Origin of the sequence: Paraburkholderia translucens, assembly GCF_020881035.1 — a bacterium.
GTDB classification, from domain to species: Bacteria; Pseudomonadota; Gammaproteobacteria; order Burkholderiales; family Burkholderiaceae; genus Paraburkholderia; species Paraburkholderia translucens.
This window is the reverse complement of the sequence record NZ_JAJITC010000002.1, coordinates 57,198-113,819: the sequence shown is the minus strand read 5'-3', so window position 1 is coordinate 113,819 and position 56,622 is coordinate 57,198. Positions and strand designations below refer to the sequence as shown.

General features: G+C 65.3%; 50 protein-coding genes (2 of these 50 running past the window's edge). 22 read left to right on the top strand and 28 right to left on the bottom strand.

Features of this window, described 5'->3' with window-relative positions; all coding sequences use genetic code 11:
* The 3 genes from LJ655_RS03740 to LJ655_RS03730 form a co-directional block, all read right to left on the bottom strand.
* Positions 1-339, bottom strand: the 5' portion of a protein-coding gene (locus LJ655_RS03740; protein ID WP_230559920.1) for a GNAT family N-acetyltransferase. The gene continues 156 nt to the left of window position 1, outside the view; the window shows 339 of its 495 coding nt (coding positions 1-339); it begins with the start codon at positions 337-339; its stop codon lies off the left edge, out of view.
* The gene (locus tag LJ655_RS03735) at positions 330-731 is read right to left on the bottom strand and encodes a cupin domain-containing protein (protein WP_230559919.1); all 402 of its coding nucleotides are present in this window, start codon (positions 729-731) and stop codon (positions 330-332) included. The genes LJ655_RS03740 and LJ655_RS03735 overlap by 10 nt, the downstream gene beginning before the upstream one ends.
* Positions 732-812: 81 nt before the next feature.
* The gene (locus LJ655_RS03730; protein WP_230560260.1) at positions 813-1,640 is read right to left on the bottom strand and encodes an AraC family transcriptional regulator; all 828 of its coding nucleotides are present in this window, start codon (positions 1,638-1,640) and stop codon (positions 813-815) included.
* Between the two features lie 333 nt (positions 1,641-1,973).
* On the opposite strand from LJ655_RS03730, the gene LJ655_RS03725 reads away from it, so the two are divergent.
* From LJ655_RS03725 to LJ655_RS03705, 5 genes are all read left to right on the top strand, one after another.
* On the top strand, positions 1,974-4,214 hold the full coding sequence (locus LJ655_RS03725) for an NADP-dependent isocitrate dehydrogenase (RefSeq protein WP_230559918.1): 2,241 nt from the start codon (positions 1,974-1,976) through the stop codon (positions 4,212-4,214).
* 140 nt (positions 4,215-4,354) lie between these two features.
* Positions 4,355-5,290, top strand: a complete 936-nt coding sequence (locus LJ655_RS03720) for a class I SAM-dependent methyltransferase (RefSeq protein WP_230559917.1) — start codon at positions 4,355-4,357, stop codon at positions 5,288-5,290.
* A gap of 299 nt (positions 5,291-5,589) precedes the next feature.
* Positions 5,590-5,832 (top strand): DUF3311 domain-containing protein, encoded by a 243-nt coding sequence (locus tag LJ655_RS03715; RefSeq protein ID WP_230559916.1) that lies wholly within the window; start codon positions 5,590-5,592, stop codon positions 5,830-5,832.
* A complete protein-coding gene (mctP, locus tag LJ655_RS03710) occupies positions 5,829-7,379 on the top strand; it encodes a monocarboxylate uptake permease MctP (protein WP_230559915.1) in 1,551 nt (516 codons plus the stop codon). The genes LJ655_RS03715 and mctP overlap by 4 nt, the downstream gene beginning before the upstream one ends.
* Positions 7,380-7,506: 127 nt before the next feature.
* Positions 7,507-8,631: an FUSC family protein gene (locus tag LJ655_RS03705; RefSeq protein WP_230559914.1), complete on the top strand. Its 1,125-nt coding sequence runs from the start codon at positions 7,507-7,509 to the stop codon at positions 8,629-8,631.
* 13 nt (positions 8,632-8,644) lie between these two features.
* Here the strand turns inward: LJ655_RS03705 and LJ655_RS03700 are convergent, their stop codons facing one another.
* From LJ655_RS03700 to LJ655_RS03680, 5 genes are all read right to left on the bottom strand, one after another.
* Positions 8,645-9,064, bottom strand: coding sequence for a VOC family protein (locus LJ655_RS03700; RefSeq protein WP_230559913.1), 420 nt, complete (start codon positions 9,062-9,064; stop codon positions 8,645-8,647).
* 75 nt (positions 9,065-9,139) lie between these two features.
* Positions 9,140-10,093 (bottom strand): transaldolase, encoded by a 954-nt coding sequence (gene tal, locus LJ655_RS03695; RefSeq protein ID WP_230559912.1) that lies wholly within the window; start codon positions 10,091-10,093, stop codon positions 9,140-9,142.
* A gap of 220 nt (positions 10,094-10,313) precedes the next feature.
* Positions 10,314-11,534: a benzoate/H(+) symporter BenE family transporter gene (locus LJ655_RS03690; protein ID WP_230559911.1), complete on the bottom strand. Its 1,221-nt coding sequence runs from the start codon at positions 11,532-11,534 to the stop codon at positions 10,314-10,316.
* Positions 11,535-11,594: 60 nt separating this feature from the next.
* On the bottom strand, positions 11,595-12,770 hold the full coding sequence (locus LJ655_RS03685) for a vWA domain-containing protein (RefSeq protein ID WP_230559910.1): 1,176 nt from the start codon (positions 12,768-12,770) through the stop codon (positions 11,595-11,597).
* A gap of 28 nt (positions 12,771-12,798) precedes the next feature.
* Positions 12,799-13,641, bottom strand: coding sequence for an AAA family ATPase (locus LJ655_RS03680; protein WP_230559909.1), 843 nt, complete (start codon positions 13,639-13,641; stop codon positions 12,799-12,801).
* Between the two features lie 313 nt (positions 13,642-13,954).
* On the opposite strand from LJ655_RS03680, the gene LJ655_RS03675 reads away from it, so the two are divergent.
* Both LJ655_RS03675 and LJ655_RS03670 read left to right on the top strand, forming a co-directional pair.
* Complete coding sequence (locus LJ655_RS03675) at positions 13,955-14,323, top strand: c-type cytochrome (protein WP_230560259.1); 369 nt, start codon at positions 13,955-13,957, stop codon at positions 14,321-14,323.
* Positions 14,324-14,369: 46 nt separating this feature from the next.
* Positions 14,370-14,750 (top strand): c-type cytochrome, encoded by a 381-nt coding sequence (locus LJ655_RS03670; protein WP_230559908.1) that lies wholly within the window; start codon positions 14,370-14,372, stop codon positions 14,748-14,750.
* A 127-nt stretch (positions 14,751-14,877) separates the two neighbouring features.
* Here LJ655_RS03670 and LJ655_RS03665 read toward each other — a convergent pair whose 3' ends face one another.
* The 3 genes from LJ655_RS03665 to rsxB all read right to left on the bottom strand — a co-directional run bounded on the left by LJ655_RS03665 (position 14,878) and on the right by rsxB (position 16,999).
* Positions 14,878-15,312, bottom strand: a complete 435-nt coding sequence (locus LJ655_RS03665) for a DUF1841 family protein (protein ID WP_230559907.1) — start codon at positions 15,310-15,312, stop codon at positions 14,878-14,880.
* A 117-nt stretch (positions 15,313-15,429) separates the two neighbouring features.
* The gene (gene nth / locus LJ655_RS03660; protein ID WP_230559906.1) at positions 15,430-16,074 is read right to left on the bottom strand and encodes an endonuclease III; all 645 of its coding nucleotides are present in this window, start codon (positions 16,072-16,074) and stop codon (positions 15,430-15,432) included.
* 43 nt (positions 16,075-16,117) lie between these two features.
* The gene (gene rsxB / locus LJ655_RS03655; RefSeq protein WP_230560258.1) at positions 16,118-16,999 is read right to left on the bottom strand and encodes an electron transport complex subunit RsxB; all 882 of its coding nucleotides are present in this window, start codon (positions 16,997-16,999) and stop codon (positions 16,118-16,120) included.
* A 234-nt stretch (positions 17,000-17,233) separates the two neighbouring features.
* On the opposite strand from rsxB, the gene LJ655_RS03650 reads away from it, so the two are divergent.
* Positions 17,234-17,866, top strand: a complete 633-nt coding sequence (locus LJ655_RS03650; RefSeq protein ID WP_230559905.1) for a TetR/AcrR family transcriptional regulator — start codon at positions 17,234-17,236, stop codon at positions 17,864-17,866.
* Positions 17,867-17,986: 120 nt separating this feature from the next.
* Here the strand turns inward: LJ655_RS03650 and LJ655_RS03645 are convergent, their stop codons facing one another.
* The 3 genes from LJ655_RS03645 to LJ655_RS03635 form a co-directional block, all read right to left on the bottom strand.
* On the bottom strand, positions 17,987-19,264 hold the full coding sequence (locus tag LJ655_RS03645) for a polyhydroxyalkanoate depolymerase (RefSeq protein ID WP_230559904.1): 1,278 nt from the start codon (positions 19,262-19,264) through the stop codon (positions 17,987-17,989).
* 180 nt (positions 19,265-19,444) lie between these two features.
* The gene (locus LJ655_RS03640) at positions 19,445-21,334 is read right to left on the bottom strand and encodes a glycoside hydrolase family 15 protein (RefSeq protein WP_230559903.1); all 1,890 of its coding nucleotides are present in this window, start codon (positions 21,332-21,334) and stop codon (positions 19,445-19,447) included.
* Positions 21,335-21,359: 25 nt separating this feature from the next.
* Positions 21,360-21,542, bottom strand: a complete 183-nt coding sequence (locus LJ655_RS03635; protein WP_230559902.1) for a hypothetical protein — start codon at positions 21,540-21,542, stop codon at positions 21,360-21,362.
* Between the two features lie 35 nt (positions 21,543-21,577).
* Between LJ655_RS03635 and LJ655_RS03630 the strand changes: the two genes are divergently transcribed.
* On the top strand, positions 21,578-21,823 hold the full coding sequence (locus tag LJ655_RS03630; protein ID WP_230559901.1) for a hypothetical protein: 246 nt from the start codon (positions 21,578-21,580) through the stop codon (positions 21,821-21,823).
* Between the two features lie 141 nt (positions 21,824-21,964).
* Here LJ655_RS03630 and LJ655_RS03625 read toward each other — a convergent pair whose 3' ends face one another.
* Positions 21,965-22,117, bottom strand: a complete 153-nt coding sequence (locus LJ655_RS03625; RefSeq protein WP_013088853.1) for a DUF3096 domain-containing protein — start codon at positions 22,115-22,117, stop codon at positions 21,965-21,967.
* A 268-nt stretch (positions 22,118-22,385) separates the two neighbouring features.
* Here LJ655_RS03625 and LJ655_RS03620 point away from each other — a divergent pair, with 268 nt between their 5' ends.
* Complete coding sequence (locus LJ655_RS03620; protein WP_230559900.1) at positions 22,386-23,627, top strand: lactonase family protein; 1,242 nt, start codon at positions 22,386-22,388, stop codon at positions 23,625-23,627.
* Between the two features lie 85 nt (positions 23,628-23,712).
* On the opposite strand, the gene LJ655_RS30160 is transcribed toward LJ655_RS03620, so the two are convergent.
* A complete protein-coding gene (locus tag LJ655_RS30160; RefSeq protein WP_329959674.1) occupies positions 23,713-27,450 on the bottom strand; it encodes an FtsK/SpoIIIE family DNA translocase in 3,738 nt (1,245 codons plus the stop codon).
* 110 nt (positions 27,451-27,560) lie between these two features.
* Complete coding sequence (locus LJ655_RS03610; protein WP_230559899.1) at positions 27,561-28,097, bottom strand: META domain-containing protein; 537 nt, start codon at positions 28,095-28,097, stop codon at positions 27,561-27,563.
* Between the two features lie 181 nt (positions 28,098-28,278).
* On the opposite strand from LJ655_RS03610, the gene purT reads away from it, so the two are divergent.
* The 5 genes from purT to LJ655_RS03585 all read left to right on the top strand — a co-directional run bounded on the left by purT (position 28,279) and on the right by LJ655_RS03585 (position 35,186).
* A complete protein-coding gene (gene purT, locus LJ655_RS03605; protein WP_230559898.1) occupies positions 28,279-29,493 on the top strand; it encodes a formate-dependent phosphoribosylglycinamide formyltransferase in 1,215 nt (404 codons plus the stop codon).
* A 143-nt stretch (positions 29,494-29,636) separates the two neighbouring features.
* On the top strand, positions 29,637-30,020 hold the full coding sequence (locus tag LJ655_RS03600; protein ID WP_230559897.1) for an MliC family protein: 384 nt from the start codon (positions 29,637-29,639) through the stop codon (positions 30,018-30,020).
* Positions 30,021-30,267: 247 nt separating this feature from the next.
* Positions 30,268-31,920 carry an acetolactate synthase large subunit gene (locus LJ655_RS03595; RefSeq protein ID WP_230559896.1) on the top strand — a complete coding sequence of 551 codons (1,653 nt, stop codon included), beginning with the start codon at positions 30,268-30,270 and terminating at the stop codon, positions 31,918-31,920.
* A 32-nt stretch (positions 31,921-31,952) separates the two neighbouring features.
* Positions 31,953-33,389 (top strand): aldehyde dehydrogenase family protein, encoded by a 1,437-nt coding sequence (locus LJ655_RS03590; RefSeq protein ID WP_230559895.1) that lies wholly within the window; start codon positions 31,953-31,955, stop codon positions 33,387-33,389.
* A 330-nt stretch (positions 33,390-33,719) separates the two neighbouring features.
* Entirely contained in the window at positions 33,720-35,186 is a 1,467-nt protein-coding gene (locus LJ655_RS03585) for a DEAD/DEAH box helicase (protein WP_230559894.1), read from the top strand.
* A gap of 49 nt (positions 35,187-35,235) precedes the next feature.
* Here the strand turns inward: LJ655_RS03585 and gluQRS are convergent, their stop codons facing one another.
* Positions 35,236-36,123: a tRNA glutamyl-Q(34) synthetase GluQRS gene (gene gluQRS / locus LJ655_RS03580; protein ID WP_230559893.1), complete on the bottom strand. Its 888-nt coding sequence runs from the start codon at positions 36,121-36,123 to the stop codon at positions 35,236-35,238.
* 49 nt (positions 36,124-36,172) lie between these two features.
* Positions 36,173-37,036, bottom strand: coding sequence for a sulfurtransferase (locus LJ655_RS03575; protein ID WP_230559892.1), 864 nt, complete (start codon positions 37,034-37,036; stop codon positions 36,173-36,175).
* A gap of 223 nt (positions 37,037-37,259) precedes the next feature.
* Here LJ655_RS03575 and dnaE point away from each other — a divergent pair, with 223 nt between their 5' ends.
* Positions 37,260-40,826, top strand: a complete 3,567-nt coding sequence (gene dnaE / locus LJ655_RS03570; RefSeq protein WP_230559891.1) for a DNA polymerase III subunit alpha — start codon at positions 37,260-37,262, stop codon at positions 40,824-40,826.
* Between the two features lie 64 nt (positions 40,827-40,890).
* On the opposite strand, the gene LJ655_RS03565 is transcribed toward dnaE, so the two are convergent.
* Entirely contained in the window at positions 40,891-41,652 is a 762-nt protein-coding gene (locus LJ655_RS03565; protein ID WP_230559890.1) for a glycosyltransferase family 2 protein, read from the bottom strand.
* A 241-nt stretch (positions 41,653-41,893) separates the two neighbouring features.
* On the opposite strand from LJ655_RS03565, the gene msbA reads away from it, so the two are divergent.
* The gene (gene msbA, locus LJ655_RS03560; protein WP_230559889.1) at positions 41,894-43,687 is read left to right on the top strand and encodes a lipid A export permease/ATP-binding protein MsbA; all 1,794 of its coding nucleotides are present in this window, start codon (positions 41,894-41,896) and stop codon (positions 43,685-43,687) included.
* A 132-nt stretch (positions 43,688-43,819) separates the two neighbouring features.
* Here the strand turns inward: msbA and LJ655_RS03555 are convergent, their stop codons facing one another.
* Positions 43,820-44,854 carry a glycosyltransferase family 2 protein gene (locus tag LJ655_RS03555; protein WP_230559888.1) on the bottom strand — a complete coding sequence of 345 codons (1,035 nt, stop codon included), beginning with the start codon at positions 44,852-44,854 and terminating at the stop codon, positions 43,820-43,822.
* 196 nt (positions 44,855-45,050) lie between these two features.
* Between LJ655_RS03555 and LJ655_RS03550 the strand changes: the two genes are divergently transcribed.
* Positions 45,051-46,145: a glycosyltransferase family 4 protein gene (locus LJ655_RS03550; RefSeq protein WP_230559887.1), complete on the top strand. Its 1,095-nt coding sequence runs from the start codon at positions 45,051-45,053 to the stop codon at positions 46,143-46,145.
* A 42-nt stretch (positions 46,146-46,187) separates the two neighbouring features.
* Here LJ655_RS03550 and LJ655_RS03545 read toward each other — a convergent pair whose 3' ends face one another.
* Complete coding sequence (locus tag LJ655_RS03545; protein WP_230559886.1) at positions 46,188-47,483, bottom strand: O-antigen ligase family protein; 1,296 nt, start codon at positions 47,481-47,483, stop codon at positions 46,188-46,190.
* Positions 47,484-47,769: 286 nt separating this feature from the next.
* Here LJ655_RS03545 and LJ655_RS03540 point away from each other — a divergent pair, with 286 nt between their 5' ends.
* A complete protein-coding gene (locus LJ655_RS03540) occupies positions 47,770-48,615 on the top strand; it encodes a glycosyltransferase family 2 protein (protein WP_230559885.1) in 846 nt (281 codons plus the stop codon).
* Positions 48,616-48,643: 28 nt separating this feature from the next.
* Here the strand turns inward: LJ655_RS03540 and LJ655_RS03535 are convergent, their stop codons facing one another.
* Complete coding sequence (locus LJ655_RS03535; RefSeq protein ID WP_230559884.1) at positions 48,644-48,973, bottom strand: hypothetical protein; 330 nt, start codon at positions 48,971-48,973, stop codon at positions 48,644-48,646.
* A 155-nt stretch (positions 48,974-49,128) separates the two neighbouring features.
* Here LJ655_RS03535 and LJ655_RS03530 point away from each other — a divergent pair, with 155 nt between their 5' ends.
* Positions 49,129-50,061, top strand: coding sequence for a recombination-associated protein RdgC (locus tag LJ655_RS03530; protein WP_230559883.1), 933 nt, complete (start codon positions 49,129-49,131; stop codon positions 50,059-50,061).
* Between the two features lie 137 nt (positions 50,062-50,198).
* On the opposite strand, the gene LJ655_RS03525 is transcribed toward LJ655_RS03530, so the two are convergent.
* The 4 genes from LJ655_RS03525 to LJ655_RS03510 all read right to left on the bottom strand — a co-directional run bounded on the left by LJ655_RS03525 (position 50,199) and on the right by LJ655_RS03510 (position 54,233).
* A complete protein-coding gene (locus LJ655_RS03525) occupies positions 50,199-51,407 on the bottom strand; it encodes an MFS transporter (RefSeq protein ID WP_230559882.1) in 1,209 nt (402 codons plus the stop codon).
* Between the two features lie 86 nt (positions 51,408-51,493).
* On the bottom strand, positions 51,494-51,970 hold the full coding sequence (locus tag LJ655_RS03520; protein ID WP_230559881.1) for a VOC family protein: 477 nt from the start codon (positions 51,968-51,970) through the stop codon (positions 51,494-51,496).
* A 67-nt stretch (positions 51,971-52,037) separates the two neighbouring features.
* A complete protein-coding gene (locus tag LJ655_RS03515; RefSeq protein WP_230559880.1) occupies positions 52,038-52,523 on the bottom strand; it encodes a VOC family protein in 486 nt (161 codons plus the stop codon).
* Between the two features lie 159 nt (positions 52,524-52,682).
* Entirely contained in the window at positions 52,683-54,233 is a 1,551-nt protein-coding gene (locus LJ655_RS03510; RefSeq protein ID WP_230559879.1) for an SH3 domain-containing C40 family peptidase, read from the bottom strand.
* Positions 54,234-54,392: 159 nt separating this feature from the next.
* Here LJ655_RS03510 and LJ655_RS03505 point away from each other — a divergent pair, with 159 nt between their 5' ends.
* Both LJ655_RS03505 and LJ655_RS03500 read left to right on the top strand, forming a co-directional pair.
* Complete coding sequence (locus LJ655_RS03505; RefSeq protein ID WP_230559878.1) at positions 54,393-54,818, top strand: TOBE domain-containing protein; 426 nt, start codon at positions 54,393-54,395, stop codon at positions 54,816-54,818.
* Positions 54,819-54,918: 100 nt separating this feature from the next.
* Positions 54,919-55,419, top strand: coding sequence for a GAF domain-containing protein (locus tag LJ655_RS03500; RefSeq protein WP_230559877.1), 501 nt, complete (start codon positions 54,919-54,921; stop codon positions 55,417-55,419).
* A 192-nt stretch (positions 55,420-55,611) separates the two neighbouring features.
* Here the strand turns inward: LJ655_RS03500 and LJ655_RS03495 are convergent, their stop codons facing one another.
* Positions 55,612-56,622, bottom strand: the 3' portion of a protein-coding gene (locus LJ655_RS03495) for an adenylate/guanylate cyclase domain-containing protein (protein WP_230559876.1). It continues 2,280 nt past the right edge of the window; only the last 1,011 of its 3,291 coding nucleotides appear in the window; its start codon lies beyond the right edge, outside the window; the stop codon is at positions 55,612-55,614.

Genomic DNA, 56,622 nt, shown 5'->3' with positions numbered 1-56,622 from the left:
TCTGATCACCGAAGTGACCAGCGTTTCACCAAGCGACAGTCCTCTGAATGCTTCGCGAACGTAGAGCCGCTTGATTTCCGCGGTCTCTGCCGTATGACGAAGCAGCCCCGCGCAACCGGCGAGTTCGCCGCCGGCGTCGGCGACGAAGAACATGCCGGACGGCAAGGTATAGACATGTTCGAACGCGTCCATTTCGGCGTCGAATCCGCGGTAGGACAAATCCATATCCAGCCAGCGGACATATTCGCGGATCAAGGCGACGAGGCTGCGCGTATCGGCAGGGAAAACGGCTTCGCGAACGACCGGCCGCGGCGTTTGCATGGTGGCTCTCAGATCCATACGTTGTTTTCGGCCGTTCTTTCGTTGGTGGTATCGCCGGTGTTGACGACGCCGCGCGGTTCGATCAGCAGCAGCTTCACTTCGGATCCGGCATACGGCTTGTGCTCGACTCCCTTTGGAACCACCGCCATTTCTCCGGGCGACAACTCGATCGAGCGGTCGTGGAAGTCGATGCGCAACCGGCCTTCGAGGACGATGAACGTCTCGTCGGTATCGGCATGCCGATGCCAGACGAAATCGCCAAGCAGTTTGACGACTTTGAACTGATAGTCATTCATTTCAGCAACGACGCGCGGCTGCCAGTGGCCGTCGATCTGACTGATCTTGTCGAGCAGATTGATTGCCTTGTATTGGCCGCGTTGCTCGGGTGTGGGCTGGGAATCGCTGTGCATGTTGGCTCCATTGCGATGATACGTGAAACAGAGCTTAGTCGGGCCGCCGGCGGGTGTCTTGAACGATCGTGCACGCGTGCGCTAGCCGGCGCGCCGAACGCTCGTCATCGCGAGCCAACGTGCGGGAGGAATTCCATACGCGTGGCGAAAATGCCGGGTCATGTGGCTTTGGTCGGCGAAGCCGGCGGCGGCCGCGGCGTCCACGAGGCACACGCCGCGCAGCATCATCGCCCGCGCCGCTTCGAGGCGGCGCATGACCAGGTAGTGATAGGGACTGGTGCCGTAGAAGGTTCTGAAATCGCGCGACAGGCTCCAGCGGTCCTCTCCGCTGACGGAGGCAAGTTCATCGAGCGTGACGGCGCGGGCGCTCGATGCCTGCAGATATTCCCGCGCCCGCTGCGCTGCCGCGAAATTCGCGGACTTGCGCGTTGGCCGCGCGCCCGACGCGCTCTCCAGCGCGAGCGCGAGGCCGGCGAGCGCGTCGTCCCGTTCGAGTGGCTCCGCGTCGCCGCGCATCTGGCGAAGTGCTGTGTTCGTCGCTTCGAACAGGCGCGGATCGTTCGTGACCCCGCCTTCGACGAACGGCAGGGGGCGGCCGCCGAGGACCTCCTGGATCGCGGCGGGCTGGACGTAAATCATCTGATAACGAAATCCCTCGTTCGTGCCGGCCTGACCATCGTGTACTTCGTCGGGATGCAGGACCATCGTCTGTCCGGGCAGGCTGGTGCGCAGATCGCGCCGGTAGTGGAAGCATTGGACGCCGGAGAGGGTCAGGCCAATGGCATACGTGTCGTGCCGATGCAATGAGTACGCGTTGCCATGGAAAAACGCTTCGATGCGTTCTACTCCGTCAGTGGGTTCCGAACGGGAAATCCAGTCGGATTGGAGTTGGCTGATGTCGCCGTCCATCACACGCTCCGGCTTGGGTTGGCAGAACTGCGGGAACATCGGGATCGGGTCATTGTAGCGGCGGGAACGCTCGCACGCCTGGCATGGGTGATAGTGCGATTGACCGATTTCGCCCCGCAGCACAAAAATGAGGGAGAATCCAAACGATTGGCCCGCTGCGCGAACCCGGCGCCGTGTTCACTTAAGCGTTCCGCTCAAGCGTTCCGCAGCCCGCATCGCCGTGCGTCAGGTACGGCGGTTGTGTCTTTGCATTGCGTTTCCCTGATCGAAAATCGTGCGCCCTGCCCGTATCACGCGCGAGATGCCGTTCAACCGCCCGCCCAGAGCCCAGCAATGACGACCCAGCAACCGACCATCATCTACACCCTCACCGACGAGGCCCCGCTGCTCGCGACCGCCGCGTTCCTGCCGATCATCCGGACCTTCACCGCGCCGGCCGGCATCAAGATCGAGACCAGCGACATTTCGGTCGCGGGCCGTATCCTCGGCGAGTTCCCCGAGTATCTGACCGAAGCGCAGCGAGTGCCCGACAATCTCGCGGAACTGGGCCGCCTGACCCAGCTGCCCGACACCAACATCATCAAACTTCCCAACATCAGCGCCTCGGTGCCGCAACTGACGAGCGCGATAAGGGAACTGCAGGCAAAGGGCTACAAGGTGCCCGACTATCCGGAAGACCCGAAGACCGACGAAGAGAAGGCGATCCGTCAGCGCTACTCGAAGTGTCTCGGCAGCGCGGTGAACCCGGTGCTGCGCGAGGGCAACTCGGACCGCCGCGCGCCGGCCGCGGTGAAGAACTACGCGCGCAAGCATCCGCACAGCATGGCCGAATGGAGCATGGCGTCGCGCACGCACGTCGCGCATATGCGGCACGGCGACTTCTATCACGGCGAAAAATCGATGACGCTCGATCGCCCGCGCGTCGTGAAGATGGACCTCGTCACGAAGAGCGGCAAGACGCTCGTGCTGAAACCGAGGGTCGCGCTGCAGGAAGGCGAGATCATCGACAGCATGTTCATGAGCAGGAAGGCGCTGCTCGCGTTCTATGAAGAGCAGATGGAAGACGCGCGCAAGACCGGCATGATGCTGTCGCTGCACGTCAAGGCGACGATGATGAAGATCTCGCACCCGATCGTCTTCGGCCACGCGGTCAAGGTCTTCTACAAGGATGCGTTCGCCAAGCACGGCAAGCTTTTCGACGAACTCGGCGTGAACGTCAACAACGGCCTCGTCAACCTGTACGAGAAGCTGGAGACGCTGCCGGAATCGCAGCGCGAGGAAGTGATCCGTGACCTGCACGCGTGCCACGAACATCGTCCGGAACTGGCGATGGTCGATTCGGCAAAGGGCATCTCGAACCTGCACGCGCCGAACGACGTGATCGTCGACGCGTCGATGCCGGCAATGATCCGCCTCGGCGGCAAGATGTGGGGCGCCGACGGTCGTCCGAAAGATACCAAGGCGGTGATTCCGGAGAGCACGTTCGCGCGCATCTACCAGGAGATCATCAACTTCTGCAAGACCAACGGCGCATTCGATCCGGTCACGATGGGCACCGTGCCGAACGTCGGCCTGATGGCGCAGCAGGCGGAAGAATACGGCTCGCACGACAAGACCTTCGAAGTGCCGGAGGACGGCGAGGCGCGCATCGTCGATCTTGCGACCGGCGAGGTGCTGCTCACGCAGAACGTCGAGCAGGGCGACATCTGGCGCATGTGCCAGGTGAAGGACGCGGCGATCCGCGACTGGGTCAAGCTCGCGGTCACGCGCGTGCGCAATTCGGGCATGCCTGCGGTGTTCTGGCTCGATCCGTATCGCCCTCATGAAGCGGAGCTGATCAGGAAGGTCGAGGCCTATCTGAAGGATTACGACACCACCGGCCTCGACATCCAGATCATGTCGCAGGTGCGCGCCATGCGTTACACGCTCGAGCGCGTCGTGCGCGGGCTCGATACGATCTCGGTCACCGGCAACATCCTGCGCGACTATCTGACCGACCTGTTTCCGATCATGGAGCTGGGCACGAGCGCGAAGATGCTGTCGATCGTGCCGTTGATGGCGGGCGGCGGCATGTACGAGACCGGCGCGGGCGGTTCGGCGCCGAAGCACGTGAAGCAGCTCGTCGAAGAGAATCATCTGCGCTGGGACTCGCTCGGGGAATTCCTCGCGCTCGCTGTGTCGCTCGAGGAACTGGGCATCAAGACAGGCAACAACAAGGCGAAGATCCTCGCGAAGACACTCGACATCGCAACCGGCAAGCTGCTCGAGAATAACCGCAGCCCGAGCCCGAAGACCGGCGAGCTGGACAATCGCGGCAGCCAGTTCTATCTGGCCATGTTCTGGGCGCAGGAGCTGGCGGCGCAAACGGACGACGCCGAACTGGCCGCGCAGTTCGCGCCGCTCGCGACGCAGTTGACCGCCAACGAGCGAGTGATCCTCGCGGAGCTGACCTCGGTGCAGGGCAAGCCGGTGGACATCGGCGGCTATTACAAGCCGGATTCTGACAAGCTCGATGAGGTGATGCGGCCGAGCCGCACGTTGAACGAGGCGCTCCAGGCGGTGCGCGTCGAGTGACGTGATACGAAGGCGAGCCGCCCGCGAGCGGCTCGTCGCGGCATGTCCGTTGTGTCTGGCTGTTTTGAACGAGCGAGTCGCAGCGAATGCTATGCTCTCGGTCGCTTAAAAATATTGCGCCCATGGCGCGACATCCGCACATGACGAAACTGATCAGGCGCGCCTCGGCCGAGGCGCGCGCTTTCCGCAACCGGGACGCCGAAGCAATCGGCGGCAAGCAGAAAACGGCGTACAGGAAGGCACCCAAATCCACCCATAATACGAGCGGCACCGCCGACCACGACGTTCACGAGGCACCGCAGATCGAAGCGCCACGCAAGCCGCGTTTCGCGCCGGTGACGTTCTCCGAAGAGGGTGGCGTGCGCTTCCTGCATTTCGGCACGGAATGGGTGCAAGGCGCGATGCGTCTGCGCAAGCCCGATCACATCGAACTCGAATACGCGCAGCAGATGATGGCCTGGCTGCTGTTTCTCGAAACGCCGAAGCGCATCGTGCAGCTCGGGCTCGGCGCGGCGTCGCTGACCAAATTCGCGCACCGCTTCCTGAAGGGCGCGAAAGTCGAGGCCGTTGAATTGAATCCGGCGGTCGTGGTGGCCGCGCACACGATGTTCGAGCTGCCGCCCGACGACGCGCGTCTGACCGTTCACGAAACCGACGCGTGGGACTTCGTCAACGAGCGCGCGAATCACGGCACGATCGGCGCGCTGCAGATCGACATCTACGACGCGACGGCGCGCGGCCCGGTGCTCGATAGCGTCGGGTTTTACCGCGCCGCGCGCGCCTGTCTGACCGAGGCGGGCATCGCCACGGTGAACCTGTTCGGCGATCATCCGAGCTTCGTGCGCAACATGAAGCGTTTGAACGAAGCGTTCGACGGCCGCGTCGTCGCGCTGCCCGAAGTGCACGACGGTAACCGCATCGCGATCGCATTCTCGGGCCCCGCGCTCGACGTGCCGTACGCCGCGCTCGAGGCGCGCGCGAAGCTGATCGAAGCCGAGCTGGGCTTGCCGGCGCGCAAATGGATCAAGGGACTGCGCGAATCGACGGGGCAGACGGGCGCATCGTTCGCGATCTGAGCGGGCGCCATCCTTTTCGTTGAAGCAAAGCGGCCGTGCCGGCGTATCCGTCGGCACGGCCGCGTCGCTTTCGGTACCTTTTTTACGTCTACGCCGCAACGTTATTCAGCGTGCATCATTGGTCCTGCCGCAGCCTTGTCCCGCGCCAGTGCGCCTCGGGTCCTCCCTGCTTGACCGGGTGTTCGCGACTCCTATACTCTTTCGAAGCTTTCGGGGCGCCCGTGGCCGACCGCCGGCTGTGTGTTCCACCTGCCGCTGACCACGGGCAGATAAATTCCAAATAGGAAACAGGAGACGTCATGGCTCGCGACGCCGACGTGAAGAAAGCCAGCAAGCACTGGCTCTGGCTATTGCTGCTACCCTGGATCGCGATGATCTGGGTACCGTCCTACAACCGGATCGAACCGCAACTGTTCGGTTTCCCGTTCTTCTACTGGTATCAGCTTTTGTGGGTGCTGATCAGCGCGGCCATCACCTGGCTCGTCTACTCGAAGACCAAATCCCTTTATACGGGCCGCACGAACGGGGGCGCGCAACCATGAACCCTATTGCAACCTTCGTCTTCGTTCTATTTTTCATCGGCGTCACGATTCTCGGCTTCGTCGCGGCTCACTGGCGGCGCGGCAATCTCGCGCATCTTGAGGAGTGGGGTCTCGGCGGCCGGCGCTTCGGCACGATCGTCACCTGGTTCCTGCTCGGCGGCGACCTGTATACCGCCTACACGTTCATCGCGGTGCCGGCGCTCGTGTTCGGCGCGGGCGCGACGGGCTTCTTCGCGCTGCCGTACACCATCCTGATCTATCCGTTCGCGTTCGTCGTGTTCCCGAAGCTGTGGAGCATCGCGAAGCGGCACGGCTACGTGACGTCGGCTGACTTCGTGTCGGCTCGCTACGGCAGCCGCATGCTCGCGCTCGCGGTCGCGGGGACCGGCATCGTCGCGACGATGCCGTACATCGCGCTGCAACTGGTCGGCATCGAAGTGGTGATCGGCGCGCTCGGTTTCGACACGACGGGTTTCGTCGGCGATCTGCCGCTGATCATCGCGTTCGCGATCCTCGCGGCCTACACCTACACGTCGGGCCTGCGCGCGCCGGCCATGATCGCGGTCGTCAAGGACATCCTGATCTACGTGACGATCTTCGCCGCGATCGTCGTGATTCCGCCGCAACTCGGCGGCTTCGGCCATATCTTCGGCGCGGTGCCGCCGGAGAAGCTGCTGCTCAAGTCGCCGGACGTGTCGAGCCTGAACGGCTATAGCGCATACGCAACCCTCGCGGTGGGCTCGGCGCTCGCGCTGTTCCTCTATCCGCATTCGATCACCGCGGTGCTGTCGTCGAAATCGAGCAACACGATCCGCCGCAACATGGCGCTGCTGCCGGCCTATTCGCTCGTGCTCGGCCTGCTCGCGCTGCTCGGCTTCATGGCGCTCGCGGCCGGCGTGAAGGACATGCCGGAATTCGCGCCGTACTTCAAGGCCTTCGGCCCGAACTTCGCGGTGCCGGCGCTGTTCCTGCACTTCTTCCCGTCGTGGTTCGTCGGCGTCGCGTTCGCGGCCATCGGTATCGGCGCGCTGGTGCCGGCGGCGATCATGTCGATCGCGGCGGCGAACCTGTACACGCGTAACGTGCACAAGGAGTTCATCAACCGCAACATGACGCACGACCAGGAGACCAACGTCGCGAAGCTCGTGTCGCTGATCGTCAAGGTCGGCGCGGTCGCGTTCATTCTCGGTCTGCCGCTCACGTACGCGATCCAGCTGCAGCTGCTCGGTGGCATCTGGATCATCCAGACGCTGCCGGCGATCGTGCTGGGTCTCTTTACGCGCATGCTCGACTACCGGGGTCTGTTGCTCGGCTGGGCGGCCGGTATCGCGACCGGCACGTGGATGGCGGTTTCGCTGAAGCTCGCGAGCTCGATCTTCACGATCCACCTGTTCGGCATGGCGATTCCGGGCTATGCGGCGGTGTGGTCGCTAATCGTGAACCTCGTGGTGTCGGTCGTCGTGAGCCTGTTCGTGCGCGTGGCGGGCATGCAGCGCGCCGAGGATCGCACGCGCCCGGAAGACTACCTGGACATCGTCGAAGGCTGATCCGGCTCCAGATCACGCTCTGAAAAACGCAACGCCCGCCAACGAGAGTTCGCGGGCGTTTGTGTTTGCGGGGCACTCCAGGGCAGGATAGCGGAACCGTCCATTCACGCGTTCGCCGCGCGCCGCCATGGCTGCTGCCGATACTCCCACCGTGATCCCCCGCCGCGCGGCGCTCAGCCGGATGGTGCGCGCCGTCACATCGCCGTATTACCGCTACCGGCACGCGAAAGTGCTGCACAGCCTGCGCGTCGGCCTTGCGATGCTGGCGTCGATTCTCGCCACGACCGGCATCGATATTCCGCACGGCATCTGGTCGTCGGTCACGCTGCTGGTCGTGATCGGCGGCTTGCAGCATCACGGCAATATCCGCAAAAAGGCGGCCGAACGCGCGGCCGGCACGCTGCTTGGCGCATCGATCGGTCTCTTGCTGATCGTGCAGCAGAACTTCATCGGCTCGCTGCCGTTCACTTACGTGCTGATGGCGATCGCCGCGTCGGTCTGCGCGTGGTTCGCGATCGGTTCGTCGGGCTATATCGGACTGTTGACGGCGATCACCATGTGCATCGTGGCGGGCCACGGCGACAATCTGATCGACGTCGGCCTGTGGCGCACGCTGAACGTGCTGATCGGCATTGTGATTGCGCTGGCTTTTTCGTTCGCGTTTCCGCTGCACGCGACGTATTCATGGCGCTATGGGCTCGCCGCCAATCTGCGCGAATGCGCGGGAATCTATGCGCGGCTGCTCGAAGGCGAGACGATCACCGAGGAGGAGCAGGTCAAGCGTTTCCTGCAGATCAACAAGCGGCTCGTGCAACTGCGCTCGCTGATGCCGTCGGTCGCGAAGGAAATCGACGTGCCGCAGACGAAGCTCGAGGAGATCCAGCGGCTGCATCGCTCGGTGCTGAGCGCACTCGAATTGCTGGCGACGGGCCCGCTGATGAACGCCGGCGCCGCTGCGCGCGCCGCTTTTGCGAACCATTGCGGCGCCGAGGTGCGCGCGGTGCGCTCCATCCTGCTGTCGACCGCACGCGGGCTGCGCTTCGGCCGTCCGACGCGCTTCGGCATTCCGGCGGCCGCTCCGCTCGCGAAGCGGGATGGCCAAGCGGCCACCGCGTTGCCGCCCGAGTGGCAAGGACCGTACTGGCTCGGTCAGCGCCTCGCCGAGCAGGTGGACCGGTTGCGTGCGCTATTGCTGGAGACCGAGCCGAACTGGAATATCGAGCGGCATGCGCGGGCGGCGCGGATCGCCTAGGCGGGGCTGATCCTCAGACCTGCGGCGGCAGGCTGACCATCCACATCAGGCCGAAGCGGTCTTTCACCATCCCGAAGCCCTTGCTCCAGAACGTTGGCTGGAACGGCATCACGACCTGCCCGCCGTCGGCGAGGGCGTTGAAGTATTTTTCCGCCGACGCGCCGTCTTCGACGGTCAGCGACAGGCTGAAGCCGTTGAACTGGCCCGCCGCCGGGTCGCAGTTGCCGTCGGAGGCCATCCACGTGCTCGAGCCCATCTGCACGTTCGCGTGCATGATCTTGTCGGCGAGCTCGGGGCGCGGCGGGATCTGCGCGTCCGGCGGCGCTTCCTTGAACAGCGTCTTGAAGGTCACCTGCGCGCCGAGCTTGTCGGTGTAGTAGTCGAGCGCTTCCTGGCAACGGCCGTTGAAGAACACATACGGCTGAACGTACATGATCGCCTCCATGATCAGGCGTTTGGGGTGCCATCTCCCCCCGCCTGGCGGCGGCGGGGAGGGGCACCCGGCACCTCAACGCAGCGTTTCGATCAGCTTTTCCAGCTTGATCGCGTCTGCTGCGAACGTACGGATGCCTTCGGCGAGCTTCTCGGTCGCCATCGCGTCGTCGTTGACGAGGAAGCGGAACGATTTCTCGTCGACCGGCACGCGCTCGATGTCCGCCTCGTGCGACGCCTCCGGCGACAGCTTGCGCTCGACCTTGTCGGTGCTCTCGTGCAGCTTCTGCAGCAGGTCGGGGCTGATCGTCAGCAGATCGCAGCCGGCCAGCTCCAGGATCTGCGAAGTGGTGCGGAAGCTCGCGCCCATCACCTCGGTCTTGTAGCCGAACTTCTTGTAGTACGCGTAGATGCGGCGCACCGATTTGACGCCCGGATCGTTGGCGCCGCCGTCTTTCGCTTCGTCCCAAGCGCTGCCGGCGCTCTTCTTGTACCAGTCGTAGATGCGGCCGACGAACGGCGAGATCAGCTGCGCGCCCGCTTCCGCACAGGCTACCGCCTGCGCGAGCGAGAACAGCAGCGTCATGTTGCAGTGGATGCCTTCTTTCTGCAGCACCTCGGCCGCACGCACGCCTTCCCACGTCGACGCGAGCTTGATCAGCACGCGGTCGCGCTCGATGCCGTGCTCCTTGTACAGCGCGATGAGTTCGTGCGCTTTCGCGATCGAACCTTCGACGTCAAACGACAGGCGCGCGTCGACTTCGGTCGAGACCCGCCCCGGGATGATCTTCAGGATCTCGGTGCCGAACGCAATCAGCAACTGGTCGATGATCGCGCGGACCGGCTTCGACGCGTGCGCCTTGACGGTCTTTTCGAGCAGCGGCCGGTAATCGTCTTTCTGCACGGCCTTCAGAATCAGTGACGGATTGGTGGTCGCATCCTGCGGCTTGTACTGCGCAAGCTGCTGGAAGTCGCCGGTGTCGGCCACCACGGTGGTGTATTGCTTGAGTTGGTCGAGTGCGGTTGTCATGTTCGGGCCTTCAGGGCGCGTGCGCCATGGTTCAGGAGAATGAGGACGCCGCCGCGCCGGCTGGGCAAGGTACAGAAACCAGCCGACGCGGGCGGCCGCGGGTCAAGCCGCAGCGCATCCCGCGATGGCGCCGGGAAACGCTGCCGGATACATCTATTCTATGGCGGATCGCCGTGGACGGTACGAACACCGGCAATCGTCAGCAGGCGGTGCGCTCCGTTCAAACGCGCCGCGGGTTCAACACGGCCTGCGTCACCACGCCGGCGACGAGTCCCCAGAACGCCGAGCCGATCGACAGCAGCGTGAGCCCCGAGGCGGTCACCATGAACGTGACGAGCGCCGCTTCGCGCTGCCGCGTGTCCTGCATCGCATTGGCGAGCCCGCTCATGATCGAGCCGAACAGCGCGAGCGCCGCGACCGAGACGACCAACTCCTTCGGGAACGCCGCGAACAGCGCGGCGATGGTCGCGCCGAAGACCCCGGCGAGCAGATAGAAAATGCCGCCCCATATGGCGGCCGTGTACCGCCTGGCGGGGTTCTCGTGCGCTTCGGGGCCGGTGCAGATCGCCGCCGTGATGGCTGCAAGGTTGATGCCGTGCGAGCCGAACGGCGCGAGCAGCAGCGATGCGACGCCGGTCGTCGCGATCAGCGGCGCGGACGGTGTCGTGTAGCCGTCCGCGCGCAGCACCGCGATGCCCGGCACGTTCTGCGAGGCCATCGCGACCACGAAAAGCGGAATGCCGATGCTCACGCAAGCCGCCACCGAAAACGACGGCATCGTCAGCACCGGGTGCGCGAGCGCGACGTGAAAGTGGCTGAAGTCGAGCAACCCGAGGCCGCCGGCGGCGGCCGTGCCGGCCACGAGCGTCGTCGGAATCGCGTAGCGCGGCACGAACCGCTTGACGATCAGGTAGGTGAAAAACATCGTCAGCACGAGCGCGGTCTGGAATTGCGCGGCGCGGAAAATCTCGATGCCGATCTCGAACAGGATGCCCGCGAGCAGCGCTGAGGCGAGGCCCGACGGAATCCGCTTCATCAGCGCATCGAACCAGCCGGTCACGCCGACCAGCGTCAGCAGCGCCGCGCAGAAAATGAACGCGCCGATCGCCTGGGCGTATTCGACATGCGGCAGCGACGCCACCAGCAGCGCCGCACCCGGGGTCGACCACGCGATCACGATCGGCGCGCGAAAGCGCAGCGACAGGCCGATCGTGCAGAGGCCCATGCCAATCGAAAGCGCCCAGATCCACGATGAAATCTGCGCATCGCTCAGATGCGCGGCCTGGCCCGCCTGGAACATCAGCACGAGCGAGCTCGTGTAGCCGGTCATCGCCGCGACGAAGCCCGCGACGATCGTCGACAGGGACGTATCGGCGAGCGGATTGAAACGCCGGGGCGCCGGGGCGGCGGGTGACAGTTGGGGAGACGGGGACGAACTCATGCGAAGGCTTTCTTGTTGTGGAAGTTTCGGCGTCAAGAGGTGGATATCTGCATGCCGGCGTTATTTGCTCAGGACCCGCATGGCCGTTTCGAGGCCCGCGAGCGTCAGCGGATACATGCGGTGGCCCAGCACTTCACGGATCGCGCTGACGGACTGCCGGTATGGCCACAGCGCTTCCGGTTCCGGATTCAGCCACGCGAAGTGCGGAAAATGATCGGCGAGCCGGCGCAACCACACCGCGCCGGCTTCGGCGTTGTTGTACTCGACCGAGCCGCCCGGCTGCAAGACTTCATAGGGGCTCATCGTCGCGTCGCCGACGAAGATCAGCTTGTAGTCGGGCGTGAACTTGTGCAGCACGTCCCACGTCGGCGTGCGTTCGGCGTGGCGGCGGCGGTTGTTCTTCCACAGGAAGTCGTACACGCAGTTGTGGAAGTAGTAGAACTCCAGGTGTTTGAACTCGGCCTTCGCGGCGGAAAACAGCTCCTCGGTGCGCTTCACGTGATCGTCCATCGAGCCGCCGACGTCGAGCAGCATCAGCACCTTCACGTTGTTGTGCCGCTCGGGCACCATCTTCAGATCGAGCCAGCCGGCGTTCGCGGCGGTGCTGCGGATCGTGTCGGGCAGATCGAGTTCTTCCGCGGCGCCTTCGCGGGCGAAGCGGCGCAGCCGCCGCAGCGCCACCTTGATGTTGCGCGTGCCGATTTCGACCTGGTCGTCGTAGTCGCGATACGCGCGCGCTTCCCACACCTTGACGGCCGTGCGATTGCCGGCCGCGTCGCCGCCGATGCGCACGCCCTCGGGGTTATAGCCGCCATTGCCGAACGGGGACGTGCCGCCCGTGCCGATCCATTTGCTGCCGCCCTCGTGGCGCTCCTTCTGCTCGTCGAACAGTTCCTTCAGGCGCTCCATCAGCTTGTCGATGCCGCCCATCGCCTCGATCTGCGCTTTCTCCTCGGGTGACAGATCGCGTTGCAGCTTCTTCTCGAGCCAGTCGAGCGGAATCTCGAAAGCGAGCCCGGTCGTTTGCGCGACGCCGTTGAAATACGCGCCGAACGCCTGGTCGAACTTGTCGAAGTACTGCTCGTCCTTCACGAGCGTGATGCGCGCGAGGTAGTAGAACTCGTCGAGCGACGGCGCGATCACGTTGGCCTTCAGCGCTTCGAGCAGCGTCAGGTACTCCTTCACCGAGACCGGCAGTCTGGCGGCGCGCAGCGAGTAGAAAAAGTCGATCAGCATGCTGGATGTCCTGCGGCGCTGCGCCCGCTCAACGGTTGTTGCGGTTCATGAACAGCAGCCGCTCGAACAGGCTGACGTCCTGTTCGTTCTTCAGCAGCGCACCGTGCAGCGGCGGCACGATCTGCTTCTGATCGGCCGAGCGCAGTGCTTCGGGAGGGATGTCTTCGGCGAGCAGCAGCTTGAGCCAGTCGAGCAGTTCGGACGTGGACGGCTTTTTCTTCAGACCCGCGACGTTGCGCAACTCGAAGAAGCTCTGCAGCGCCGCGGCGAGCAGATCCTTCCTGATGCCGGGGTAATGCACGTCGACGATCTGCTGCATCGTCGTTGCGTCCGGAAACTTGATGTAGTGGAAGAAGCAGCGGCGCAGGAACGCGTCGGGCAATTCCTTCTCGTTGTTCGACGTGATGATCACGAGCGGACGATGCTTCGCGCGCACCAGTTCGCGCGTCTCGTACACGTAGAACTCCATGCGGTCGAGTTCGCGCAGCAGGTCGTTCGGGAATTCGATGTCGGCCTTGTCGATCTCATCGATCAGCAGCACGCTCTGCTCGTCCGATTCGAAAGCCTGCCACAGCACGCCCTTGACGATGTAGTTGCGGATGTCCTTCACGCGCTCGTCGCCGAGCTGCGAATCGCGCAGACGCGAGACCGCATCGTATTCGTACAGCCCTTGCTGCGCCTTGGTGGTCGATTTGATGTGCCATTGCAGCAGCGGCATGCCGAGCGCCGCGGCGACTTCCTCGGCGAGCATGGTCTTGCCCGTACCGGGTTCGCCCTTGATGAGCAGCGGACGCTTGAGCGTCATGGCGGCGTTGACCGCGAGCTTCAGGTCGTCGGTGGCGACGTACTGCGATGAGCCTTCGAATCGCATGGCGAGGCGCTCTTGAGCGGAAAAAAATCCAGTATAAGTCAGAAGGCCTGTTGACCTGAAACCGGCTCACGCAGGGTGTCAGCCGCGCTGTCGTGCGTCGGTGACGCTGCCGCGGTGCGGCTGCGAAGCCGCCGCCGGCATGGCGCGAAGCCCGTTGCGGCGGGCGTTGCGCGCTCCCGCGCCAGGTGGACGTTCGGCGCGGCGTCGCGGTACAATGGGCCCGATTTTTTTGGCCTGCGTGGCCACCTATAAGAAGAACGGCCGGATCGCTGCCTTTCTGGGCACCCGTTTCCCCTCAAGCCAGGTTACATCTATGAATAAATTCGTCGGCAAACACGTCGTGATCGCAGCGCTGTCGGTGCTTGCGGGATATGCGGCCAGTGCGCACGCAGCGGATGTCGTAGGCAACGCCAAGGCGGGCCAGGACAAGGTCGCGATGTGTATCGGCTGCCACGGCATTCCTGAATACCGCACGGCTTATCCAGAGGTTTTCCGCGTGCCGATGCTCGGGGGGCAAAATCAGGCGTACCTCGAAAACGCGCTGCGCGCCTACAAGAAGGGCGACCGCCATTTCGCCTCGATGCACGCAATCGCGGTAACGCTGTCGGATCAGGACATCGCCGACGTCGCCGCGTACTACGCAGCGCAAACTGCCGCTTCGAAAAACAATCCCGACAAGTGATCGGCGTCGGTCACCAGCACATCCAATTCGCGGGATAGGAGATTTCATGATCAAGGCCCAACAGGCACTCCACACGGTGTTCAAGACGGTCGGCGCGGCGGCGGTAATCGGTCTGGCCGCGACGAACGCAGCGCACGCGGCCGACGCCGCCAACGGCAAGGTGCTCGCCGACAGCCACAACTGCGCGGCCTGCCACGGTGTCAACCTGAACAAGCCGGTGGTCCCCGAGTATCCGAAGCTGGCCGGTCAGCACGCCGACTACATCTACTGGGCGCTGCGTCAGTACCAGATGGGCACGGTCAATCCGAATCTCGGCCGCAACAACGCGATCATGCAGGCGCAGGTGCAGAACCTGTCGCTTAGCGACATGAAGGACATCGCCGCTTACATCGAATCACTGCAGGGCGATCTCGTGCAGAAGAAGTAAGCATCGGGCGCGGGATTCGCGCCGAGGCTTCAAAAGCAAAACACCCCGCCTCGGCGGGGTGTTTTGCTTTGGGGGCGTCGTACGCCGGCGTGCCGGGGGTGGGGCGGCGCCGGAATCTTCAGTCGCTTCAGTCGCGCGTCGCGCGCCGTTCGATCCGCTGCAGGTACGCGTCCGTGTCCGGCGGGGTGCCGGTACGCTGCGCTTCCCAGATGGTTTCGCCGAGGCAGTCCATGATCGCGTGCTGCGCCTCGTGCGTCGAGCCGAGCCGCGCGGCGAGCCGCTCGTGCGCGGCGCGAATGCCGGGCGGCTGATCGATCGAGAGCTGCTCGGAGATCGCCAGATGCATCGACAGATGCAGGAACGGATTGGTCTGGCCGCGCTCCGGCGAATAGTCCTGCGCCTGAGCGGCCGGGCCGTCGGCGAGGTCGGCGTGGTATTCCGGATGCTCGACGATCCAGTCGGCGGCGATCGCCTCGAGCGGCGTCAGAATCTCGCCCTGGCGCTGCTTGCGCCAGGTGTCGGTGAAAAAAATGCGAACTTCGTCGCGGCTGGGATTGAACATCGTGGAACCGGTGGATGGAAGTGGGGCGTGCGCAGCGCCGGTAAAACATCATTTTACGTGGCGGCCACGCGGGGTGCAGGTGCGGGGCTCCGCCTCGGCTTTCGAGTCGGCGTGCGCCTAAAGATCGGGCGGCGGCGTCTTCGGCCGGAACTCGCACAGCGGCTCGATCGCGCAATGCCAGCATTCGGGGCGGCGCGCCTTGCACACATAGCGCCCATGCAGGATCAGCCAGTGGTGCGCATCGTGTCTGAATTCGGCGGGAGTGTATTTTTCGAGTGCCGCTTCGACCGCGCGCACGTCCTTGCCGGGCGCGAGCCCGGTGCGGTTGGCGACGCGGAAAATATGCGTGTCGACCGCGATGGTCGGATGGCCGAACGCCGTGTTCAGGATCACGTTCGCCGTTTTACGGCCGACGCCCGGCAGTCCTTCGAGCGCTTCGCGATCTTCAGGCACCTCGCCGCCGTACTGGTCGAGCAGGATGCGACAGGTCGCGATCACGTTCTTCGCCTTGGTCCGGTACAGACCGATCGTCTTGATATAGCTCGCGACGCCTTCTTCGCCGAGGTCGAACACCTTCTGCGGCGTGTTCGCGACCGGGAACATCCTGCGCATGGCCTTGTTGACCGACACGTCCGTCGCCTGGGCCGACAACAGCACCGCGATCAGCAGTTCGAACGGCGTCGTGTACTCGAGCTCGGTGGTCGGATGCGGATTCAGGCTCTGGAGGGTCTCGTAGATCGCGCGGCGTTTGTTCGCGTTCATGTGGAGCGGGTCGATGTGGGCGGTAAGGACGGCGCCGAGGTGGTCAGCGGGCGGTTGGCGGCGGGTCCGATTCGTCGGACGGCTGCTCCGTGCCGCGCGTGTGCTCGCCGCCGGTCAGACCGAGACGGCGGCGACGCGCCTCGGCGGCGTCGATCTGCGCCTGCACGTCGGCGCTGACGTTCTCGGTGTTCAGCGGTCCCTGGCCTTTCGCGGTCATTTCCTCTTTTTTCTTGCGCGCGCGTTCGAGTGCGGCCTGGATGATCGCGCGTTTCTTCGCCTCGGCATCGTCCGCGACCGGGGCGGCGGCCGGTGCGCCTGTCGCGCCGGCGGCCGGCACTGGGGCCGATGCAGCCGCCGGCACGCTCGCGCTCGCGGCTCGCCGCGCTGCAGCACGCGCTTCGGCGGCGTCGCGCTCGCGCGCGAGACGTGCCTCGCGGCGGTCGTGATGCGTACGCGCCGCGTTTGCCTGGCTCTGGCTCCATGCATCCCATCCGGTTGCCGCGCCGGTCGCGGGCAGCATCGCGATGCAATCGACCGGGCAGGGTGGCACGCACAGGTCGCAGCCGGTGCATCGCTCGGCGATCACGGTGTGCATCTGCTTCGGAGCGCCAACTATCGCGTCGACCGGGCACGCCTGCATGCACAGCGTACAGCCGATGCACACCTGTTCGTCGATAACCGCCAAAGGACGCGGGCGTTCGACGCCATTGGCGGAATTGAGCGGAATCACCGGCTTGCCGAGCAGCGCCGCGAGCCGCGCGATACCCTCGGCACCGCCGGGCGGACACTGGTTATAGTTGGCCTCGCCGCTGGCGACGGCTTCGGCATACGGACGGCATGCGGGGTAACCGCACTTCGTGCATTGCGTTTGGGGCAGCAGATCTTCGATGCGATCCGCGAGTGTTTTGACGTCTGTCACGATTATGACGCGGGGGCTTGGCGTGCGATCGCACGGCCTGAACTAAATAGCACATTATCGCCGATTTCCCCGATTGCCATTCGCAGTCCATGTGCCATAATCGAAGCGCTTCATTCGAAAGACCGCAGAAAAGGGTGTGTTTCCCAACCATGGCGCGCCCGCTCAACGCCGCCACTGCAAGGCTCGAGGAGAGGCCGGCGGCGCGATCCGGATAACGCGGCTCACGAAGACGATGCCACCATGAATCAGCCGAAAATCAAAAGAGATCCTGAAGGCACGAGGCGCCGCATTCTGCTTGCGGCGGCCGAAGAGTTTGCAAATGGAGGACTGTTCGGCGCGCGCGTCGATCAGATCGCCCGCCGCGCGGAAACCAATGAACGCATGCTCTATTACTACTTCGGTAGCAAGGAGCAGCTATTTACCGCGGTACTCGAACATGCGTTCAGCGCACTCAACGAAGCCGAACGCACGCTCGAACTCAATGGCGTCGCCCCCGTCGAGGCCGTTACGCGGCTCGCCCATTTCGTTTGGGACTACTACCGCGATCACCCCGAGTTGCTCCGCCTCATCAACAACGAGAATCTGCATGAAGCACGATATATGCAGAAGTCCACGCGCATACGCGAAATGATCTCGCCGATCGTCGCGACGCTCGGCGGCATTCTCGAACGCGGGCAACGCGCGGGCTTGTTTCGCACGAACGTCGATCCGTTGCGCTTTTACGTGACGCTTTCGGGCATGGGCTACTACATCGTGTCGAACCGATTCACGCTCGAGGCGACACTTGGCCGCGATTTCAGCAGCCCCGCCGAACGCAGCGAAGTCATCCAGATGAATACCGAGCTGCTGCTCGCCTATCTGTTGAGAAAGTAACGGGCGCTGCCGCGGGGATCATCGCCGTGGCAAAAATCAGTATCACGAAAAAACCGCGATAAAAAAGCCAACGGCCTCTTCTCGAGGCCGTTGCCTTTTAATGCCATGCAAGTTTAATGCTCAGGCTTCGACTTTTTCCTGCGCCGGCCTTGCCGTTTTATTGTGCTCGAGAATGAAGTCGCGCAATTGCGGATAAATGATGGTGCGCCAGCGGCGGCCCGAGAAAATGCCGTAGTGGCCGCATTTTTCGGCAGTGAAGTGACGCTTGTTCTTCGCCGGAATGCCGCTGCACAGGTCATGCGCCGCGTAGGTCTGGCCGTCGCCGGAAATGTCGTCGAGTTCGCCTTCGATCGTAAACAGCGCAGTCGTCTTGATGTCCTGCGGCCGCACCGGTTCGCCCTCGACGACCCAGGTGCCCTCGGCAAGACGGAATTCCTGGAACACGACGCGGATCGTGTCGAGGTAGTAGTCGGCGTCCATGTCGAGCACCGCGTTGTACTCGTCGTAGAAGCGGCGATGCGCTTCCGCGTCGTCTTCGTCGCCGCGCAGCAGGCTCTGGTAGAAATCCCAGTGCGACGCCGCATGACGCTCCGGATTCATCGCGACGAAACCGGTGTGCTGCAGGAAGCCCGGATAGACCTTGCGGCCCACGCCCGGATAGTTCGGTGGCACCGTGAAGATCACGTTGTTTTCGAACCACTCGTAGGAGTGCTGCGTGGCGAGCGAGTTGACCGAGGTCGGGCTCTTGCGCGCGTCGATCGGGCCGCCCATCATCGTCATGGTGCGCGGCGTGTCTTCGCCGCGGCTCGCCATCAGTGAAATGGCGGCTAGCACGGGCACGGTAGGCTGGCACACCGAGATCACGTGCAGATTCTTCGCGCCGATATGGCGAATGAATTCCTGGATGTACGCGATGTAGTCGTTCAGACCGAACCAGCCGGCTTCGAGCGGCACCATGCGCGCGTCGATCCAGTCGGTGATGTAGACCTTGTGGTCTTGCAGCAACGTGCGCACCGTGTCGCGCAGCAGCGTGGCGTGGTGTCCTGACAACGGTGCGCAAACGAGCACGACCGGCTCGTCTTTCAATTGACTGACAGCGCCGCTGTCGTCCGCGAAACGCTTGAAGCGCGTCAGGCGGCAGAACGGCTTTTCGATAAAGGTCTGTTCGACGATTGGAATGTTATGACCGTCTTTGACGATCTGGTGAATGTTGAACTCTGGCTTTTCGTAATCCTTGCCGAGCCGGTAAAGCAGTTCGTACCCGGCGGACAAGCGTGTGGCGCCCGGCCAATAGGCTAACGGACTGGCCGGATTCGCAAATGACTTCGATGCGGCTTGGGCCCAGGCGGTCAGAGGGTTCAACATCGCCCGCTGGAATTCGTGCAGTTGATAGAGCATGTTTGCTCCGTTTTAAGCGGTTCGCATTGGGCTTCGCAAACACGCGTGAGGCGCTGCGGCGGGCCATTTTGGTTGTTGGCACATTTTTGTCGGCCGACGGTCGAATTCGATAATATCGAACAAAGCAATCTTGTGCAACGCAACAATATTCGCGTTCAGTGTACGCAAACTGTCACGGGCTCATGCTAGCGGCGATGCTGCTGCGCCGCTATCAGGGCTTGCCTGAGCCTCAAGCTCCGTCGAGCGGATGCCGTTTTGCGGCGGATGGCCGGTCGCCTGCGCCATCTCCTGCTCGTGCTTCATCAGGTTCAATCCGGTGTGGACGAGCGCCACGTGCGAAAACGCCTGCGGGAAATTGCCGACCAGACGGTTTTCGACGGGATCGTACTCCTCGGACAGCAGCCCGACGTCGTTGCACAGCGCGAGCAGCCGCTCGTACATGTCGACCGCTTCCTGCACGCGTCCCTGCAGCGCGAGGTTGTCCACCATCCAGAACGAACACGCAAGAAAGGTGCCCTCCCCGGGCGGCAGGCCGTCGTCGTATTCGGTGGTGCGGTAGCGCATCACGAAGCCGCCGTGCATCAGGTCCCGCTCGATCGCCGCAACGGTGCCCTTGATACGCGGATCCCGCGGCGGCAGGAAGCCGACCAGCGGCATCAGCAGCACGCTCGCGTCGAGCTGGTCGCTGCCGTAGAACTGTGAGAACGCGTTCAACCGCGGATTCCATGCCTTCTCGCAGACGTCGGCGTGGATCGTGTCGCGCGTCGCGCGCCATTCGTCGAGCGGGCCGTCGAGCTTGAACATCTCGGCCGAGCGGATCGCGCGGTCGAACGCGACCCACGCCATCACTTTCGAGAACGTGAAATGTTGCCGGCCGCCGCGCGTCTCCCAGATGCCTTCGTCGGGTTCGCGCCAGATCGTCGTGAGGTGCTCGAGCAACGCGCACTGCACGTTCCACGCGGTGACGTCCGCCTGCAACCCGCCGACGCGCGCAAGATGCAGCGCGTTCATCACCTCGCCGTAGACGTCGAGCTGAGTCTGCCCGACGGCGTTGTTGCCGATGCGCACCGGTTTCGCGCCCTGATAGCCGGGCAGCCAGTCGATTTCGGATTCCGGCAGACGCCGCTCGCCGGCGATGCCGTACATGATCTGCAACTGGTCCGGCGCGCCCGCCGTCACGCGGCCGAGCCAGCTGCGCCACGCGCGCGCTTCGTCGTAGTAGCCGCCGCGCATCATCGCGAGCAGCGTGATCGTCGCGTCGCGCAGCCAGCAGTAGCGGTAGTCCCAGTTGCGCGTGCCGCCGAGCTGCTCGGGCAGCGACGTGGTGGGCGCCGCGACGATGCCGCCGGTGGGTTCGTAGGCGAGCGCGCGCAACGTGATGAGCGAGCGGCGAATCGGCCCGGCCCAGCGTCCTTCGACGGTGCCGCGCGCCGCCCATTCGAGCCAGTGGTTCTCGGTGCGGGCGAGCGCCGTATGCGGATCGCGCGCAGGCGGAATGCGCAGGTGCGACGGCGCGTACGCGAGCGAGAACGGCACGCGCTCGCCTTGCGTCACGGAGAACTCGGCGATGGTCTTCATGTCCTCGCCGCGCAGCTCGACCGGCGTGCGCAGCACTGCGTTGTCCGGGCCGACGATCGCCTTGATGCCGCTATCGTGCCGGAGCTTTTCGACCCACGGAATCGAGAAACCGTAGTCGAAGCGCAGCACCAGTTCGATCTTCATGCGCACGGTGCCGCGCTGGCCGACGACGATGCGGATCATCTCCGACCAGCCGTTACCGGGCGGCATGAAGTCGATCAGCGTGACGGCGCCGTCGGGCGTTTCGAAGTCGGTTTCGAGGATCAGCGTCTCGCCTCGATAGCGGCGCGTGATGGTCGGCGCGGTGCCGTCGGCCGGCGTGGCGGGGGTGATCAGCCAGCGGCCGTTCTCAGGGGTGCCGAGCAGCGCGGCGAAGCAGGCGCCGGAGTCGAAGCGCGGCCAGCAAAGCCAGTCGACGGAACCTTCGCGGGAAATGAGCGCGGCGGTATGCCCGTCGCCGATCAGTGCGTAGTCTTCGATGAGTGCAGGCATGGGAAACGTGTCGGGTTACGAGTCGTTATGCCGGACGGCGACAGCAGCCGCGTTTTGAAGGGTTGTTATCACCGGACCACATGAGCTTTGTTTGGTTCACCGCACAGCGCGGTAAAACGCGGGTTGGTAAATGGTCAAATCCGTGCATAAAATCAAAATTCATGCCGATGCCCGGCGACATGCCGGACTGCGAATCGGCCTTGTTCATGGCGTATGCAGACGCCGTTTCCGAGGACGAAAGCCATGCTGAACCCTTCGAAATCCGATTGCATCACGATTCTCTCGGCCGCCAGCCAACTGGCCGGCGATTCCATGCTGCAACTCGATCATAGCCGGCTTGGCCTGAGCCGCAATGACATGCTGGCTGCCGCGTCCTTCCTGGTCGAGCGGGCCTGCTTCCGGCGCTATAAGCAGGATGCCGGTCATTATGCGGTCGGCGCGCTCTCGTTGCAGGGGCGCTTGCGGCTCGACCAACTGGCGAACGGTTGAGCGGTAGCGCGAAGCGTTCGTCTCGCACGTTCCTTGCGCACGTCAAAGTGTGACATTTGCCGCCGCCGCGAGCTTTCTTCTATGCGAAACCATCTGGCTGCCGGGCGCGAATCCCGCGCCCGGCAGCGTCGCGCATGTCGCTCACAGATGTGACGAGCCCACGCCGAAGATCCCGATGATGCCAATGATGATCAGATAAAGCGCGACGATATAGTTCAGCAGTCGCGGCATGATCAGGATCAGAATGCCCGCGATCAGCGAGACGAGCGGGCCCAGACTGAGAGTGACGTTCATGGAGACTCCGTGGTTGAGACGCGTGACGCGCGATTGAAAAGCGATTGAGAAAACGTCCCGCGACGCGGGACAAAAGCCGCCGGCGCAGACCGCGCGACGGCGGCGGATTCACTGCACGATCCGACCTGACGCCCTTATACTGAGTTCGACAACAACAACGCGGAACGACGCTCGATTCGCGGCGCGGCAGACCAGACACCGTTATAACCGCTTGTACTCCGGCTCGTCAGTGAGCCAGTACGACCTAACCGATGTCGAGGAGGTCTCCATGCTTCGCAGTCGCCGCGCGAAGCGGCCCGCGCCGTGGCGGGCCGCCCGTTCGATGATAAAAGGTTTCGCGCTCATGATTTCGATCGTTGCTTCGCACGCCTATGCGCAAGACGCCGGCCCGGTCCCTGCGGACGGCGTCTATACGATGCTGGTCGGTACTTACACCAGCGGCAGGAGCGAGGGCATCTACGTCTTTCGCTTCGATACGAAGACGGGTGCGGCGACCCAGGTGTCCGTCGCGCAGACGGTGAATCCGTCCTTTCTCGTGGTGAGCGGCGACCGCCGCTTCGTCTACTCGGTCAACGAATTGCCCGGCGACAACGGCCCGGCTGCGCAGCGCGGCGGCATCAGCGCATTCGGCTTCGACGCCGCGCGCGGGCAACTGACGTTTCTGAACAAGGTTTCGTCGGACGGCAACGATCCGTGCTATCTGAGCATCTCGCCGGACGGCCGGTATCTACTGACCGCGAACTATTCGGTCGCGCCCGACCCGGGCGGCAGTTTCGCGGTGTTTCCGCTGCAGGCCGACGGCCAGGTGGGCACGTCGGTGCAGACCGTGCACCACGAGGGCGGCGGGCCGGTGAAAGGGCGGCAGGACAACTCGCACGTGCATTCGACCGTGTTCTCGCCCGACGGCCGCTATCTCTTCGCGCAGGACCTCGGCGCCGACAAGCTGTACAGCTATCACTACGCGCCGCAGAACAGCTCGGGCGCCGGCCCGTTCGTCGCGACCGACTGGGGCTACACGCAGCAGAAGGCCGGCACGGGTCCGCGCCATCTGATTTTCAGCGCTGACGGAAGGCACGCGTATCTGACGAGCGAACTTGCGGCGACCGTCAGCACGTTCGACTACCACGACGGCCGGCTGACACTGGTGCAAACGCTGCCGCTCTCCGAGCCGGGCTTCAGGGGGAAGGTGGGCGCGGCGGCGATCCATATGTCGCCGGACGGACGTTTCGTGTACGCGTCCAATCGCGGCGACGCGAACGAAATCGTGATCTTCGCGGTCGATCCGGCCAATGGGCATCTGCAGCAGATCGGCCGGCAGTCGAGCCTCGGCAAATCGCCGCGCGAGTTCGCCATCGATCCGACCGGCAACTGGCTGATCGTCGGCAATCAGTTGAGCGACACGGTCTATGTGTTCAAGCGCGATCCGCAGACAGGGCTGCTCGATCCGAATCCGAGGCAGCATTTCGAACTCGGCTCGCCGGTGGATTTCAAGCTGGTGTCGCCGTCTTGACGCACGGCACGCGCGGGTAAACAAAAACGGACAGCTCATGTCGTGAGGCTGTCCGTTTTTTCGTCGTCGCCGATTTACCGGCCGCTCATTCCGCCGGCCCCGGCGCAAGCACTTCGCGGCTGCCGTTGATGCTCATCGACGACACCAGTCCGGCCGTCTCCATCTGCTCGACGAGCCGCGCCGCGCGGTTATAGCCGATGCGCAACTGCCGCTGCACCGACGAGATCGACGCGCGCCGCGTGCGCACGACGAACGCGACCGCTTCGTCGTACAGCGGATCGGCCTCCGCATCCGGCGCTTCGCCGAACAGGTCCTGGGCCGCGCCGCCGTCGGTGGCTGGGCCGTCGAGAATGCCTTCCTCGTACTGAGGCTCGCCGAACTGCTTCAGATACTCGACGATCGCATGCACCTCCTCGTCGGCGACGAATGCGCCGTGCACGCGCTGCGGGTAGCCGGTGCCGGGTGGCAGGAACAGCATATCGCCCTGGCCGAGCAGCGATTCGGCGCCCATCTGGTCGAGAATCGTGCGCGAGTCGATCTTCGACGACACCTGAAACGCGACGCGCGTCGGAATGTTCGCCTTGATGAGACCGGTGATCACGTCGACCGACGGCCGCTGCGTCGCGAGGATCAGGTGGATGCCGGCCGCGCGAGCTTTCTGCGCAAGCCGCGCGATCAGCTCTTCGATCTTCTTGCCGGCGACCATCATCAGATCGGCGAGCTCGTCGATCACGACGACGATCAACGGCAGCGGCGCGAGCGGCTCGGGCGCGTCGGGCGTCAGCGAGAACGGGTTGCCGAGCTTCTTGCCCTTCGCCTCGGTGTCGCGGATTTTCTGGTTGAAGCCGGCGAGGTTGCGCACCCCGACCGCCGACATCAGCCGGTAGCGTTTCTCCATTTCGCCGACGCACCAGTTCAGCGCGTTGGCCGCGAGCTTCATGTCGGTGACGACCGGCGCGAGCAGATGCGGAATGCCTTCGTACACCGAAAGTTCGAGCATCTTCGGGTCGATCATGATGAGGCGCACTTCCTCGGGCGTCGCCTTGAACAGCAGCGAGCAGATCATCGCGTTGATCGCGACCGACTTGCCCGAGCCGGTCGTGCCGGCCACCAGCATGTGCGGCGCCTTCGCGAGATCGGCGACGACCGGATGACCGGTGATGTCCTTGCCCATCGCGAGCGTCAGTTGCGAGTGCGAGTTCTGGTAGACGCTCGCTTCGAGGATTTCCGAGAGCCGGATCGTCTGCCGCTTCGCGTTCGGCAGTTCGAGGCCCATGCAGGTCTTGCCCGGAATCGTTTCGACTACGCGGATCGAGGTGAGACCGAGACCGCGCGACAGGTCCTTCATCAGACCGACGATCTGGCTGCCGCGCACGCCGAGCGCCGGCTCGACTTCGAAGCGCGTGATGACCGGCCCCGCCGATGCGCCGACGACGGTCACCGGCACCTTGAATTCCTGCAGGCGCTGCTCGATCAGCTGACCGGTTTCGCGGAGCTTCTCGTCCGGGATGGGTTCGATGTCGGCGTCCGCGGGGGCGAGCAGGTCGAGCGTCGGCAGCTCGACCATCGATGCGGCCGGCGCGTGGAACTCGAAGCCGTTGACCGGCGCGTGGCCGCGCAGCGGCGGGCGGGCTGCAACGGACTCTGCAACGGGCTCGGCGGCGGGTTGATCGGCGAACTGGGCCTGCGGCTGCGGTGTCAGCGCGGGCGCAGCCGCTGGAATGGGCGACGGTTCGGCGGCCGGCGTGTGCGCGACGGGCGCTGCGTTTGCCGCAACCGAAGGTTCGCTGCTGCCCGCCGGCACCGCGAAGCCCGGGAAGCGGACCACGTTCGAAACGACCGCTGGCGCGGGCTCGGCCGCAACGTAGCCGAGCTTGCTCTCCCACGGCACGAGGTTTTTCTCGATGACGATTTCGGCGACTGGCGCGAGCGCCTGCAACGGCGTTGGTGTGCCGGGGGAGGGGATGACCGGTTCGCTGGCCGGTTGCTCAACGGCGTCGTCGGTCGGCGTCGAATCGTCTTCGAACGGCGGCATGTCTTCTTGCGCTGCGTCGTCCTGCAAGCCGGCTGCGAAGCGCTGGAACGAGGTCGGGGTCGGTGTCTCGACCGGTATCTCAGGTTGCGGTGCGCTCGCGGCAGGCGCCACGACGGCGAGCTCGGCCGCGGTTGCCACGTCGGCCACCGGCTCCATCGCAGCCATCGCCTGCGACGCAGAAACAACAGGCGCATGGATGGCCGGCGGTTCGGTCGGCCATTGCGCGACCGGTTCCTGACCGGATTCGACAGGCGTATCGGACTCCACCGGCGCATTCTCACGCGGCAACTCGACCGGTGCGGCTTCGCGCTGCGACGGCGACACCGTCTCCACCGAACTCTCCACGCTCTGCGCCCGCGACACCGGGAGCGCCTCGCCGGTCTGGACAGTAGGCGCGGCGCGTTGCGCGGGCTGCGCATCGAATGCCCTCGAACCACGCTCCGCATCGCCGATCTTCGCGCTAACGGCGCCACGGCTGCGCGCGAGGCTCACGCCCGCCATATCGGTCCAGCGCGCGGCGTTTTCCGCGATACTGCGCAGCGTTTCCTCGACGCTCGCGGGCGGCGCCACTGTCGACGCGTTCGCCAGCGGCCGCGTGAAGCTCGGCGCGGCCCGGCGCGCGCTCGACGGCGATGTCGTACCGTTGGCGCGCGTCGCGGCCGGGAACGGTTGACGTGGCGTGACGCTGCGATTGAGCGGCGCGGCGCCGTCGGCCGGACGAGGCAGCGGCGACGAACGGCTGCCGCGGCCCGCGGCATTCGTCGATCCCGCCGTCATGCCGATACCGGCGCCCGACACGGCTGCGCGGCCCGCCATCGCCTGTGCCGCCCTCGCGGACACGCCCGACGCGGCGGCGGCTGTCGCCGCCAGCGCGGCACTGGAGCCGAACGGTGCGGCCGAGCGCTGTTCGCCGACGGAGCGCCGACCGACCTGCAGCGCGCCATCGCGAGCCGGCGTACCCGATGCGGCGCCTGCGGCTGCCGACGTCGCCGCGCGCGGCTCCGTCGCGCGTAGCCAGCCGGCCGGCGCGACCGGCTCGCTCGGCACGAACGGCGCGGCGGAACTGTCCGCAGTCTTGTTGGCATGCAACGCCTGGGTGGACAGCGCGGCTGCGGGGCGCGGCGACGTGATCTGCCCCGTGCGCAGCACCGGCTCGATCTGCTTGAGCGGCCCGCGCGCCGCGCCGGCGCCACGGGCGGAAGCCTCCTTGCTGCCCGCGATGCCGGCCGCCGCGGCACCCGCACCCGTGGCGGAACTCGCGCCGCGCGCGGTCGCCGGCGGACGCCACACCGTGGGTCGCGCGTAGCGTCCCTTGCTGTTGCGTGGCGCCATCGTGTTGGTGGCGGGTGTTGCATGCGACAGCGCGCCGTCGTCGACGATGCGGGAGCGGCGCGCATCCTCGTCGCGCTTCGCGAGTCCGCGCGACAGGCCGAGGCCGAACGCGCCGTCGGCCCACGCGGCGAACTCGCTCCAGCGGAACTCGATGAGCCAGGGCAGGCTGACCACCAGCAGCGCGAGCGCCGCGACCGGGGTGCCGATATGGCCGAGCAGATGACCGAGCCCACCGGCGAGCGCATGACCGAAACCATTGACGCCCGCAATGCCGATCAGCGAGGCCTCGAGCGTGCAACTGCCGACCAGCACGCAGACAAAGCCGAGCCACAGCCGGATCGTGCCGGGGCCGCGCAGCCCCGTGCCGCCCGGCAGCAGCGACTTCACGAGGCGCCACAAAAGAGGAATGAACCAGACGGCCGACCCGCCGAACCAGCCGAAAACTACCGTGTGCATACCAGACATCTACGAATGACGGAGGGCGCGCAAGCGCAATCCGCCGAGTTTAAACCGGCGCAGCGCGCGGCTAAGGCCGGCGCGAGTCCCGAACGCGGCGCAAACACGCATCATTTGTCGGTTCGATCGAACATGAGCGTGTCCCCGTCGTCCAGGATCAGTTGCATCTGTTGCGGCGCTCGCATCTGCACGCCGGTGCGGTCGATGCGCTCGAGCGCGGCGAGGAACGGCTTTTCGATGTCGCCGCCCGGCGAGGCGCATGCCATGCGCGTGCTGGCGAGCGTTCCGAAGCTCAGCTTGCCGTCCTTCAGCATGTACGAACCCATGAAGCGGTTGCAGCCGGAAAAGCCGCTGGCGTGACGCTGGCCGCTTTCGGTCGACAACTTGAGCGTGAGCGGCCCCTGATCCTTGGACGGCACCGCGCGCGCCGTGCCATCCGCGCTCTTCCACGCGCTCAGCACCCAGCTGGTGTCGTCGAGCAACTGCGCGGCGGCGGGATTGAACGGATCGGGCGGCGGCGCCGACGAATCCGGATGCTTCGGAATCGCGCAGGCACCGAGCAGCGCGGCGACGCTCAACGCGGCGACGGCCGTGCGCAGGCACGGAGTGATGCGCGCAAGACGTCGCGGGCGGGAGCGGATGAGCATGGCGTCGTTCCTGTTCAAACTGGCGAAGGCGTAAGCGTAACGTACTAAGCTTGTGGTGCGCGAGCGAAGGCGCCAGAAGCGGCCGTCAACGCCCTGCGGGCGCCGCGCGGCAAGGGGCCCGCATGTTAACATCGCGGTCTATCCAATCCCACCCTCATCCCGACTTTTATCTGGAGTTCACATGCAGATCGGCCAACGGATCGGCACCCCCCTTTCTGAATCCGCCACGCGCGTGATGCTGCTCGGCGCCGGCGAACTCGGCAAGGAAGTGATCATCGCGCTGCAACGGCTGGGCGTCGAAGTGATCGCCGTCGACCGTTACCCGAACGCGCCGGGCCATCAGGTCGCCCATCGCGCGCACGTGATCGACATGACCGACCGCGCGGCGCTGCGCGCGCTGGTCGAGCAGGAACGCCCGCATCTGATCGTCCCCGAAATCGAGGCGATCGCCACCGACGAGCTCGCCGCAATTGAATCCGAGGCGCTCGCCGAGGTGATCCCGACCGCGCGCGCCACCCAGCTGACCATGAACCGCGAAGGCATCCGCCGACTCGCCGCTGAGGAGCTCGGCCTCGCGACCTCGCCGTACGCGTTCGCCGATTCGCTCGACGAGCTGCGCGCGGGCATCGCGAAGGTCGGCTATCCGTGCGTCGTGAAGCCGGTGATGTCGTCGTCGGGCAAGGGGCAGTCGGTATTGCGCAGCGATGCCGACGTCGAGCCCGCATGGCAGTATGCGATGGCGGGCGGCCGCGTCAATTTCGGGCGCGCGATCGTCGAGGGTTTCATCGACTTCGAATACGAAATCACGCAACTGACCGTGCGCGCGATCGACCCGGCGAGCGGCCAGGTCAGCACCTACTTCTGCGATCCGATCGGCCATGTGCAGGTCGCGGGAGACTATGTCGAATCGTGGCAGCCGCAGCCGATGAGCGCGCTCGCGCTCGCGCGCTCGCGCGAGATCGCGCACAAGGTGACGGCGGCGCTCGGCGGCCGCGGCCTCTTCGGCGTGGAACTGTTCGTGCGCGGCGACGACGTATGGTTTTCGGAAGTCAGCCCGCGTCCGCACGACACGGGGCTCGTCACGCTGTGTTCGCAGCGCTTTTCGGAGTTCGAGCTGCATGCGCGTGCGATCCTCGGTCTGCCGGTCGACACGTCGCTGCGTGCGCCGGGCGCGTCGGCGGTGATCTACGGTGGTCGCGACGAGGCCGGCATCGCGTTCGAAGGCGTCGCGACGGCGTTGGCGGTGCCCAATGCGGACCTGCGCCTGTTCGGCAAGCCGGAGAGCTTCGTCAAACGCCGCATGGGCGTCGCGCTCGCGACCGGCGAAAACATCGACGAAGCACGCTCGCGCGCGAAAGAGGCCGCGGCCGCGGTGCGGCCGGTGTCGGCGAAGTAAGGGGTACGCGGCGCGCGCCAACCGATGCGTGCGCCGATGTATCCGATCCTCGAGCGGTCATTGAACCGCCTGTGACTCGTCTGTGACCCGGCCTCGCGGCCGGTGCGCCTTCCGCCTGACCTCCGCAACGAACGAGGTGTTCGATGAAGACATGGCGTGTTGCAATCCTCGCGGCGGCAGTACCGGCAGTAGCCTGGGCGGCGGCGTCTTCCGGCAGCGCATCGGCCGCGCCGCTTCAGTTCAGGCACATCGAAAGCAAGAACCACCAGACGCGCAAATACACGTGCGCGACCGGCAAGATCCTGCAGGTCACCTACTGGAACGCGCAGAACGGACAAAGCTTCGCCGTGTTGCCGATAAAGGGCACGCCGATGCTATTCGTCAACACGATCTCGGCGTCTGGCGCGAAGTACCAGGCCGGCAGCTATACGTGGTGGACCAAGGGTCCGCGCGCCAATCTGTATGACCTGACGAGCGGCGAGAACGCGCCGCCGATTCTGTCCGACTGCGTGAGCGTGACCCGCTGACTCCATCCCCTGCGCGGCCTTGTCCGCTTGCGCGCATCGTCTCTCTTCGAGTAGTAAGCTGTCCGGCATGGCGTTCGCTGTGCCGTCTGCCATGCCGCGCGCGGTGTCGTGTGTTACGCGCGGCCGTCGTTGCCGTCTTCGATCGTGCGGTTCCGGACCCTGGTGGTGCAACAGCGGGTTCATGCAGCCCGCCGAGTCCGCCGCCTGAGTTCGCTGACCGTCCCCGAGTCATCAAGCGAGACCCTCAATGAAAGCATCGGACCTGTTCGTCAAATCGCTGGAAGCCGAAGGTGTCGAGTACGTGTTCGGCATTCCCGGTGAAGAAAATCTCGATCTGCTCGAATCGCTGCGCCGCTCGAAAATCCGTCTGATCCTCACGCGCCACGAGCAGGCGGCCGGCTTTATGGCCGCCACCTACGGGCGGCTCACCGGCCGCACGGGAGTCTGTCTGGCGACGCTCGGCCCCGGCGCGACCAACTTCGTGACCGCGGCCGCCTACGCGCAGTTGGGCGGCATGCCGATGCTGATGGTGACGGGCCAGAAGCCGATCAAGTCGAGCAAGCAGGGGCACTTCCAGATCGTCGACGTGGTGCGCATGATGGAGCCGCTCACCAAGTACACGCGGCAGATCGTGTCGATCGGCAATATTCCGGCGGCGGTGCGCGAGGCCGTGCGCCGGGCAGAGGAGGAGCGTCCCGGCGCCACGCACCTCGAATTGCCCGAGGATGTCGCGCACGAGGAGGGCGACGGCAAGCCGATTCCGAAGAGCTACAGCCGCCGTCCGGTCGCCGAGGAGAAGGCGGTCGCGCGCGCGGTCGAGGCCATCACCGCCGCGAAGCATCCGCTCCTGATGATCGGCGCGGGCGGCAACCGCAAGACCACGACGAAGATGCTGCGCGAGTTCGTCGACCAGATCGGCATTCCGTTTTTCACGACGCAGATGGGCAAGGGCGTGATCGACGAATCGCATCCGATGTGGCTCGGCAACGCGACGCTCTCCGACGGCGACTTCGTGCACCGCGCGATCGAGCACGCGGACTGCATCATCAACGTCGGTCACGACGTGATCGAAAAGCCGCCGTTCTTCATGCGCAGCGGCGAGGCCGGCGAGAAGACCGTGATCCACGTGAACTTCCTCGGCGCCGAAGTCGATCCGGTGTATTTCCCGCAGATCGAAGTAGTCGGCGATATCGCCAATGCGGTGTGGCAGTTGAGGGAGAGCCTGAAGCAGCGCCAGGAGCATTGGGACTTCACGCGCTTCAAGGAAATCAAGGAGCACTTCGAGGCGCATCTGGTGAAAGGCCAGCACGACGACCGCTTTCCGATGTACCCGGTGCGGATCGTCAACGACGTCTACGAGACCACGCCGGCCGACGGCATCGTGTGTCTGGACAACGGCATGTACAAGATCTGGTTCGCGCGCTACTACCGTGCGCACGAACCGAATTCGCTGCTGCTCGACAACGCGCTGGCGTCGATGGGTGCGGGGCTGCCGTCGGCGATCGCGAGCAAGATCGTGCATCCGGAGCGCAAGGTGATCGCCGTGTGCGGCGACGGCGGCTTCATGATGAATTCGCAGGAGCTCGAAACGGCGGTGCGCCTGAAGCTCGATCTGGTGATCCTGATTCTGCGCGACGACGCGTTCGGCATGATCCGCTGGAAGCAGGAGAACATGAACTTCCCGGACTACGGCATGACGCTTGCGAACCCGGATTTCGTCGCCTATGCGCAAAGCTATGGCGCCCAGGGGCATCGGATCGAGGCGGCCGGGCAGTTCGCGCCGCTGTTGCGCGAATGCTTCGCGACGCCCGGCGTGCACGTGATCGACGTGCCGATCGACTACTCGGACAACGAGCGCGTGCTCAATCGCGAGATCAAGCGGCTGTCCGCGCGGCTTTGAGCCTCTGCGCAGCGAACCCAGGAGAGAGCGATATGTTGCAGAAAACCTATCCGTACTACCTCGCCAACGAGCCGGTGGCGGCCAACACCGATCTCGAAGTCACCGACAAATTCAGCGGCGAGGTCGCCACGCGCGTCGCGATGGCCGACGCGGCCGCGATCGACAAGGCGATCGGCCACGCGGTCGACGCGATGCCGGCGATGCGCGCCTACCCGCCGTTCAAGCGCCAGGCGGTGCTCGAACACTGCGTGAAGCGCTTTCGCGAGCGCTACGACGAACTCGCGCTGGCGCTGTGCATCGAGGCGGGCAAGCCGATCAATGATTCGAAGGGCGAAGTCACGCGGCTGATCGATACGTTCAAGGTCGCTGCGGAGGAGAGTGTGCGAATCGACGGCGAGATTATCAATCTGGAGATTTCGCCGCGCGCGAGCGGTTACCACGCGTACGTGAAGCGCGTGCCGATCGGGCCGTGCTCGTTCATCTCGCCGTTCAATTTCCCGCTGAACCTGACCGCGCACAAGGTCGCGCCGGCGATCGCGGCCGGTGTGCCGTTCGTGCTGAAACCGGCGAGCCGCACGCCGGTCGGTGCGCTGATCATGGGCGAGATTCTCGCGGAGACCGACCTGCCGAAGGGCGCGTTCTCGATCCTGCCCGCGCATCGCGACGGCGCCGATCTGTTCACGACCGACGAGCGCTTCAACCTGCTGTCGTTCACGGGCTCGCCCGCGGTCGGCTGGGAGCTGAAACGCAAGGCCGGCAAGAAGAAGGTGATTCTGGAGCTGGGCGGCAACGCGGCCGCGATCGTCGACGGCGATCAGGGCGGCAAGCTCGACTACGTGGTCGAGCGGCTCGCGTTCGGAGCGTTCTATCAATCGGGGCAGAGCTGCATCGGCGTGCAGCGGATTCTGGCACATGCGAGCGTCTACGACGCGCTGCGCGAGAAGCTGATCGCGAAGACGAAGTCGCTCGTGATGGGCGATCCGAAGAACGAAAAGACCTTCGTCGGACCGATGATCTCCGAATCGGAGGCAAAGCGGCTCGCCGGCTGGATGGACAGCGCGGTGCAGGCGGGCGCGAAGATCGTCGCGGGCGGCAAGGTCGACGGCGCGATGTTCGAAGCGACCCTGCTCGAAGGCGTGAAGCGCGACACCGATCTGTATCGCAAGGAAGCGTTCGGGCCGGTCGCGATATTGGAGCGTTTCGACGATTTCGAAGCGGCGCTCGCGCAGGTCAACGACAGCGACTTCGGCCTGCAAGCGGGCGTGTTCACCGATTCGCTCGCGCACGCGCATCGCGCCTGGGATGCGCTCGAAGTGGGCGGCGTCGTGATCAACGACGTGCCGTCGTTCCGCGTCGACAACATGCCGTATGGCGGCGTCAAGGACTCGGGGCTCGGGCGCGAGGGCGTGCGCTACGCCATCGAAGACATGACCGAGATGCGGTTGATGGTGATGCGGGAGACCTGGTGAGAGGGTGCGGCTGACGTGGGCGGGTGGATGACGGACGCCACGCGCCGTTTTCCCGAGCGTGCGGCTGTCACGAGACTGTCGTCTGTGCCAACTACGCTGCGACCGAAGCACCGGCCGCGAGCCGCCAGCCAGCCGCCCTGAGCGTTTTTGCTGAAGTGCTACAATACTGCGCTTTCGGCGGGTGTTTCCGCCAGCCGGAGCCGGCCGCATTATCCGAACTCAGACGGGTCTCGCGCGGAACGACGTGGCTCCGCCTTCATCCTGATGCCCTCCGCGGTCCCGACCGCTGCTGCGCGCATCGCGCCACGCGCATTTTTAGCGAAAGCCACCATGTCCGACACAGCCGTCACGCCCAGCACCGAGACTTTTGATCAATTCGGCCTCGCGCCCGACATCCTGAAGGCCATCAAGGAATCGGGCTACACGTCGCCCACGCCGATCCAGGCGAAGGCGATCCCGGTCGTGCTGGCGGGCCGTGACGTGATGGGCGCCGCGCAGACCGGCACGGGCAAGACCGCGAGCTTCTCGCTGCCGATCATCCAGCGTCTGCTGCCGCAGGCCAATACGAGCGCGTCGCCCGCGCGTCACCCGGTGCGCGCGCTGATCCTCACGCCGACCCGCGAACTCGCCGACCAGGTCGCCGCAAACGTGCAGGCATACGCGAAGCACACGGCGCTGCGCAGCGCGGTCGTGTTCGGCGGTGTCGACATGAATCCGCAATCGGAGCAGCTGCGCCGCGGCGTTGAAATCCTGATCGCGACGCCGGGCCGTCTGCTCGATCACGTGCAGCAGAAGACCGCGAACCTGGGCCAGGTGCAGATGCTCGTGCTCGACGAAGCGGACCGCATGCTCGACATGGGCTTCCTGCCGGACCTGCAGCGCATCCTGAACCTGCTGCCGAAAGAGCGCCAGACGCTGCTCTTCTCCGCGACGTTCTCGGGCGAAATCAAGAAGCTCGCGGCGACCTATCTGCGCAACCCGCAGACCATCGAAGTGGCGCGCAGCAATTCGACCGCGACCAATGTCACGCAGGTCGTCTACGAAGTGGCCGAGGGCGACAAGACCGGCGCAGTCGTACAACTGATCCGCGAGCGCGGCCTGAAGCAGGTGATCGTGTTCTGCAACAGCAAGATCGGCGCGAGCCGGCTCGCGCGCAGCCTCGAACGCGACGGCGTGGTCGCGACCGCGATTCACGGCGACCGCTCGCAAAGCGAGCGCATGCAGGCGCTCGACGCGTTCAAGCGCGGCGAAGTCGAGGCGCTGGTCGCGACGGATGTCGCCGCGCGCGGTCTCGATATTGCCGAGCTGCCAGCGGTGATCAACTTCGACCTGCCGTTCAACGCTGAAGACTACGTGCACCGCATCGGCCGTACGGGTCGCGCGGGCGCATCGGGCGACGCGCTGTCGCTGTGCAGCCCGAACGAGCGCAAGCAACTGGCCGACATCGAGAAGCTGATCAAGCGCCCGCTCGATCTGCAACGCCTGAACGTCGACACACCGGTGCGCCATCATCATGAGGACCGCCCCCTGCGCCGCGAACGCAGCGAATCGCGCGACGAACGCAGCCGCCGTCGTGCGGGCGGCGCGTCGGGTTCGTATGAACGTGCGCATCATCATCGCGCGCAGCCGATCGACGATTTCTTCCTGAAGCCGTACGAGCCGTCGCCCGCATCGGTGCGCAAGGTCGAGGAGACGGCCACGTCGAACGGCGCGCCGCAAAAGGCGGCGCCGAAGCGGCAATTGGCCGCGTTGCTCGGTGGGTTCGGGATGCCGAGGAAGACGCCTTCGTCGTCGTAACGCGGGTTGCAGGTTAGACGCTCGGGCGCAACGCCGGGCGTGCGCATCATCAGGATGCGCGAATCTTCATCAGTTTTGCCCAGGCCGCGGTCGCGGCGCTGTAGAAGTTTTCCAGCGTCGCAGGCGGCTCGCTTCCCAGATCCAGTCCCAGATGCAGTGCCGCCGCGCCTAGTGCGTCCAGTGGTTTGTCGCAATCGAGCGCGGTGGCGCCATTCTGCTTGCTCAGCTTCTCGCCGTGCTCGTTCGTGACGACCGGCACATGCAGATACTCGGGCGTCGCCACGCCGAGACAACGCTGCAGATAGATCTGCCGCGCCGTCGAATCCATCAGATCCGCGCCCCGCACGATGTGCGTGATGCCCGCGTCCGCATCGTCCACCACCACCGCAAGCTGATACGCCCACTGATCGTCCGCGCGGCGCAGCACGAAATCGCCGACCTCGGCCGCGAGATTTTGTGTCTGTGGGCCCTGCCACCGATCGTCGAACGTGATCACAGCGGCGTCGCCGTCGGGCACGCGCAGGCGCCAGGCGCGCGCGGGCTTGCCGTGCAAGCCGGTGCGACAGGTGCCGGGGTAGGCGAGTGTCGTGTTGCGCGCGTGCGCGTGCAACAGCGAATCAGCGATTTCCTTGCGCGTGCAGCCGCATGGATAGACGAGGCAGGTCGCTTGCAACTGCTCCAGCGCCTGTTGATAGCGCGCCATGCGCTGGCTTTGCCAGACAGGCGGTTCGTCGGCGTGCAGGCCGAAGCGTTCGAGGGTCGTGAGAATGTCTTCGGCGGCACCGGGCACCGTGCGCGGTCCGTCGATATCTTCGATGCGCACGAGCCACGCGCCGCGGTGCGCGCGCGCGTCGAGCCAACTTGCGAGGGCGCTGACCAGCGAGCCGAAATGCAGCGGGCCGGTGGGCGACGGCGCGAAACGTCCGCGATAGGTCATGGTTTGGAGACGAGAGGCGAGGCGTCGGCGCCGGCCGCCCCGGCCGACTTCACGCGGCGCACGCGGCCTTGCTGTCCGGATGGCACGCCGGACAGGTCTTGCCCGCGACGTACATCGGCGATTGCTGTTGCTCGGGCGTGACCACCGCGCGGCAGCCGAAGCATTGCCTCGTCGCGGTCGGTTCGAGTTGCGGGTTCAGCGCCGTGCGATAGTCGAACACGAAGCAGTCGCCGTGATAATGCGCGCCGCCCACTTCCTCGAAGTATTTGAGGATGCCGCCCTCGAGCTGGTACACGTTTTCGATGCCGATGTCCTTCATGTGGATCGCGGCCTTCTCGCAGCGGATGCCGCCCGTGCAGAACGACACGACCGTCTTGCCTTCGAGATCGGCGCGGTTGTGCTCGATCACCTCGGGAAATTCGCTGAACTTGGTGATGCGATAGTCGAGCGCGTTGTCGAACGTGCCGACGTCGACTTCGAAGGCATTGCGCGTGTCGAGCATGACGACGGGGCGGCCTTCGTCATCGTGACCTCGATCGAGCCAGGTCTTCAGCGTGGGCGCGTCGACGAACGGTGCGCGGCCGAGCTCGGGGCGGATCGCCGGCTTTTTCATCGTGATGATTTCGCGCTTGAGCTTGACCAGCATGCGCGTGAACGGCTGCGAGTCCGACAGGCTTTCCTTGAACTGCAGATTCGCGAACTTGCCTTCGAACAGCGGATCGTGGCGGATGTAGTCGATGAACGCGTCGGTGTTCTCGCGCGTGCCGGCGATGAACAGATTGATGCCTTCCGGCGCGAGCAGGATGGTCCCGCGCAGGCCGAGTGCATGGCAGCGCTCGGTGACGAACGGGCGCCACGCGGCGGTGTCTTCGATGGTCGCGAATTGATACGCGGAGAGATTGACGATACTCATGTGTGTTCAGCGGGAAAAATGGGCGGCGTATGCTGCCGTCGCTGGTGCGTCCCCGTATAAGACAGCAGACGAAACCGCTATTATCTCTCAACCCGGCATTTTCCCCGGCCTGGCCACATGGCTCACGGCTTGCGCTAGCGCAAACACTGCTCTCGCCAAGCCCGCCCTGGCCGGATGGCCAACGCCCCGTATCGACTGAAATCTGCGGAAGGGTGGGGTTACAATGTCGCCCATGTCAGATCCCCGCTTCGTTCATCTCCGCGTTCACTCCGAATTCTCGATTGCCGACGGCATCGTGCGTCTCGACGACATCGTCGCGGCGGCGGCCAAAGACGGTCAGGGCGCGCTCGCGCTCACCGACCTCGGCAATGCGTTCGGCCTCGTCCGTTTCTACAAGGAAGCGCGTGGCAAAGGGGTGAAGCCCATTGCCGGCTGCGATGTCTGGATCACCAATCCGGACGACCGCGACAAGCCTTCCCGTCTGCTGTTGCTGGTCAAGGACCGGCGCGGTTACCTGAACCTCTGCGAATTGCTCAGCAAGGCGTCGCTCACGAACCAGTATCGCGGCCGGGCGGAAGTCGAAGCCGGCTGGCTCGAATCCGGGCTGGGCGAAGGGCTGCTCGCGCTGTCGGGCGCTCAGCACGGCGATATCGGTCTCGCGCTGGCGGCCGGTAACGAAGAGGCCGCGAAGCGCAACGCGCGGCATTGGGCAAAGGTGTTCCCGGGCGGCTTCTATATCGAGCTGCAGCGCTTCGGCCAGCCGGGCGGCGAGCAATACGTGCAGCAGGCGGTCGCGCTCGCGGCTTCGCTGAAATTGCCGGTCGTCGCCACGCACCCCATGCAGTTCATGACGCCGGACGACTTCACCGCTCACGAAGCGCGCGTGTGTATTTCCGAGGGCGACATTCTCGCGAATCCGCGTCGCCAGAAGCGCTTCACGGCCGAGCAGTATTTCCGAACGCAACAGGAAATGGCCACGCTGTTCGCGGACATTCCTTCGGCGCTCGCCAACACGGTGCAGATCGCCAAGCGCTGCAATCTGACGCTCGAACTCGGCAAGCCGAAGCTGCCGCTCTTTCCGACGCCCGACGGCATGTCGCTCGACGACTACCTCGTGCAGCTGTCGAAAGAGGGCCTCGAAAAGCGGCTCGAACAGTTGTATCCGGACGAGGCTGAGCGCGCCGCGCAACGCCCGACGTACTACCAGCGCCTCGAATTCGAGTGCGGCACGATCATCAAGATGGGCTTTCCGGGCTACTTCCTGATCGTCGCGGACTTCATCAACTGGGCAAAGAACAACGGCGTGCCGGTCGGGCCGGGCCGGGGTTCGGGCGCGGGGTCGCTGGTCGCCTATGCGCTCGGCGTGACCGATCTCGATCCGCTGCGCTACAACCTGCTGTTCGAGCGTTTCCTGAATCCGGAGCGGGTGTCGATGCCCGACTTCGATATCGACTTCTGCCAGCACGGTCGCGATCGCGTGATCCAGTACGTGAAGGAGAAGTACGGTGCGAACGCGGTGTCGCAGATCGCCACGTTCGGCACGATGGCGGCGAAGGCGGCGGTGCGCGACATCGGCCGCGTGCTCGATCTCGGCTACATGTTCACGGACGGCATCGCGAAGCTGATCCCGTTCAAGCCGGGCAAACACGTGACGATCGCCGACGCGATGAAGGAAGAGCCGCTGTTGCAGGAGCGCTTCGACAACGAAGACGAAGTGCACCAGCTGCTCGAACTCGCGCAACGCGTGGAAGGCTTGACACGTAACGTCGGCATGCACGCCGGCGGTGTGCTGATCGCGCCCGGCAAGCTCACTGATTTCTGCCCGCTCTATACGCAGGGCGACGAAAGCGGCGTCGTCAGCCAGTACGACAAGGACGACGTCGAAGCCGTCGGCCTCGTGAAGTTCGACTTTCTGGGCTTGACCACGCTGACCATTCTGGATTGGGCCGAGCGCTACATCCGCCGCCTCGATCCGTCGAAGCAGGACTGGTCCCTGGCTCAGGTGCCGCTCGACGACCCGGCGTCGTTCTCGATACTGAAGAAAGCGAATACGGTGGCCGTGTTCCAGCTGGAAAGCCGCGGCATGCAGGGCATGCTCAAGGACGCGCAGCCCGACCGCTTCGAGGACATCATCGCGCTCGTCGCGTTGTACCGTCCGGGTCCGATGGACCTGATCCCGAGCTTCTGCGCGCGTAAGCATGGCCGCGAAGTGGTGGAGTATCCGGACCCGCGTGTCGAGCCTGTGCTGAAAGAGACCTACGGCATCATGGTCTACCAGGAGCAGGTGATGCAGATGGCGCAGATCATCGGCGGCTACTCGCTCGGTGGCGCCGACCTGCTGCGTCGCGCGATGGGCAAGAAGAAGCCCGAGGAGATGGCCCAGCACCGCGAGATTTTCGCGCAAGGCGCGGCCGCCAACGGCCTCACGCGCGAGAAGTCCGACGAAATCTTCGACCTGATGGAGAAGTTCGCGGGCTACGGTTTCAACAAGTCGCACGCGGCCGCCTACGCGCTGCTCGCGTACTACACCGCGTGGCTCAAGGCGCACCACCCGGCCGAATTCATGGCGGCCAACATGTCGCTCGCGATGGACGACACGGACAAGGTCAAAATCCTGTTCGAAGACTGCCTCGCGAACAAGATGACCGTGCTGCCGCCGGACGTGAACCTGTCCGCGTATCGCTTCGAGCCGGTCGCCGAAGCCGACGGCAAACGCTCGCGCACGATTCGCTATGGTCTGGGCGCGATCAAGGGCAGCGGCCAGAACGCGATCGAAGAAATCCTGCGCGCGCGCGAAGAGGGTCGCTTCATCGACATTTTCGATTTCTGCAATCGCGTCGATCGCCGCATCGTCAATCGCCGCACGATCGAGGCGCTGATTCGCGCCGGCGCGTTCGACTCATTGCATCCGAACCGCGCACAGCTGATCGCGTCGGTCTCGCTCGCCATGGAAGCGGCCGAGCAGGCGGCGGCCAATGCGTTGCAGGCCGGACTGTTCGATATGGGCGACGCGCCGTCGCAAGGCCACGAGCTCGTCGACGAACCGGAGTGGCCGGAAAAGCGCAAGCTGCAGGAAGAGAAGGGCGCGCTCGGCTTCTACCTCTCGGGTCACCTGTTCGATGCATACAAGGACGAAGTGCGCCGCTTCGTGCGCCAGAAGATCGGGGAACTGAAGGAAGGACGCGACAAACTGGTCGCGGGCGTGATCGTGTCGCTGCGCACGCAGATGACCCAGCGCGGCAAGATGCTGATCGCGCTGCTGGACGACGGCACCGGCCAGTGCGAAGTGACGGTCTTCAACGAGGTCTTCGAAGAGCACAAGCAACTGTTCAAGGAAGATGAACTGCTGGTCGTGCAAGGGCAGGCGCGTAACGACGCATTTACGGGCGGCATCCGCTTCACAGTCGAAACGGTGATGGATCTCGGCCGCGCGCGCTGCCGTTACGCGGACTCGATCAAGGTGCAGATGAACGGCAATGCGGACGCGCAGGCGTTGCGCCGTGTGCTCGAAGCGCACACCGTGGGCAAGGACGAGCCGGCTGCGGCGGCCGCGCCGGCGGCCGCGCCGCGCGGCAATGGCGGTGGGCGGGGCGGCTTCGGCGGCGAGGGCGGCCGTCAGCGTCAGGCGGTGCAGATTCCGAACGGCCTCGCGGTGCAGGTCGTTTATCGCAGCGAGAACGCACAAGGCGAAATGCGTCTCGGCGATGCGTGGCGCGTGAAGCCGACCGATGAACTGCTCGCCGCGCTGCGCGGCGAGTTGGCGGGAAGCGCGATCGAGATCGTGTATTGAGCGACGCCGGTGCCGGTGGCGGTGCAGTGGTTAGCCGGTGCCGCGTGTACCGGCTAACCTGGGCCTACCGGCCGCCCGTTTTTTCCAGGCGTGCCAGCTTCAGAAACCGGTAGTACACCGTCTCCGCGTTGAACAGCGCGATCATCAGCCCGGCGCGGCCGTCCAGAAACCCGCGTCGCAACAGATAAGTCCGCACGAACGCCCACAAGCCGCGTCCGAGCGCGAGGCGCATGCTGCCTTTCTGCCCGGCCTCGTAGCGCTGCCGCGCGCCGGCTGTCGAATACGCATCGAGCTTGCGCAGTACGGCCTCGTAGTCCTCGTACGAGTAGTGCATGAGCTTGCCCCTCAGGCGTTGCGCGGGCGTGCCGAACACGAGACGTTCGTGCACGAGGTCGTCGGAGAAGCGCGCGGCGCCGCGTTTGAACAGGCGTGGAATCCAGTCCGGATACCAGCCGCTGTGATGAACCCAGTGGCCGCAGAAGCTCGATAGACGGTCCACCGCGTAGACGTCGGCGGAGGGTGCGGCGAGCGTCGCGCGAATCGATGCGGCAAGCTCGGGCGTGACGATTTCGTCGGCGTCGAGCGACAGGATCCAGCTTGTGGTCAGCGCATCGACCGCGCGGTTCTTTTGCGGGCCGAAGCCCGGCCAGTCGGTCTGTTCGATGACGCGAGCGCCGTGCGCGCGGGCGATGTCGGTGGTGCCGTCCGTGCTGCCGCCGTCGATCACGACGATCTGATCGGCAAAGGCCACGGCTTGCAGGCATTCGGCCAGCCGTGCCGCGGCGTTCCGGGTGATGATGGCAACGCCGAGAGAGGTTTCTTGCATACCTGAGTTGCGTGGAGGACGAGGTGACGGAGCGGGCCGCGACCCGGCGATCGAGCAGCGAGTATACACACCCCATCCGGCCCCACACCACAGCGCCGATCCGTCAGGCGTGCCGCGCATTGCGCTGCGCACCAGGCGCCGGCGGTCAACTTCAACCGATTACAATGCTCTTTTTTGATATTCCACGCGGCGGCCCGACCATGCGCCGCGTGCTCGCTGTTCCGCATTTCCAGAGGATTCCTTGAGCGCGAAGCCAACGTTAAGCAAACCCATGGGTACAGGCGATGCGTCGTCGCCGTCCGTCGTTCTGCGGCGCCTGTGGCCTTTCATCAAGCCGCTGCTCTGGGTCGTGCTGGGCGCCGTCATCGCGATGGCGGTGAGCGCCGGCACCGACGCCGCCATTCCCGCGCTGCTCAAGCCGCTGCTCGACAAGGGCTTCGGCTCGCATGCGATCGACAAGACCAAGTGGCTCGTACCGATCGCGGTGATCGGTCTCGCGCTGATTCGCGGCATCGCGCAATACGCGTCCGGCTATCTGCTCGCGTACGTGTCGAACAAGATCCTGCTCGAGCTGCGCCTGAAGATGTTCGACCGCATGATTCACACGAGCGTCGCGTTCTTCCAGCGCGAAACCGCGAGCACGGTGATCAACGCGATCGTCTTCGAGGTCAACCAGATCCTGAACGTGCTGCTGAGCGTGATGGTCACGCTCGTGCGCGATTCGCTCACGGTGATCTTCCTGCTCGGCTATCTCTTCTATCTGAACTGGCGCCTGACGCTGATCGTCGCGGTGCTGCTGCCGGGCATCGGCTGGCTCGTCGGAAAGATCAACCGCCGCCTGCGGCGCCTGAACCGCGAGCACCAGCTGCTGACCAACGAGCTGTCGTACATCGTCGAGGAGACGGTGGGCGGCTACAAGGTCGTCAAGGTGCATAACGGCGAGCAGTACGAGATGGACCGCTTCAATGCGATGAGCCGGCGTCTGCGCGGCTACGCGATGCGCATGACGGTGTCCGGCGGCCTCGCGCAGCCGTTGACGCAGTTCCTCGCGTCGATCGCGCTCGCGGTCGTGATCACGATCGCGGTGGTGCAATCATCGTCGGATCAGACGACGGTCGGCGGCTTCGTCGCATTCGTCACGTCGATGCTGCTGATCATCTCGCCGCTCAAGCATTTGATGGACGTGAACCAGCCGCTGCAACGCGGCATGACCGCCGCCGAGCTGATCTTCGGCCTGATCGACGAGCCGGCCGAGCCGAAGGGTGGCGGCAAGCCGCTCGTGCGCGCGCGCGGCGAGGTCGAGTTCCGCGACGTGTCGTTCAACTACGGCAAGAATTCCACGCACAACCGTCACACGCTCGATCAGGTGTCCTTCAAGGTCGCGCCGGGCGAGATGGTCGCCCTCGCGGGGCCGTCGGGTAGCGGCAAGACCACGCTCGTGAACCTGCTGCCGCGCTTCTTCGATCCGACCGGCGGCGCGATTCTGGTCGACGGCGTCGCGCTGCCCGAATACGACCTCCACGCGCTGCGCAGCCAGATCGCGATGGTGAGCCAGGACGTCGTGCTGTTCAACGACACGATCGCGCACAACGTCGCGTACGGTCAGGAGGTCAACGCGGAGAAGGTCAAGTCCGCACTGCGCGCGGCGAACCTGTGGGATACCGTGCAGGCGATGCCGCAGGGCATCGAGACGCTCGTCGGCGACAACGGCATGATGCTCTCGGGGGGCCAGCGCCAACGTCTCGCGATCGCGCGCGCGATCTACAAGGACGCGCCGATCCTGATTCTCGACGAAGCGACGTCGGCGCTCGATTCCGAGTCCGAGCGTCATGTGCAGTCGGCGCTCGAAACGCTGATGAAGGGCCGCACCACGCTCGTGATCGCGCACCGGCTCTCGACGATCGAGCGCGCCGACCGCATCCTCGTGATGGAAGCGGGGCGGATCGTCGAGCGTGGCAGCCATCGCGAGCTGCTCGAGCACGGCGGCTTGTACGCGCATCTGCATCGAATCCAGTTCCAGCAAAGCGCGGCGTGATCGGTCGCACGATGAACGGGGGCATCAGCGCGCTTGCCGCGGCCCCCGCGGCCGGTTCGCCGTGCCAGCAGTCACCGATCCTCTGATGCACAAGCCGCGGCGCATCGCTGAACACGGCCGGGCGTGCTGTCTTCAGGCCTTTCTGCCGCGCACGACCCGCTTGATCCAGATGCCCGGCGCATAGACCGCCGGACAGCTTGAATACAGAAACATCCGAATCCGCAGCCCGAGCTTCACGCCGGCGCTGCGCGTCACCAGCCCGATGCGCTCGCCGAGGCTGCCCGCTTCGAACATTGCGTGGATGAACTGTTCGCGTGCCAGCTTCGGCGCCATGGCCGCGCGCATGCGTTCGCCGATGCCGGCGATCTGAGCGTCGCGCTGGAGCTGCGCGAGCTCCGCGAGTCCGTAGCGATTGCTCTGCCGCATCCGCGCGATCAGTTCATCGACCGACTGGTAGCGGCGCTTGCGCGACAGCCCGCCGCGCCGGTAGCGCACCAGCGGCTCGCGCAGACTGATCGCGCCGCCCGAGAGGATCGCACGCAGTACCATGATCTGATCCTCGGCCGCGGCACCCGGCAGCATCGGCCCGAAGCGCTCGATCAGGCGCCGCGACCACGTGTGTGCCGCGCCGATCAGCCAGGGACGCTCGGCGAGCCAGTCCTCGAAGCTGCGGTAGCGGTCGAGCTCGGTCGGACTCACGCGCTCGTGCACGTGACCTGCTTCGTCCATGTCGGCGAGATCGGTCGCGATCAGGTCGGGGCGCCGCCCATGCGCGAGCCAGCAGTCGACGACGCGCGCGCAGCGCTCGGGTGCCGATATGTCGTCGCCGGCGGCGACGAACAGCAGCTCGCCCTGCGCGAGCTGCGCGAGTTGCGACAGGTGCGCGCTGATGCCCTGGTTCACGGTGTTGCGTCGCACGACCACGCGATGCGGCCCGCTGTAGCCGGCGAGCGCCGCGTCGATCGCGGCGGGGGTGGCGTCGCTGGAGGCATCGTCGGAAACGATGATTTCGAGCGGCTCGTAGGTTTGCGCGAGTGCGCTGCGCACGGCGTCGCCGATCTGCTGCGCCTGGTTGTAGGCGATCACGAGCATCGAGACGAGCGGCCGGGCGCCGTCGTCGGTTGGGGCGCTCGGGGCGGTTGCGGCGGGCGGCAGGCTATCGGTCATGGAGTCGGGATGAAGGCGATTGGCCTAGATTCTAGCCGTTGACGGCCGCGCCGCGCGACGCCCGCGCCGCGCGACGCCCGCGGCACTCCGGGACACCCCGACCTGAACCCGGCGAAATCCATCCTTTACAATTGCCGCTGCCCGAAACTACGCGCCCGCGGCCTCACCCGCGCGTGCGCCTCACCGAGACCGATCCTTGTCCGAGCCGACCCGCGAACCGAACCGCCGTCCCCTCATCGACATCGCGCTGACCGCCCAGGCGCTGAAGAACAGCGGGGGCGCCGAACGCTATACGCGCGACGTGATCGCCGGCCTGCACCGCATGGGTTTGCGCCCGACCTTGTTCGCGCGCGAAATCGACCGCGCGCTGCCGGAGGCCGCGTGGATCGACGCCCAGCCGCTCAATGTGCGCTGGGCGCCGCGCAAGCTGCGCAACCTCGCGTTCGACTGGCGTCTGAAGCAACGTTTGAAGCGGCATCGCCCGGCGTGCGTGTTCTCGATCAATCACTCGACGCATGCCGACGTCGCCTTGTGCGGCGGCACGCATCCGGGCTCGCTCGAAGCCGCGGGCCGCGCGCCGCGTCGCAGCGACGCGTGGCAGATCGAACTCGAGCGGCGCGTGTACACGCGGGCGCGCGCGATCGTCGCGCATTCCCAATTGATGAGCCGCGAGTTGCAGCGTTTCTATGACGTGCCGGCCGCACGCATCGACGTGCTCTATCCGCCAGTCGACACCGAACGCTTCAAGCCGCTCGACGCCGCCGCGCGCGCGGCCTTGCGCCGCCAGCTCGGCGTGCCCGACGATCGCGTGATGTTCGTCTTCTCTTCGACGAGTCACGAGCGCAAGGGCTATCCGTTGCTCGAAGCGTTTTTCTCGCGCACGACGCTGCCGGTCTGCCTCGTCGTCGCGGGGCGCCCGGTGCCGAAAACCAGCGATACGATCCGTTACGCGGGCTACAGCAAGGAAATCGAGAAGCTGTTCGCGGCCGCCGATTTCACGATCGTCGCGTCGGCGTACGAGCCGTTCGGGCTCGTCGGTGTCGAGTCGGTGATGTGCGGTACGCCGCTCGTGATCGCCGACAACGTGGGTTCGGCGGAGACTGTGACAGGCGCGGCGAAGATCGAATTTTCGCGGGTGTCCGAGGGTAGTTTCGAGCGCGCGATCGAGCAGGCGGTCGAGCGCGCGAAGAGCGGTGGTGCGCGGATCGCGGCGCCGCGCGAGAGTCTCGTCTACGACCCGGGCGTCGACGCGCACGTCGCGGCGCTTTACGAGGTGTTCACGCGAGGATGAGGGCGGCGGCCCGTGTTCGGGTTGCCGCTCGTTTTGGAACGATCAATCGCGCGATTGCGTCTCGGGCACTAGCGCCACCGGCATCGCTTGCGCTTCGCTTTGCAACTCCCGTTTGCGCGCATCGATTATCGCCAGCAGTGTCGCCACCAGCAAGGCGAGCAGCACCGCCACCATGACCGGCACCAGCACGTCGATCGTGAGCCCGAAGATCACCGTGCTCGTCGCGACCGCGAGGCCCGAGTACGAGGCGGCGCGAATCGCTGGATCGGCGGCATGCCGGTGTCGCCAGAAATACACCGTGATCCCGTAGTAGAACAGCAACAGGCAGATCACACCGACCGCGCCCATCTCGGCGAGCGTCGAGAAAAAGTCGCTATGCGCGCGCTCGTTGACGATCTCGGCCTTCGCTTCGCCGCGCTTCGCCATCGCGCCGAGCTCGTCGACCAGATGGCCCTTGCCGATACCCCATACCGGATGCCGCGAGAACATCATCAGCGACGCGTTCCATAGCTCGAGGCGCAGGCCGGTAGACGTGTGGTTTTCGCCCCTGTGCATCATCGACACGTCGTTCGGCACCTCGGCAAGGCGCTTCTGAACCCTTCCGGTCGACAGCAACCCGCCCGCCGCGATCACGATTGCCAGCATCGCGATCAGCAGGCGCTTTTTCTGCGTGAACCAGTGGTACTGCATGCCGAGCAGCACGACGAACACCGGGACTGCGAGCCAGCCGCCGCGCGAGCCCGACAGAAACGATGCATAGCCGCCCGACACCAGCGCGAGGACGCGCGGCGCCAGCACGCGCCAGTCGCGCGGATTGTCCCAGCCGAGCGTGAACACCGCCAGGAACCCGAGCAGCAGCGAGGTATCGCCGAACGGGATCGCGTTCGTGTACGGGTTGTTCAGGCGGTTCGCGTCGGTCCAGCCGCCGGGCGGCTGATTGATGATCGCCCACGAGGCGACCGCGAGCGCGCCTGCCGCGCAGCCCCAGCCGATCACGCGCAGATTGCGCGACGGCAATTGCCGCAGCAGCAGGAACACCGGCAGCGCAAGCGCGAAGCGCGCCACCGAGTCGAACTCGCGTGGCAGCCAGTAGCCGAGCACCAGTTGCTGCGCGCCGCTCCCGACGACGAAGGCGAGCATGCCGATCGTGAACCAGCGGTAGGTGCGCAAGGCCGAGAAATAGCCTGGCATGCGCCGGTTGGCGATGGCCGCGCCGAGCGCGAGCGCGACGAGCGCGAAAAAGCAGTAGCCGGTGCCGCCACGCCACATCAGGTTGACCGCAGGCGCGAGAAACAGCAGAGCGGTCGTGAGCCAGAGCAGACTGGGTGCAAAAATCATAGGTCTACGTTATCGATGAACACACTACCGTTCCGGTGGTGAAATTGCAGGGGATGCCGGACCACTTGAATGCTTCCAGAACGGCAGAGCGAACCGGATTATAACCATCCACTTCCTTGCAAAATGCTTGCTGCCGCACGCGCCAGGGTGCAACGGGCTCTGGCATGCGCTGGAGCGCACGGGTAGCGTCTGTCGTGCGAGCAGGCGGGGGCGGTACAATCGCGCGACACTCATGGCCGGTGCGCGGCGCAGGCCGCGCCCGTGCCCAGCTCAACGGACCGACCCGATGTTCTCAATCATCATCCCGACCTGGAACAACCTGCCTTATCTGCGCCTCGTGATCAAAAGCCTGCGGCGTCATTCGGCGCATCAGCACCAGATCATCGTGCACGTGAACGACGGCTCGGACGGCACGCTCGCGTGGGTACGCGACGAGGGCATCGAGCACACGGCGTCGCCCGGCAATATCGGCATTTGCCACGCGGTCAACATCGCGGCGGCGCGCGCGACGCAGGACTACATCGTCTACATGAACGACGACATGTACTGCTGCCCCGGCTGGGACGACGCGCTCGTCAAGCGGCTTGCGCAGATGCCGGCGGACAACCTCTTCATGCTGTCGGGCACGATGATCGAGCCGGTCGATTCGGGCAATCCGTGCGTGGTCGTGCGCGACTTCGGCCGCGATGCGCAGGCGTTTCGCGCCGACGAGCTGGTCGCCGCCGCGCCCGGTCTTGTACGGGCCGACTGGCGCGGCGCGACGTGGCCGCCGACGCTCGTGCATCGCGACTGGTGGTTCAAGGTGGGGGGCTACAGCAGCGAGCTGAGTCCTGGCATGAGCAGCGACAACGATTTCTCGATGAAGCTGTGGGACGCGGGCTGCCGCGTGTTCGTCGGTGTCGGCGACAGTCTCGTCTATCACTTCCAGCAAAAGAGCACCGGCAAGGTCGTCAAGAACGACGGGCGCCGGCAGTTCCTCAACAAGTGGGGGATGACGCAGGCGACCTTCGATCGCTATTACCTGCGCCGCGGCACCGCCGTCGACGGCGCGCTCCCGGTGAGCGAGCCGGAGCGCACCGGCGGGCTGCGCCGTGCGCTGCTGAAGTCGCGCATCAAACGCGCGTTGGGCTGACCGGGCTCCCGTTGAGGCGCGGCGCGCGTCAAACGCCGCCCGTCACGAGCGGCAGCACGGTCAGATCCGGATGCGTGCCGTCGATGATGCTGCGTCCCACGTGCACCGCTTCGTATAGCGCGTCGTCGCGGCTCGCGAAGCTCTCCTCGCCGTCGGCGTGAAACGCCACCGAATGGCCGGGAAGATGGGGATCGGCGCCCGGATGGCAGACGTAGCCGAGATACGTGTAGCGGCTCTTTGGCGCGGCCGCCGCATAGGCGGCCTGCGCCGCGTCGGGCGGATCTTTTTCGACCGGTGAAACGTGTATCTCGAAGCCTTCGTACTGCACCGTCTGCCAGCCTGTGGTTTCGTCGGCCATGACCGCCTCCTTTGGGTCTGTCCTGTCAGAAAGTCTAGGTGATTTGCCGTCAAAACGCGCGGGCGGGAGTCGTCTTTGCAAACGCGGCCGCGCGAATGTCCCGGCTGGTTCCCGTCGGATAAAATGCTGCGCTTTGCCCCAATCCGACTTCGCTCATGTGGTTCAAAAACCTTCAGCTACACCGTCTGCCCGCTCCGTGGTCCGTCACCCCCGAACAGATGCAGAAGTGGCTCGCGCCGTACGCGTTCGCGCCCGGCCAGAGCGTCGAGATGCAGGCGCAAGGCTGGGCGCCGCCGCGCGATGGCGACTCGCTCGTCTACGCGATGAACGGCCAGATGCTGCTGACGTTCCGCGCCGAGAAGAAGCTGCTGCCGGCGTCGGTCGTCACGCAGGTCACGCGCGAGCGCGCGGCCGAGCTCGAGGAGCAGCAGGGCTTCAAGCCGGGCCGCAAGCAGATGCGCGAACTGAAGGAGCAGGTCACTGACGAGCTGCGTCCGCGCGCGTTCAGCATCCGCCGCGATACGCGCGTGTGGATCGATTGCACGAATGGCTGGCTCGTGATCGACGCGGCGTCGCAGGCGGTTGCCGACGATGTGCGCGGGCTGCTCGTCAAGTCGATCGCCCAGTTGCCGCTGATGACGGTGCGCGTCGCGCAGTCGCCGGTCGCGGCGATGACCGGCTGGCTGCTCGACGGTGAGGCTCCGGCGGGCTTCACGCTCGACCAGGACACCGAGCTGCGCTCGCCCGCCGAGGGCAACGCGACGGTGCGCTATGTCGGCCACACCCTGGATACCGAAGATATGCGCCGGCACATCGAGGCAGGCAAGCAGTGCATGCGGCTCGCGATGACCTGGAACGATCGCGTGTCGTTCGTGCTTACGCCGTCGTTGACGATCAAGCGCGTCGCGGCGCTCGACGTGCTCAAGGAAGCGAGCGACCCGACCGCGCAAAACGACGACGAGCGCTTCGATTCCGACGTCGCGCTGATGACCGCCGAGCTCGATCGCATGCTGCGCGATCTGCTCGATGCGTTGGGCGGCGAGCAGGCGGAACAAGGGTTCGCACTGCCACAGGCCGTGGCGGCCTGACGCTGCCGCACCCTCGGTGCAGACGAAAAAACGACAGCCGTATCAACGGTTTGCGGATTTTTCCCGGAAGTTATGCACAGATTTGCCAACAAAAACTGTGGGTAACTTTGCGCGCTTCGCGAGGTAGCGAAGCGCCGTCACTCTTCGAGCGCCCACGCGCGCTTACGGTGCAGCAGCGCCGAGCCGATCGATACCGCCGCGCCGATGCCGCCCATCGTCAGCGACAGCGCGACGATCAGCGGGCCCGTTTGCGTGCGCGCGGAAAACACGCCGACGAGCAGGCCGGCGAGCGGCTGCGTCAGGTTGTTCAGCAGGATCGCCACGCCGATCGTCTTGCCGTAGTCCTCGGGTGGAATGATCTGCAAACGTGCGCTGCGGATATAGACGTTGAACATCTTGTCGAAGCCGACGATCAGCAGAAAGCCGAGCGCATAGCCCCACGGCGATGCGCTCGCGCCCGCGATCACGCCGCCCGCGCAGATCGTCACGAACGCGACGAGACCGAGCACGCGCGCGGGCCAGCCGGCTCGCGCGACCGTCAGCAGCACCAGCACCGTGGCGATGGCGCCAGCCGTTTGCAGACCAGCGTAGTAGCGGTTCGATTGCGCATGCAAGCCCGTTACCATCGCCGCCGACGTCGCGACGGTCACGCCGATCACGAGGTTTTCGGCGGCCGCGAGCATGATGACCTGCTTCAGGCCCGGCAGCGTCCATATGTGACTGAGCGCGATGCGCAGCGGCCTCGTCCAGTGAGTGACGGGCGCCGGTGAGCGCGCGGGTGGGTGAAAGCCGCTCAGTCGCTGCCAGATGAACAGCGCGGCGTCGGCGCAGAGAAACAGCACGCCGGTCGCGGCGACGACCCATTCCCAGCGCCACACACCGAGCATCAGCGCGGCGAGCATCGGTCCGAGCACGAATCCAAGCTGGTCGGCCAGTTGCGAATACGCGAGCACCTTCTGGATCTGCTGCGTGCTGAAGATCTGCGGCAGCATGACCTCACGCGCGACGAGCCCCTGGCTCGTCAGCACGCCGCACGCGGCCGACAGCGCGATCAGCCAGCCGATGCCGCCGACCAGCGCATACGCCGCGATGCCGCCGAAGCATGCCAGCGCGCGCACCGCCTGGCTCAACCGCATCAGGCGCAGCGGCGCAAAGCGGTCGCACAACGCACCGAAGAACGGGAACACGAGGTAGCGCGGCAGCGTTTCGATGAAGAACGCGAGGCCGGACCACGAGACCTGGCGCGTCGTTTGAAACACGACGAGCGGCACCAGAAAGAGCAGGATCTGATCGGCGAGACGCGCGATGAACAGCGAGCAGAAAAAGGCCTGATGGTTGACGCGCACCGTGCTTGTCTCGACGTATTGGGGGGCGAGTTCGATCCTATCAAAAAGGCGCGCGTGCGAGTTGCGCGCACGCGCCGCGCGCCGTCCTACTCGCCGCGATATGCCGCCTCGAGCGGCGCGATATCGAGCTTGACCATCTTCATCATCGTCGCCATCACGCGGCTCGCCTTCTTGCGGTCGGGGTCGCGCAACATGTCCGTCAACACATTGGGCACGATCTGCCACGACACGCCGAAGCGGTCCCGCAGCCAGCCGCAGGCCCACGGCTTGCCGCCGCCCTCGAGCAGCTTCGACCAGTAGCGGTCGACGTCCTCCTGCGAGTCGCAGTGCACGAACAGCGAGATGGCCGGCGTGAATGGATACTGCGGGCCACCGTTGAGGGCCATGAACTCCTGACCTTCCAGTTCGAAGACGATGGCCACGACCTTGCCTTCGGGTCCGGGGCCGGCGTCCGTGTAGTGCAGTGTGGTGGCGATGCGCGAAGCCGGAAATACGGACGTGTAGAAATCAGCGGCTTCTTCGGCGTTGCCGTCGAACCATAAGCACGGCGCGATTTTCTGCATGACGTTGCTCCTTCGGAACTGCCGACGGCGGACCTCGTTGCGCGTTCGTACGAGGTCCGCCGGCCACTCACTTGTGCTCTTCGGGCGAACACTTCATCGCGGCCATCGCCTGCTGGATCTCCTCGGCGCTCAGGTCGCGCTTGTGCGTGGCGAGCGACCAGTTGTGGCCGAACGGGTCCTTGAGCTGGCCGTAGCGGTCACCCCAGAACATGTCGGTGACGGGCAACGTGACGGTCGCGCCCGCTTCGACGGCCTGTTTGAAACTCGCGTCGACGTCCTGCACGTAGTGGTGAATCGTGACCGGCGTGCCCTTCAGCGTGTTGGGGCCGAAGGTTTGATGCTCGGGCCATTCGTCGGTCAGCATCAGCATCGAGTCGCCGATTTTCAGGCACGCGTGCATCACCTTGCCGTCCGGGCCCGGCAGACGGATCTGTTCGACGGCGTTGAAGGCTTTTGTGTAGAACGCGATCGCTTCGGCGGCGTTCTTGCAGATCAGGTACGGCGTGAGCGAGTGCATCCCGTCCGGGATCGGTTTGACGGCAGCGCTGGACATGACGGTGACTCCTTGAAGTAACGGTTCCTCAGTGGAAAGACCGGCTGCGTGAGCTGGGTCTTCAACGTTACGACGAGCCCGTGACCGTCGGATCGACACTCCGAAAAAAATATTTATCGGCGCGGGCAAGGGCGAGGACGCCCTCGGCATCTGCCCCATTTAGCCCGCCGGATTGTCCTCGTCCGCCGGCGGCGCCGCGCTGCCCGCCGGCCCGCCGAGGATGCTGATCTGGAACGTATGCGTCGCGGCGAGCGACTGCAGCGTCGCGTCCTCGGGAATGTGCTCGTCGAGCGGCAGGATCACCGAGCCGCCGATCACCGCGCGGCGGCTGTTGTCGGCCGGGCGCAGGCCCCATATGTCCTGATACACGACGGGGACCGTGATGCCGTCGCGCGTCGTGTTGCCGAGGTACAGCATCACGTGGCCGCCGATGTAGATCAGCGTGCGCAAGGGCACGCCATGCCGCGCCAGATAGTCGAGCCGCTCGGCGGGCGTCGACTCCGACAGGTCGACCATGCGGCCAGCGCTCATCTGCGTCGACGAATGACGCGGCAGCCACACGCCGAACGCGGCGAAGATGCTTTGCAGTTCCGAAGAACAGTCGTTGTAGAGCCCGCTATTGCCCCAGCCGTACGGCCGGCCGATCAGCGCCTTCAATAGCATCGCGAGATGGCGCGGCGTCGCGGTGAGCGGCATCGGCGTGATCTGCGTGGCGTCGAGCGACGCGGTGCGGATCAGCGCGCGGCCGTCGACGTCGCGCGCGGGAACGAGGAGCTGGCGCGTGGCCAGGTGGTCGCCGGTCGCCGCCGATGCTGACGGTGCCTGCGCCACCAACGGCAACATCGTCCCGGCCGGCGCGTCGAAGCGGAACACGCCGCGGCTGTCGTTCACCGCCGCCGACGCGACGATCACCGCGCCCAGCGACTTCCCGGCCGCCGCGCGCCATTGGTCGATGAAACGATCATCGGCGAACGCGACGCCGTCGCTGCGCACCCAGCCCTGCACGTCGGGCGTCTGCACGTAATGCCATGCACCGTCGACGCTGCTGCCGAGCACATAGAGCGGCGTGCCCGGTCGCACCGCCGAGATCTGCAGGTTGTCGAACGGATAACCCTCGCCGGCCAGATGACGGTCGTAGAACGACGGATCGGTGGTCGGCAGCTCGCGCACCATCAGATTGCCGGTCGCGATCGCGCGCCGCTCCGGCTGAAAGACCGGCGTTTGCGTGAACTGCGCGACGTTGATGTTGCGCGCGATTGTGTCGATCCACGCCTTGTCGCGCGGACGGAAGTTTTCGCCGTAACCGATTGAGCTGCCATGCTTGCCGGTGTTGTCGAACTTCTCGATACGGCGCTGTTGCAGTGCGGCGATGTCCTCGCCCTGTTCGCCAAACACGCGCGTCGTCACCCACTCGGGATTCCATGGCGACGGCGCGTTCGCGCCCGTGCCGAAGTAGCGCGCGAACAGCGCGTCGAAATGCGCGCGCTGCTCGGCGGCGCTGAGAAACGGCCGATCGTAGTCGGGGCTATCCGGATCGAGCCAGTGATCGACGTTCTGGTCGTAATGGGCGAGTGGAAACAGCGAGACGTTGTCGACCAACGCGTGCGTCTGCCGCGGCGGCGTCGGCGTGCTGCAGGCGACCAGCGCCGCGACGGCGGCGCACAGCACGACGGCGCGGCAGACACGGCGGGAGAGAACGGCGACGGGCATGAAGATTCGGCGGATGAGGTTCAAGGGCACGATGATACGATGTCGGCGATGCCCGCGGCGCCTTCGAGATTCAGCACCGGCGCTGGCGGTTGCTTTTGCACTCGCTTTGTCCGTCCAGCCCGCGCGTCGCCACGCGCTTGAATCGACAGGGAGCACGCCATGAAAACCAGCGCACGCAATCAGTTCAGCGGTGAAGTCACCGGTGTCACACACGGCGCGGTCAACGACGAAGTCACGCTGCGCACAGCGGACGGTCTCGAGATCGTCGCCATCATCACGCACGGCAGCGCGATGTCGCTCGGGCTGGCGACCGGCAAGCAGGCGTTTGCGCTCGTGAAGGCATCGTCGGTCATCGTGATGGTCGATGTCGCTCGGCAGCAGCTGTCGGCGCGCAACTGCATCGAAGGGACGGTCGCGGCGGTGACGAAGGGCGCCGTCAATTCGGAAGTGACCATCAGCGCGGGCGGCGCGCAGATTGCGGCGATCATCACGAACGACAGCGTCGAGCGTCTTGGCCTCGCGAGCGGCAAGAAGGCGACGGCGGTCTTCAAGGCGTCGAGCGTGATCATCGGAGTCGATCAGTAGGGGGCTTCCGTCATTGCCCGCGCTGCGCGCGCGGGAATTTCGCCTGCTTTACACTGCACGCCTTCACGCTTTCTATCCCGCACTGATCACGGACGCCGTCATGTTCGAAGTTTCCGCCACCTCACATCTGCCCAAAGCCGCGCAATACGAAGAACTGGTCGCTCAGGCGCGCGCGCTGCTCGCCGGCGAGACCGACTGGATCGCCAACGCGGCGAATTTCTCGTCGTTCGTATTTCATTCGTTGAGCGATCTGAATTGGGCCGGCTTTTACTTTCACGACGGCCGCGAACTGGTGGTCGGCCCGTTTCAGGGCAAGCCCGCGTGCGTGCGCATTGCGCTCGGCAAGGGCGTCTGCGGCACGGCCGCGCAAACCCGCCAGACCCAGGTCGTGCGCGACGTGCACGCGTTTCCCGGCCATATTGCGTGCGATTCGGCGTCGCAATCGGAAATCGTCGTGCCGCTCGTCGCGCCTGATGGCACGCTGATCGGCGTGTGGGATGTCGACAGCCCGGTCATCGCGCGCTTCGACGAGGAGGATGCGAAGGGTATGGAAGCGCTGTGCGCGGTGTTCGTCGAGGCGGCGCTGCCGCGCGGCGTGTAACGTCGTCGATCGGCTGCGATCGCGCCGCCCGGCACGGGTCGACCACCCTTGTGGTCTTACCCGGTGATCCCCTTGTTACTGTTGAATGCGCCGGTAGGGCTATCCAGCCGCGGTCACATCGTTCGATGCAGACTGACCGCGGCGCGTCTACTGTTCGCTGCCGTCCTGAAGCTCCTTCACGATTTGGCCGCTCTATCCGCCACGTTCAAAAAGCGCGGCCTCGATCGCTTCGACCGCGTATAGAAAGCCGAGGCTCCGGCCCTCCTGCCTTAGCCGCTGAAGTCCTTTCAGCAATGCCGGGTCGCGCTTGCCGGTTCCATACGCAGCAAGCGCCCGCGCGCGCGCCACAAAAAATCCGGAAAAAGGGGAGGGCTCGCGGCGAGCGTAATCTTCAAGGGCTGCAGCATGATGCATGGCCGCATCCCAGCGTTTGCGGTCGATCGATGCATCTATCGCATCGCGTCGAAAGAGAAAGTGGTTGTGGCTCACCGCGCCGGCGGCGAGCAAAGCTTCACCTTCCGCTAGCGCCCGGTCGAAGACATCGGGGTCGTCCGTCGTGCGCGCAAGCACGCCGAGATAAGCCGCACGCAGATAGTTCATGCCGGTCTCGCGACTGATCGACAGCGCCGCTTCGATATCGCCGAGCGCTTCGCGTTGACGGCCGGCGACACGATGCAATTCCGCGCCAAACGCCAGCGCTTCGCCCTCGAAGCGCTTCGATTTCAGCTCGCGCGCGCACTGTAGCGCAGGCGCGACGTGCTCCCACGCACGATCCCACTCCGCGCGATCGTGCAAACAGTGCCAGGCCGCATGATGCGCGACGGCGAGCGCCCGCAGATGACCGACCTTCTGCGCTGCGGCGACACTGGCAAGCGCGGCGTCGAGCGCGGTCATTGCTTCGCCGGTAAACCATGTCGTGATCGCGCGCATCGGCAGGTTAGCCACCTCGATTCGTCCGAAACCGTGGCGTTGGCAGAGTTCGATGCAGCGGCTGAATGCTTTGTGTGCGCTGATCATCCGGCCGCGCATGTACTCTGCGTCTCCCAGGCCGCCAAGCGCTGCCGCCTCCTGTTCGGGATCGCACGCTTTGCGCGCCAGGGCAAGGCTGCGTCCGTGTTCGCGCACGCAGCCGTCGCTATCGCCGCGCGGAAAACATAGATTACCGCGCAGGAAGTGAATGCGCGCCTCTTCGCGCAGAAGGCC

Coding starts and splice junctions, on each gene's coding strand:
- gluQRS (WP_230559893.1), bottom strand. CDS start 36,123: ATGACCTATCGCGGACGTTTCGCGCCGTCGCCCACCGGCCCGCTGCAT.
- LJ655_RS03510 (WP_230559879.1), bottom strand. CDS start 54,233: ATGCCCGTCGCCGTTCTCTCCCGCCGTGTCTGCCGCGCCGTCGTGCTG.
- LJ655_RS03725 (WP_230559918.1), top strand. CDS start 1,974: ATGACGACCCAGCAACCGACCATCATCTACACCCTCACCGACGAGGCC.
- LJ655_RS03610 (WP_230559899.1), bottom strand. CDS start 28,097: ATGCTCATCCGCTCCCGCCCGCGACGTCTTGCGCGCATCACTCCGTGC.
- LJ655_RS03630 (WP_230559901.1), top strand. CDS start 21,578: ATGCTGAACCCTTCGAAATCCGATTGCATCACGATTCTCTCGGCCGCC.
- LJ655_RS03520 (WP_230559881.1), bottom strand. CDS start 51,970: ATGCAGAAAATCGCGCCGTGCTTATGGTTCGACGGCAACGCCGAAGAA.
- LJ655_RS03700 (WP_230559913.1), bottom strand. CDS start 9,064: ATGTACGTTCAGCCGTATGTGTTCTTCAACGGCCGTTGCCAGGAAGCG.
- LJ655_RS03535 (WP_230559884.1), bottom strand. CDS start 48,973: ATGGCCGACGAAACCACAGGCTGGCAGACGGTGCAGTACGAAGGCTTC.
- LJ655_RS03670 (WP_230559908.1), top strand. CDS start 14,370: ATGATCAAGGCCCAACAGGCACTCCACACGGTGTTCAAGACGGTCGGC.
- LJ655_RS03645 (WP_230559904.1), bottom strand. CDS start 19,264: ATGCTCTATCAACTGCACGAATTCCAGCGGGCGATGTTGAACCCTCTG.
- LJ655_RS03635 (WP_230559902.1), bottom strand. CDS start 21,542: ATGAACAAGGCCGATTCGCAGTCCGGCATGTCGCCGGGCATCGGCATG.
- mctP (WP_230559915.1), top strand. CDS start 5,829: ATGAACCCTATTGCAACCTTCGTCTTCGTTCTATTTTTCATCGGCGTC.
- LJ655_RS03530 (WP_230559883.1), top strand. CDS start 49,129: ATGTGGTTCAAAAACCTTCAGCTACACCGTCTGCCCGCTCCGTGGTCC.
- LJ655_RS03515 (WP_230559880.1), bottom strand. CDS start 52,523: ATGTCCAGCGCTGCCGTCAAACCGATCCCGGACGGGATGCACTCGCTC.
- LJ655_RS03590 (WP_230559895.1), top strand. CDS start 31,953: ATGTTGCAGAAAACCTATCCGTACTACCTCGCCAACGAGCCGGTGGCG.
- nth (WP_230559906.1), bottom strand. CDS start 16,074: ATGAACGCGAACAAACGCCGCGCGATCTACGAGACCCTCCAGAGCCTG.
- LJ655_RS03690 (WP_230559911.1), bottom strand. CDS start 11,534: ATGAGTTCGTCCCCGTCTCCCCAACTGTCACCCGCCGCCCCGGCGCCC.
- LJ655_RS03665 (WP_230559907.1), bottom strand. CDS start 15,312: ATGTTCAATCCCAGCCGCGACGAAGTTCGCATTTTTTTCACCGACACC.
- LJ655_RS03685 (WP_230559910.1), bottom strand. CDS start 12,770: ATGCTGATCGACTTTTTCTACTCGCTGCGCGCCGCCAGACTGCCGGTC.
- LJ655_RS03625 (WP_013088853.1), bottom strand. CDS start 22,117: ATGAACGTCACTCTCAGTCTGGGCCCGCTCGTCTCGCTGATCGCGGGC.
- LJ655_RS03500 (WP_230559877.1), top strand. CDS start 54,919: ATGTTCGAAGTTTCCGCCACCTCACATCTGCCCAAAGCCGCGCAATAC.
- dnaE (WP_230559891.1), top strand. CDS start 37,260: ATGTCGCCCATGTCAGATCCCCGCTTCGTTCATCTCCGCGTTCACTCC.
- LJ655_RS03505 (WP_230559878.1), top strand. CDS start 54,393: ATGAAAACCAGCGCACGCAATCAGTTCAGCGGTGAAGTCACCGGTGTC.
- LJ655_RS03585 (WP_230559894.1), top strand. CDS start 33,720: ATGTCCGACACAGCCGTCACGCCCAGCACCGAGACTTTTGATCAATTC.
- LJ655_RS03575 (WP_230559892.1), bottom strand. CDS start 37,036: ATGAGTATCGTCAATCTCTCCGCGTATCAATTCGCGACCATCGAAGAC.
- purT (WP_230559898.1), top strand. CDS start 28,279: ATGCAGATCGGCCAACGGATCGGCACCCCCCTTTCTGAATCCGCCACG.
- LJ655_RS03540 (WP_230559885.1), top strand. CDS start 47,770: ATGTTCTCAATCATCATCCCGACCTGGAACAACCTGCCTTATCTGCGC.
- LJ655_RS03600 (WP_230559897.1), top strand. CDS start 29,637: ATGAAGACATGGCGTGTTGCAATCCTCGCGGCGGCAGTACCGGCAGTA.
- tal (WP_230559912.1), bottom strand. CDS start 10,093: ATGACAACCGCACTCGACCAACTCAAGCAATACACCACCGTGGTGGCC.
- LJ655_RS03545 (WP_230559886.1), bottom strand. CDS start 47,483: ATGATTTTTGCACCCAGTCTGCTCTGGCTCACGACCGCTCTGCTGTTT.
- LJ655_RS03640 (WP_230559903.1), bottom strand. CDS start 21,334: ATGCCTGCACTCATCGAAGACTACGCACTGATCGGCGACGGGCATACC.
- LJ655_RS03565 (WP_230559890.1), bottom strand. CDS start 41,652: ATGCAAGAAACCTCTCTCGGCGTTGCCATCATCACCCGGAACGCCGCG.
- LJ655_RS03720 (WP_230559917.1), top strand. CDS start 4,355: ATGACGAAACTGATCAGGCGCGCCTCGGCCGAGGCGCGCGCTTTCCGC.
- LJ655_RS03730 (WP_230560260.1), bottom strand. CDS start 1,640: ATGGACGGCGACATCAGCCAACTCCAATCCGACTGGATTTCCCGTTCG.
- LJ655_RS03705 (WP_230559914.1), top strand. CDS start 7,507: ATGGCTGCTGCCGATACTCCCACCGTGATCCCCCGCCGCGCGGCGCTC.
- LJ655_RS30160 (WP_329959674.1), bottom strand. CDS start 27,450: ATGCACACGGTAGTTTTCGGCTGGTTCGGCGGGTCGGCCGTCTGGTTC.
- LJ655_RS03675 (WP_230560259.1), top strand. CDS start 13,955: ATGAATAAATTCGTCGGCAAACACGTCGTGATCGCAGCGCTGTCGGTG.
- LJ655_RS03715 (WP_230559916.1), top strand. CDS start 5,590: ATGGCTCGCGACGCCGACGTGAAGAAAGCCAGCAAGCACTGGCTCTGG.
- LJ655_RS03620 (WP_230559900.1), top strand. CDS start 22,386: ATGCTTCGCAGTCGCCGCGCGAAGCGGCCCGCGCCGTGGCGGGCCGCC.
- LJ655_RS03555 (WP_230559888.1), bottom strand. CDS start 44,854: ATGACCGATAGCCTGCCGCCCGCCGCAACCGCCCCGAGCGCCCCAACC.
- LJ655_RS03735 (WP_230559919.1), bottom strand. CDS start 731: ATGCACAGCGATTCCCAGCCCACACCCGAGCAACGCGGCCAATACAAG.
- LJ655_RS03650 (WP_230559905.1), top strand. CDS start 17,234: ATGAATCAGCCGAAAATCAAAAGAGATCCTGAAGGCACGAGGCGCCGC.
- LJ655_RS03680 (WP_230559909.1), bottom strand. CDS start 13,641: ATGCGATTCGAAGGCTCATCGCAGTACGTCGCCACCGACGACCTGAAG.
- LJ655_RS03595 (WP_230559896.1), top strand. CDS start 30,268: ATGAAAGCATCGGACCTGTTCGTCAAATCGCTGGAAGCCGAAGGTGTC.